The 56,620-nt window shown below is 58.9% G+C and carries 53 protein-coding genes (2 of these 53 cut by a window edge); 29 read left to right on the top strand and 24 right to left on the bottom strand.

What is annotated here, in order from left to right:
* A protein-coding gene (gene rssB / locus ACW9IB_RS02615) for a two-component system response regulator RssB (RefSeq protein ID WP_457364582.1) crosses the window boundary here: on the top strand, window positions 1-759 show its 3' portion. The gene continues 423 nt to the left of window position 1, outside the view; the window shows 759 of its 1,182 coding nt (coding positions 424-1,182); the start codon falls outside the window, past its left edge; it ends in the stop codon at window positions 757-759.
* Entirely contained in the window at window positions 759-1,241 is a 483-nt protein-coding gene (rssC, locus tag ACW9IB_RS02620) for an anti-sigma factor antagonist RssC (RefSeq protein WP_003172602.1), read from the top strand. Before rssB ends, rssC begins: the two co-directional genes overlap by 1 nt.
* A gap of 99 nt (window positions 1,242-1,340) precedes the next feature.
* Here rssC and tal read toward each other — a convergent pair whose 3' ends face one another.
* Window positions 1,341-2,267 carry a transaldolase gene (gene tal / locus ACW9IB_RS02625; RefSeq protein ID WP_457364581.1) on the bottom strand — a complete coding sequence of 309 codons (927 nt, stop codon included), beginning with the start codon at window positions 2,265-2,267 and terminating at the stop codon, window positions 1,341-1,343.
* Window positions 2,268-2,682: 415 nt separating this feature from the next.
* Between tal and ACW9IB_RS02630 the strand changes: the two genes are divergently transcribed.
* Window positions 2,683-3,429 (top strand): hypothetical protein, encoded by a 747-nt coding sequence (locus tag ACW9IB_RS02630; RefSeq protein WP_457412162.1) that lies wholly within the window; start codon window positions 2,683-2,685, stop codon window positions 3,427-3,429.
* A 44-nt stretch (window positions 3,430-3,473) separates the two neighbouring features.
* On the opposite strand, the gene dusA is transcribed toward ACW9IB_RS02630, so the two are convergent.
* From dusA to ACW9IB_RS02670, 8 genes are all read right to left on the bottom strand, one after another.
* Entirely contained in the window at window positions 3,474-4,484 is a 1,011-nt protein-coding gene (dusA, locus tag ACW9IB_RS02635) for a tRNA dihydrouridine(20/20a) synthase DusA (RefSeq protein ID WP_457412163.1), read from the bottom strand.
* A gap of 188 nt (window positions 4,485-4,672) precedes the next feature.
* Complete coding sequence (locus ACW9IB_RS02640) at window positions 4,673-5,587, bottom strand: alpha/beta fold hydrolase (protein WP_457412166.1); 915 nt, start codon at window positions 5,585-5,587, stop codon at window positions 4,673-4,675.
* A gap of 167 nt (window positions 5,588-5,754) precedes the next feature.
* Complete coding sequence (locus ACW9IB_RS02645) at window positions 5,755-6,261, bottom strand: flavin reductase family protein (RefSeq protein ID WP_457364572.1); 507 nt, start codon at window positions 6,259-6,261, stop codon at window positions 5,755-5,757.
* 113 nt (window positions 6,262-6,374) lie between these two features.
* Window positions 6,375-7,403: a methionine synthase gene (locus tag ACW9IB_RS02650; RefSeq protein WP_457412168.1), complete on the bottom strand. Its 1,029-nt coding sequence runs from the start codon at window positions 7,401-7,403 to the stop codon at window positions 6,375-6,377.
* Window positions 7,404-7,430: 27 nt separating this feature from the next.
* Window positions 7,431-8,414 carry a DUF1852 domain-containing protein gene (locus tag ACW9IB_RS02655; RefSeq protein ID WP_457412170.1) on the bottom strand — a complete coding sequence of 328 codons (984 nt, stop codon included), beginning with the start codon at window positions 8,412-8,414 and terminating at the stop codon, window positions 7,431-7,433.
* A gap of 365 nt (window positions 8,415-8,779) precedes the next feature.
* A complete protein-coding gene (locus ACW9IB_RS02660; protein WP_457412171.1) occupies window positions 8,780-9,442 on the bottom strand; it encodes a Wzz/FepE/Etk N-terminal domain-containing protein in 663 nt (220 codons plus the stop codon).
* Window positions 9,443-9,665: 223 nt separating this feature from the next.
* Window positions 9,666-10,304, bottom strand: a complete 639-nt coding sequence (locus ACW9IB_RS02665; protein WP_457412174.1) for a LysE family translocator — start codon at window positions 10,302-10,304, stop codon at window positions 9,666-9,668.
* Between the two features lie 88 nt (window positions 10,305-10,392).
* Window positions 10,393-11,580, bottom strand: a complete 1,188-nt coding sequence (locus ACW9IB_RS02670) for an MFS transporter (protein ID WP_457412177.1) — start codon at window positions 11,578-11,580, stop codon at window positions 10,393-10,395.
* Between the two features lie 482 nt (window positions 11,581-12,062).
* Here ACW9IB_RS02670 and mqo point away from each other — a divergent pair, with 482 nt between their 5' ends.
* Window positions 12,063-13,709, top strand: coding sequence for a malate dehydrogenase (quinone) (gene mqo, locus ACW9IB_RS02675; protein ID WP_457364565.1), 1,647 nt, complete (start codon window positions 12,063-12,065; stop codon window positions 13,707-13,709).
* Between the two features lie 67 nt (window positions 13,710-13,776).
* Here the strand turns inward: mqo and ACW9IB_RS02680 are convergent, their stop codons facing one another.
* Window positions 13,777-14,625: a LysR family transcriptional regulator gene (locus ACW9IB_RS02680; protein WP_457412179.1), complete on the bottom strand. Its 849-nt coding sequence runs from the start codon at window positions 14,623-14,625 to the stop codon at window positions 13,777-13,779.
* Window positions 14,626-14,723: 98 nt separating this feature from the next.
* Between ACW9IB_RS02680 and ACW9IB_RS02685 the strand changes: the two genes are divergently transcribed.
* Window positions 14,724-15,623: a DMT family transporter gene (locus tag ACW9IB_RS02685; RefSeq protein ID WP_457412182.1), complete on the top strand. Its 900-nt coding sequence runs from the start codon at window positions 14,724-14,726 to the stop codon at window positions 15,621-15,623.
* A gap of 7 nt (window positions 15,624-15,630) precedes the next feature.
* On the opposite strand, the gene ACW9IB_RS02690 is transcribed toward ACW9IB_RS02685, so the two are convergent.
* The 3 genes from ACW9IB_RS02690 to ACW9IB_RS02700 form a co-directional block, all read right to left on the bottom strand.
* Window positions 15,631-16,005: a hypothetical protein gene (locus tag ACW9IB_RS02690; protein ID WP_457364562.1), complete on the bottom strand. Its 375-nt coding sequence runs from the start codon at window positions 16,003-16,005 to the stop codon at window positions 15,631-15,633.
* A gap of 70 nt (window positions 16,006-16,075) precedes the next feature.
* Window positions 16,076-16,471, bottom strand: a complete 396-nt coding sequence (locus tag ACW9IB_RS02695; RefSeq protein WP_457364561.1) for a PIN domain-containing protein — start codon at window positions 16,469-16,471, stop codon at window positions 16,076-16,078.
* Window positions 16,468-16,725: an AbrB/MazE/SpoVT family DNA-binding domain-containing protein gene (locus ACW9IB_RS02700; RefSeq protein WP_457364560.1), complete on the bottom strand. Its 258-nt coding sequence runs from the start codon at window positions 16,723-16,725 to the stop codon at window positions 16,468-16,470. Before ACW9IB_RS02700 ends, ACW9IB_RS02695 begins: the two co-directional genes overlap by 4 nt.
* Window positions 16,726-16,879: 154 nt before the next feature.
* On the opposite strand from ACW9IB_RS02700, the gene ACW9IB_RS02705 reads away from it, so the two are divergent.
* A complete protein-coding gene (locus tag ACW9IB_RS02705; protein ID WP_457364559.1) occupies window positions 16,880-17,272 on the top strand; it encodes a RidA family protein in 393 nt (130 codons plus the stop codon).
* Window position 17,273: 1 nt separating this feature from the next.
* On the opposite strand, the gene ppnN is transcribed toward ACW9IB_RS02705, so the two are convergent.
* Together ppnN and ACW9IB_RS02715 are read right to left on the bottom strand one after the other, a co-directional pair.
* Window positions 17,274-18,647, bottom strand: a complete 1,374-nt coding sequence (gene ppnN / locus ACW9IB_RS02710) for a nucleotide 5'-monophosphate nucleosidase PpnN (protein WP_457364558.1) — start codon at window positions 18,645-18,647, stop codon at window positions 17,274-17,276.
* Between the two features lie 150 nt (window positions 18,648-18,797).
* A complete protein-coding gene (locus tag ACW9IB_RS02715; RefSeq protein ID WP_457364557.1) occupies window positions 18,798-19,622 on the bottom strand; it encodes an aspartyl/asparaginyl beta-hydroxylase domain-containing protein in 825 nt (274 codons plus the stop codon).
* Between the two features lie 293 nt (window positions 19,623-19,915).
* On the opposite strand from ACW9IB_RS02715, the gene fabV reads away from it, so the two are divergent.
* Both fabV and ACW9IB_RS02725 read left to right on the top strand, forming a co-directional pair.
* The gene (gene fabV / locus ACW9IB_RS02720) at window positions 19,916-21,109 is read left to right on the top strand and encodes an enoyl-ACP reductase FabV (protein WP_457412183.1); all 1,194 of its coding nucleotides are present in this window, start codon (window positions 19,916-19,918) and stop codon (window positions 21,107-21,109) included.
* Window positions 21,110-21,349: 240 nt separating this feature from the next.
* Window positions 21,350-21,973 carry an HAD family hydrolase gene (locus ACW9IB_RS02725; RefSeq protein ID WP_457412185.1) on the top strand — a complete coding sequence of 208 codons (624 nt, stop codon included), beginning with the start codon at window positions 21,350-21,352 and terminating at the stop codon, window positions 21,971-21,973.
* Here the strand turns inward: ACW9IB_RS02725 and ACW9IB_RS02730 are convergent.
* Entirely contained in the window at window positions 21,970-22,875 is a 906-nt protein-coding gene (locus ACW9IB_RS02730; protein WP_457364554.1) for a LysR family transcriptional regulator, read from the bottom strand. The two genes, ACW9IB_RS02725 and ACW9IB_RS02730, sit on opposite strands and share 4 nt — an antisense overlap.
* A gap of 102 nt (window positions 22,876-22,977) precedes the next feature.
* Between ACW9IB_RS02730 and ACW9IB_RS02735 the strand changes: the two genes are divergently transcribed.
* Complete coding sequence (locus ACW9IB_RS02735) at window positions 22,978-24,147, top strand: acetylornithine/succinylornithine family transaminase (RefSeq protein ID WP_457364553.1); 1,170 nt, start codon at window positions 22,978-22,980, stop codon at window positions 24,145-24,147.
* Window positions 24,148-24,270: 123 nt separating this feature from the next.
* On the opposite strand, the gene ACW9IB_RS02740 is transcribed toward ACW9IB_RS02735, so the two are convergent.
* Window positions 24,271-25,104, bottom strand: coding sequence for a nucleoside-binding protein (locus ACW9IB_RS02740; RefSeq protein ID WP_457412187.1), 834 nt, complete (start codon window positions 25,102-25,104; stop codon window positions 24,271-24,273).
* 143 nt (window positions 25,105-25,247) lie between these two features.
* Entirely contained in the window at window positions 25,248-26,198 is a 951-nt protein-coding gene (locus tag ACW9IB_RS02745) for a LysR family transcriptional regulator (protein WP_457412189.1), read from the bottom strand.
* 172 nt (window positions 26,199-26,370) lie between these two features.
* Between ACW9IB_RS02745 and ACW9IB_RS02750 the strand changes: the two genes are divergently transcribed.
* Complete coding sequence (locus ACW9IB_RS02750; RefSeq protein WP_457412191.1) at window positions 26,371-27,873, top strand: nucleobase:cation symporter-2 family protein; 1,503 nt, start codon at window positions 26,371-26,373, stop codon at window positions 27,871-27,873.
* A gap of 53 nt (window positions 27,874-27,926) precedes the next feature.
* Here ACW9IB_RS02750 and ACW9IB_RS02755 read toward each other — a convergent pair whose 3' ends face one another.
* Window positions 27,927-28,859 (bottom strand): proline iminopeptidase-family hydrolase, encoded by a 933-nt coding sequence (locus tag ACW9IB_RS02755; protein ID WP_457412194.1) that lies wholly within the window; start codon window positions 28,857-28,859, stop codon window positions 27,927-27,929.
* Between the two features lie 93 nt (window positions 28,860-28,952).
* A complete protein-coding gene (locus ACW9IB_RS02760; protein ID WP_457412197.1) occupies window positions 28,953-29,717 on the bottom strand; it encodes a LuxR family transcriptional regulator in 765 nt (254 codons plus the stop codon).
* A gap of 183 nt (window positions 29,718-29,900) precedes the next feature.
* Between ACW9IB_RS02760 and ACW9IB_RS02765 the strand changes: the two genes are divergently transcribed.
* The 6 genes from ACW9IB_RS02765 to ACW9IB_RS02790 are packed head-to-tail and all read left to right on the top strand — an operon-like array spanning window position 29,901 to window position 36,058.
* Entirely contained in the window at window positions 29,901-30,788 is an 888-nt protein-coding gene (locus ACW9IB_RS02765; protein ID WP_457364547.1) for a proline iminopeptidase-family hydrolase, read from the top strand.
* A 3-nt stretch (window positions 30,789-30,791) separates the two neighbouring features.
* A complete protein-coding gene (locus tag ACW9IB_RS02770; RefSeq protein WP_457364546.1) occupies window positions 30,792-31,739 on the top strand; it encodes an ABC transporter permease in 948 nt (315 codons plus the stop codon).
* The gene (locus ACW9IB_RS02775; RefSeq protein ID WP_457364545.1) at window positions 31,736-32,593 is read left to right on the top strand and encodes an ABC transporter permease; all 858 of its coding nucleotides are present in this window, start codon (window positions 31,736-31,738) and stop codon (window positions 32,591-32,593) included. Before ACW9IB_RS02770 ends, ACW9IB_RS02775 begins: the two co-directional genes overlap by 4 nt.
* Window positions 32,590-33,546 (top strand): ABC transporter ATP-binding protein, encoded by a 957-nt coding sequence (locus ACW9IB_RS02780; RefSeq protein WP_457412198.1) that lies wholly within the window; start codon window positions 32,590-32,592, stop codon window positions 33,544-33,546. The genes ACW9IB_RS02775 and ACW9IB_RS02780 overlap by 4 nt, the downstream gene beginning before the upstream one ends.
* Window positions 33,543-34,562 (top strand): ABC transporter ATP-binding protein, encoded by a 1,020-nt coding sequence (locus tag ACW9IB_RS02785; RefSeq protein WP_457364543.1) that lies wholly within the window; start codon window positions 33,543-33,545, stop codon window positions 34,560-34,562. Before ACW9IB_RS02780 ends, ACW9IB_RS02785 begins: the two co-directional genes overlap by 4 nt.
* A complete protein-coding gene (locus ACW9IB_RS02790) occupies window positions 34,544-36,058 on the top strand; it encodes an ABC transporter substrate-binding protein (RefSeq protein ID WP_457364542.1) in 1,515 nt (504 codons plus the stop codon). The genes ACW9IB_RS02785 and ACW9IB_RS02790 overlap by 19 nt, the downstream gene beginning before the upstream one ends.
* A 129-nt stretch (window positions 36,059-36,187) precedes the next feature.
* Here the strand turns inward: ACW9IB_RS02790 and ACW9IB_RS02795 are convergent, their stop codons facing one another.
* The 4 genes from ACW9IB_RS02795 to ACW9IB_RS02810 form a co-directional block, all read right to left on the bottom strand.
* The gene (locus ACW9IB_RS02795) at window positions 36,188-36,928 is read right to left on the bottom strand and encodes a YciK family oxidoreductase (RefSeq protein ID WP_457364541.1); all 741 of its coding nucleotides are present in this window, start codon (window positions 36,926-36,928) and stop codon (window positions 36,188-36,190) included.
* Window positions 36,929-37,010: 82 nt separating this feature from the next.
* Window positions 37,011-37,682 (bottom strand): N-acetylmuramic acid 6-phosphate phosphatase MupP, encoded by a 672-nt coding sequence (gene mupP, locus ACW9IB_RS02800; protein WP_457412200.1) that lies wholly within the window; start codon window positions 37,680-37,682, stop codon window positions 37,011-37,013.
* Between the two features lie 4 nt (window positions 37,683-37,686).
* On the bottom strand, window positions 37,687-38,385 hold the full coding sequence (ubiG, locus tag ACW9IB_RS02805) for a bifunctional 2-polyprenyl-6-hydroxyphenol methylase/3-demethylubiquinol 3-O-methyltransferase UbiG (RefSeq protein WP_010211967.1): 699 nt from the start codon (window positions 38,383-38,385) through the stop codon (window positions 37,687-37,689).
* Between the two features lie 63 nt (window positions 38,386-38,448).
* Complete coding sequence (locus ACW9IB_RS02810; RefSeq protein ID WP_457412202.1) at window positions 38,449-39,780, bottom strand: TRZ/ATZ family hydrolase; 1,332 nt, start codon at window positions 39,778-39,780, stop codon at window positions 38,449-38,451.
* A 110-nt stretch (window positions 39,781-39,890) separates the two neighbouring features.
* Between ACW9IB_RS02810 and mtnA the strand changes: the two genes are divergently transcribed.
* The 13 genes from mtnA to ACW9IB_RS02875 form a co-directional block, all read left to right on the top strand.
* The gene (gene mtnA / locus ACW9IB_RS02815; protein ID WP_457364538.1) at window positions 39,891-40,967 is read left to right on the top strand and encodes an S-methyl-5-thioribose-1-phosphate isomerase; all 1,077 of its coding nucleotides are present in this window, start codon (window positions 39,891-39,893) and stop codon (window positions 40,965-40,967) included.
* Window positions 40,968-41,389: 422 nt separating this feature from the next.
* Window positions 41,390-44,044, top strand: a complete 2,655-nt coding sequence (gene gyrA, locus ACW9IB_RS02820; RefSeq protein ID WP_457412204.1) for a DNA gyrase subunit A — start codon at window positions 41,390-41,392, stop codon at window positions 44,042-44,044.
* Between the two features lie 243 nt (window positions 44,045-44,287).
* Window positions 44,288-45,373, top strand: coding sequence for a 3-phosphoserine/phosphohydroxythreonine transaminase (gene serC / locus ACW9IB_RS02825; protein WP_457364536.1), 1,086 nt, complete (start codon window positions 44,288-44,290; stop codon window positions 45,371-45,373).
* Window positions 45,373-46,467 carry a prephenate dehydratase gene (gene pheA, locus ACW9IB_RS02830; protein ID WP_457364535.1) on the top strand — a complete coding sequence of 365 codons (1,095 nt, stop codon included), beginning with the start codon at window positions 45,373-45,375 and terminating at the stop codon, window positions 46,465-46,467. Before serC ends, pheA begins: the two co-directional genes overlap by 1 nt.
* Window positions 46,468-46,476: 9 nt before the next feature.
* Window positions 46,477-47,589, top strand: a complete 1,113-nt coding sequence (hisC, locus tag ACW9IB_RS02835; protein ID WP_457412206.1) for a histidinol-phosphate transaminase — start codon at window positions 46,477-46,479, stop codon at window positions 47,587-47,589.
* 28 nt (window positions 47,590-47,617) lie between these two features.
* The gene (locus ACW9IB_RS02840; RefSeq protein WP_457412268.1) at window positions 47,618-49,828 is read left to right on the top strand and encodes a bifunctional prephenate dehydrogenase/3-phosphoshikimate 1-carboxyvinyltransferase; all 2,211 of its coding nucleotides are present in this window, start codon (window positions 47,618-47,620) and stop codon (window positions 49,826-49,828) included.
* The gene (cmk, locus tag ACW9IB_RS02845) at window positions 49,825-50,514 is read left to right on the top strand and encodes a (d)CMP kinase (protein ID WP_016971485.1); all 690 of its coding nucleotides are present in this window, start codon (window positions 49,825-49,827) and stop codon (window positions 50,512-50,514) included. The genes ACW9IB_RS02840 and cmk overlap by 4 nt, the downstream gene beginning before the upstream one ends.
* A gap of 119 nt (window positions 50,515-50,633) precedes the next feature.
* Entirely contained in the window at window positions 50,634-52,325 is a 1,692-nt protein-coding gene (rpsA, locus tag ACW9IB_RS02850) for a 30S ribosomal protein S1 (protein WP_457412208.1), read from the top strand.
* A gap of 161 nt (window positions 52,326-52,486) precedes the next feature.
* Window positions 52,487-52,771, top strand: a complete 285-nt coding sequence (locus ACW9IB_RS02855; protein WP_025856936.1) for a hypothetical protein — start codon at window positions 52,487-52,489, stop codon at window positions 52,769-52,771.
* A gap of 132 nt (window positions 52,772-52,903) precedes the next feature.
* Window positions 52,904-53,200: an integration host factor subunit beta gene (ihfB, locus tag ACW9IB_RS02860; protein ID WP_003218804.1), complete on the top strand. Its 297-nt coding sequence runs from the start codon at window positions 52,904-52,906 to the stop codon at window positions 53,198-53,200.
* 73 nt (window positions 53,201-53,273) lie between these two features.
* On the top strand, window positions 53,274-53,471 hold the full coding sequence (locus ACW9IB_RS02865; RefSeq protein WP_457412270.1) for a lipopolysaccharide assembly protein LapA domain-containing protein: 198 nt from the start codon (window positions 53,274-53,276) through the stop codon (window positions 53,469-53,471).
* Between the two features lie 909 nt (window positions 53,472-54,380).
* Entirely contained in the window at window positions 54,381-55,694 is a 1,314-nt protein-coding gene (gene wbpA, locus ACW9IB_RS02870; protein WP_457412210.1) for a UDP-N-acetyl-D-glucosamine 6-dehydrogenase, read from the top strand.
* A 65-nt stretch (window positions 55,695-55,759) separates the two neighbouring features.
* Window positions 55,760-56,620, top strand: partial view of a Gfo/Idh/MocA family protein gene (locus ACW9IB_RS02875; protein WP_457412213.1) — the 5' portion only. It continues 90 nt past the right edge of the window; only the first 861 of its 951 coding nucleotides appear in the window; the start codon lies at window positions 55,760-55,762; the stop codon falls past the right edge of the window.

The raw sequence follows: 56,620 nt of genomic DNA on the forward strand, positions 1-56,620 counted from the left end.
AACCGCGAGCTCGAAGCCAGCCTGAACCTGCTCCAGGAAGACCAGAACGCCGGTCGCCAGGTGCAGATGAACATGCTGCCGGTCAGCCCTTGGACCATCGACGATTTCAAGTTTGCGCACCAGATCATCCCGTCGTTGTACCTGTCGGGTGATTTTGTCGATTATTTTCGTGTGGATGAGCGGCGTGTTGCGTTCTACCTGGCCGATGTCTCCGGCCACGGTGCTTCATCCGCCTTTGTGACCGTGCTGTTGAAGTTCATGACGACACGGCTGCTGTTTGAATCCAAGCGCAATGGCACCTTGCCGGAGTTTACCCCCTCCGAGGTGCTGGGCCACATCAACCGGGGCCTGATCAGCTGCAAGCTGGGCAAGCACGTAACGATGGTCGGCGGCGTGATTGATGAAGAAACCGGTCTTTTGACCTACAGCATCGGCGGCCACCTGCCGATGCCGGTTTTGTACACTCCTGACAGTGTGCGTTATCTGGAAGGGCGTGGTCTGCCCGTGGGCCTGTTCAATGAGGCGACCTACGAAGACCACATTCTGGAGCTGCCCCCGACGTTCAGCCTTACGCTGATGTCTGATGGCATCCTGGATCTGCTTCCAGAGCCTACACTCAAAGAGAAAGAAGCCGCCTTGCCCCAAAAGGTCAAGGCAGCGGGCGGCAGCCTGGATGGCCTGCGGCAGGTTTTTGGATTGGCCACGCTGGGGGAGATGCCGGATGATATCGCCCTATTGGTGTTGAGCAGGAATCTTTGATGAGTACCGGAAGAATCCAGTTCGCCGAGCAAGACGGGACTTTCGTCCTGAAGTTTGTCGGTGAAGTGCGCCTGACCTTGTGTTCGGCGCTGGATGCGACGATTGAGCGGATTTTCACTGCGCTGAATTTCTCGGCGATCGTGATCGATCTGACCGAAACCCGCAGCATCGATAGCACCACCCTTGGCTTGTTGGCCAAGTTGTCCATTCTGTCGCGGCAGAAGGTCGGCCTGTTGCCAACGGTTGTCACCACCCATGAAGACATCACCCGTTTGTTGCAGTCCATGGGTTTCGATCAGGTGTTCAACATCGTTGATCGTCCGATTCCCTGCCCGGAGTGCCTGACCGATCTGCCGTCCCAGGACCAGTCCGAGGAAGTGGTACGGGTCAAGGTGCTGGAGGCGCACAAGATCCTGATGGGCTTGAACGAGTCCAATCGTGAAGCGTTTCACGACCTCGTGAACGCCCTCGAGCGCCACTGACAGAACGCTGCCCTTGTAGGAGCTGCGCAGGGCTTCAGGTCAGCGAATAAAAAAGGGCGGCACCCGCAAAGGTGCCGCCCTTTTTTGCCGCCTTCTGTCTTACAGCTTGGCAGTCAACAACGCCTCAAGCTTCTCTTGGTCGCGCGCAAACTGACGAATACCTTCGGCCAGCTTCTCGGTTGCCATCGGATCCTCGTTGGACAGCCAGCGGAACTGCGCTTCAGTCAGATGCACCCGCGCTTCACCCGCATGCCCTGGCGACAGCTTGCGCTCCAACTTGCCCTCGTCGGATGCCAGCTTTTCCAGCAAGTCCGGGCTGATGGTCAGACGGTCGCAGCCGGCCAGTTCTTCGATCTGGCTCAGGTTACGGAAGCTCGCGCCCATCACCACGGTCTTGTAACCATTGGCTTTGTAGTAGTTGTAGATGCGTGTCACTGACTGTACACCCGGATCATCGGCGCCACTGTAGTCGTTGCCGTTGGCCTTCTTGTACCAGTCGTAGATGCGGCCCACGAACGGCGAAATCAGGTACACCCCGGCTTCGGCACAGGCCACGGCCTGGGCGAATGAGAACAGCAGGGTCAGGTTGGTCTGGATGCCTTCTTTTTCCAGCTTCTCTGCGGCGCGGATGCCTTCCCAGGTGGAGGCGATCTTGATCAGCACGCGATCACGGCCAACCCCGGCTTTTTCATACAGGTCGATCAGACGGTGCGCACGTTTGAGAATGGCAGCTTCGTCAAACGACAGACGGGCATCTACCTCAGTGGAAATACGGCCCGGCACCACTTTGAGGATCTCTTGGCCCACCGCTACCGCAAAGCGGTCGCTGGCCAGGCCTACGTCACCGTTGCAGTCCTGCACGCTTTCATCCAGCAGCTTGGCGTAGGCCGGAATCGATGCTGCCTTGAGCAGCAGGGAAGGGTTGGTAGTGGCGTCTTGTGGCTTGAGCTTGGCGAGGGTGGAGAAATCGCCGGTATCGGCTACGACGGTAGTGAACTGCTTGAGTTGTTCCAGCTTGGAAGTCATGGGCGTGCTCTGTCCTGTGGGTCTGGTGACATTACCCGAGCGCCGACAGGCGCTCAAGGGCGCAAATGCGTTCGATCGTTTGCGAGGGCAACAACCTGAAAACAGCTGTTTGAATGACCGGCCTTGCTGGTAAATAAGAGGTCCAAATGGCTGACAGGTTCAATGTGATTGAGGTTGGCCGACGAGGTTATTGGCGAGCATTAATTAATAAGGAGAACGCTGCTGTTTGGATAATGTGAAAAACTTTATTTTTAGTTAATTGAGTTGTTCCTGTTGTTGCCTGTGCTATACCTGATTCGCAGACGCCATGTAGGCCGATAAAAACTCTGATGACTTAACTGTCCGCGGCGAAGTGCGTGTTGCCTGTTCATTCAACTCTATTTATTCGCGTATTGCCAAGTGCAGGAGAAATGTGATGAAACGGAACGCAGCAATATTATTCGCCGTCGTGGGTTTTCTATGTTCAACAACGGTGTTGGCAGATGTCACGGTAAAGCAGGCACTTTCCCAAGGCTGTTACGACAATGAGGAAATGCGTAACAACATTGATGCAGCCAAGGCCGCCAGCTCCATAGGCACTCGTACTCTCGAAAAGGAAAAGGAGCTGACCTCAAGCTACGGGGACAAGATCACCTATGCCAGAGTGACGGCACCTGATACCTGGGTCTATCGAGCGTATGAAGGTGCAAACACCAACAATTGGCATGTCAGCAAGCTGAAGGAGGGCGTGATCTACTCCAAGGCCCAGAACGAAGTGCAAAGGTATATACGCGACGGCCACACCGCCGCAGATTTCTGGTTGAGGGACGGACCTGACTTACATACTCCGGGTCTTGCCAGTGCCATCTACACAACCATGCGCTTGCTCGCGCTACAATCCAGCGACACGCCGCAAAGCCAGTTTGTGAGTTTTGCCCTGGATTACGCCACCACCGGTACATTCGGAGACGCTGTGTATGCGCTTCAGGTCAATCCGGATTCACCCATTCTTGGGTTGGTCGACTGCAAAACAGCAAAGGGTGAAGTTCAAGTTCAAATTCTGGGTGGTAAAACATTTGACACGCTGTATCGAAAACTTAGAAGTGAGCATACGTGGAAACGATATGACCGGAACACTCAACAATGGATAGCGGTGTCCAACGGAACAGTGCCGGAGCACTAAGTAAGGTATTAGCGAGGGCCGACAACTTAGTCGCGCCCTCGTTCTCAACGCCCTTCCAGCAATGCAGCGGCCTTGTCGAGCAATTCCAGTGGGTCGCTGGCCTTATGAATATCCACCGACAACAACTGCCTGAACTTGCGTGCTCCCGGGAAACCGGTGCCCAGCCCCAGCACATGCCGCGTAATGTGGTGCATGGTTCCGCCGGTGGCCAAATGCTCGGCAATATAGGGGCGTAACTGCGCCAGCGCCTCTGCCCGGCCAATGACTGGCTGTGTGCTGCCAAACAACTGTTGATCCACCTGCGCCAGCAAATACGGATTGTGATAAGCCTCGCGGCCCAGCATCACCCCATCAAACGTCTGCAGGTGCTCATGGCACTGCTCCAAGGTCTTGATGCCACCGTTGAGGTTAATCTCCAGTTCAGGGAAATCCCGCTTCAATTGCGCCGCCACGTCATAACGCAACGGCGGAATGTCACGGTTTTCCTTGGGCGACAGCCCTTCCAGAATCGCAATCCGCGCGTGTACGGTGAAACTCGTGCAGCCAGCGTCCTTCACCTGCCCAACGAAATCGCAGAGCTCGGCATAACTGTCCCGCCCATTGATCCCGATGCGATGCTTCACCGTCACTGGAATCGACACCGCATCGCGCATCGCCTTCACGCAATCCGCCACCAGGGCAGGGTGCGCCATCAGAATCGCACCGATCATATTGTTCTGCACCCGATCACTGGGGCAGCCGACGTTCAGGTTCACCTCATCGTACCCCGCGACCTCGGCCATGCGGGCGCACGCCGCCAAGTCCGCCGGGACACTGCCGCCCAACTGCAACGCCAACGGGTGTTCGGCTTCGTCATGACGCAGAAAACGCTCATGATCGCCATGCAGGATCGCGCCGGTGGTGACCATCTCGGTATAGAGCAGGGCGTGTTTGGACAGCAGGCGCAGGAAGTACCGGCAATGTCTGTCCGTCCAATCCATCATAGGTGCAACGCTAAAGCGCCGAGACAGTGCGGGGCTTGATTCTGCTGGGCTAAAGCTTTGTTTATCTGGCATTTTACTCAACGTGTTTTGGGGCGAGTCGGTGTGATACAGCGATCACTTTCAGAACAGGGGCGCAATTCTAACAAGAGACCCAGGCGTTCGCCTGAAAACACGCTTTGCCGGTGCAGACCAGTGCAACGCCTTGGTAGTGCCCTGCCTACGTTGCATAAGCAGGGCGGCTGTAGGATGGGGCGTTGTCGTTATTTCACGAGCGCATGCCCAATGCTTGTCGCTGGATCGCTTTGCAAAAAGTTTGTCACGAGCGTGTTGAATGCCTGGGGATTTTGCAGGAACGCGAAATGGCTGGTGCCTGGAATAAATGCCAGCGACGCATTGGGGAGGGTATTGGCAATGTAGCGAGTATGTTCTGGGCGGATAGCCTCGTCATGCTCGCCGTCAACGACCAGCACGGGGGCTTTGATGGTTTTCAGTTGTGCTTCAGTCCAATCCGGCTGGGTGCTGTACATCAGCGTCAGCTGAGCATTCAGTTGTTCAAATCCCTTGGGTGTTGGGGACAGCGTTGCATATTCCTGTGGGGCCCGTTTCAGCATTTGCGCGAAGGCCGGTTTTTTATCGGCATCGGTGAATGTTCCAGCGGCATCAACGTTTGCGCCAAAGGCGACGACGCGGTCGACTTTAAGTGGATAGCGCATGGCAAGGTCCAGAGCGGTAATGCCGCCATCGCTCCAGCCCAGAAAGTTAGCCTTGGCCACCCCGAGTTGGGTCATCAGGACTGCGACGTCGTCGGCAAACAAGTCATAGCCGAGGGGTTGTTCGCCCTGGGAGCTGCGACCGTGCCCGCGGGTGTCTACGGAAATGACTTTAAAGTGTTTGGAAAGCAATGCTGCCTGGTTAGCCAGGTAGTCCGAATTGGCAGGTCCACCGTGAAGTATGACCAGTGGATAACCCTCGCCGCTGATGGAATAGGCCAACTTTATTCCATTGACATCCGCTGTTTTAAACAAGGCTGAATTTTTTGGCGTGGGTGGCAGGATCTCCCATTGATTGGCTGCTGCATGGGCAGTGCCTCCCGCTAAAAGGCCGGCGAGTAAGCCGGCATGAAGGAGGGTCGTGCGCAGGGTGATGAAGGGGGTGTTGAACAGCGAGAAGTTCATGAGCATTTACCTAGAGTTCAAGAAAAAAGTAACGTACTTGATTAGCACTAGGGAGACGCCTGAGAGGGAAATCTATTCCTGACTGGTGGTTTTCCCTAGGGCGGGTAAATGCTCTTTGGTCGAAGAGACAGAGGGCGCGCGGTGTTTTGAGGCCTGGGAGCAAACGCTCAGGCAGCGTTATCGGCAAGGTTGCAATATTGCCCTTTGAAATACAGCAACGGCTGCGTAGCAGGGCCTTCTTGCACGTTGAGCGCTTTCACTTCGCCGATCACAATCAGATGGTCGCCGGCAACATGTTCGGCATGAATTTCGCAATCAAGCCAGTGCAGGCTGCCGGCAATGATCGGATTGCCCAGCGGCGACTTCTGCCACTCGACGTCCTGCCACTTGTCTGTCCCTTTGCGGGCGAACTGGTTGGAAATCCTGACCTGTTCACCCGAGAGGATGTTGACGACGAATCGACCGGCCTGGCGAATCTTGGGATAACTGGCCGAGCTGGACATCACGCTGAATGACACCAGTGGCGGGCTCATCGACACGCTATAGAACGATTGGCAAGTGAAGCCAATCGGCTCGTCATCAATGTGCGATGTAATCACTGTGATACCGGATGCGTAGTGTCCGAGAGCTTCGCGAAAGCTCAATGGCTCGATAGCGGTATGGGGACGTGACATAAGTAAGTCCTGAATGGTGTTCGCGACTCGACACCAGTGAGGCGGGCATGGCGCAGCGTAATGATCTGGTTGATTCAAACGGCGCCAATGCCTGCTCCGGTGTCAGTGCTGCACTAGTTCGAAAGTTCTCTTCGGACGATTTCTGCACCGGCACTCAATGCATTCAGCTTGCCCCTGGCCACGCGGCGAGACAGCGGAGCCATGCCGCAGTTGGTGCAAGGGTAGAGTTTGTCGGCGTCTACAAACTGAAGTGCCTTACGCAACGTAGCGGCCACTTCCTCGGGCGTTTCAATGGTATCGCTCGCCACATCAATGGCGCCGACCATTACTTTTTTGCCACGAATGAGCTCAATGAGGTCCATGGGCACATGCGAGTTGTGGCATTCCAGCGAAATGATATCGATGCTGGACTTTTGCAGTTTGGGGAAGGCTTCTTCATATTGCCGCCACTCTGACCCCAGGGTCTTTTTCCAATCCGTGTTGGCCTTGATGCCATAACCGTAGCAAATATGCACCGCGGTTTCGCACTTAAGGCCTTCAATGGCTCTTTCCAGGGTGGCAACGCCCCAATCATTTACCTCATCAAAGAACACGTTAAAGGCGGGCTCGTCGAATTGGATGATATCCACGCCGGCCGCTTCGAGTTCCCTGGCTTCCTCATTGAGGATCTTGGCGAATTCCCACGCCAGTTTTTCGCGGCTCTTATAGTGGTTGTCATAGAGCGTATCGATCATCGTCATGGGGCCCGGCAGCGCCCATTTTATGGGCTGTTGGGTTTGCTGACGCAAGAACTTGGCATCTTCCACAAACACCGGTTTCTGGCGGGCAACAGCGCCTACCACAGTCGGTACGCTCGCATCGTAGCGATCACGAATTCTGACGGTTTCACGTTTTTCGAAATCAACGCTGCTGAGGTGTTCAATAAACGTGGTGACGAAATGCTGGCGAGTTTGTTCACCGTCGCTGACGATATCAATACCGGCGTGTTGTTGTTCCTGCAATGACAAACGCAAGGCATCCTGCTTGCCTTCAATCAAGGCGTCGTCTTGCAATTTCCAGGGTGACCAAAGGGTTTCCGGTTGTGCCAGCCAGGATGGTTTGGGGAGGCTGCCGGCAGTTGAAGTGGGTAACAGTTTTTTCATAAGAGATAACCTTGTGTTTTTAATGAGTCAAAGCGCGTAGTGGGCGGACCACTGCTCAAGCGTGGCCTGGTAGGGCTTGATAAAGTGCTCTTCGACAAACGCGCCTTGCTCGACCGCCAGACGGCTACGCTCTTCGCGGTCGTAAACAATTCGGGTTAACGAATAATCCTGGTGTTTCAAACTCGGTGTATAGGACTTTCCTGCGGCAGAATTCGCGTTGTAGATCTCGGGACGGTAGATCTTCTGGAAGGTATCCATGGTGCTGATGGTGCTGATCAGCTCGAGGTTCGTGTAGTCACCCAGCAAATCGCCGGCAAAGTAAAAGGCCAGCGGAGCGACGCTGTTGGGCGGCATGAAATAGCGCACCTTCAAGCCCATCTTCTTGAAGTACTCATCGGTCAGAGAGTAATCATCCTGCTGGTATTCAACACCGAGTACCGGGTGCTGATTCTCAGTGCGTTGGTAGGTCTTGCTGCTCGAGACGCTCAGGCAGATAACCGGGGGCTTGTTGAAGTGCTCCTTATAGGTGTTGGAGTTGACGAAACACTTGAACAGTTTTCCGTGCAGCTCTCCAAAATTCTCAGGGGTGCTGAACGTCGACTGGTTCTTGTTGTGCCCCAGCAATAGCACGCTGAAGTCATAGTCTCGCACGTAGGAGGAGAAGTTATTGCCGATCATGCCCTCGATACGCTCGTTTGTTTTGCGATCGACAATGCTGGTTTTCAATATTTCAATCAAAGGCAGCGCCTTGTCGCTGCGATCGGCATCCAGGTTCATTTCAATGGAGATGATTTCAAGTTCAACCGTGTAGCGGTCACCCTTGGGATTGTCCCAATGCGCCAGCGCATTGAAGCGGTTGTCAATCATCTTCAAGGTGTTGCGCAAGTTCTCTTGGCGACTCTGGCCACGGGCCAGATTCGCAAAATTGGTCGTAATGCGTGTGTTGTCCGAGGGATGATAGTTTTCATCGAAACTCGTGCTTTTGATCGTGAATGCAAATTCTGTATTCATTGTAATTGGCTACCCTGATGTCTGAGATAACGCCTGAATGCGCAGGCTGTTTTGTTATCCTGGCGGCTTATTTTCTAAGATTGACGGGCATTTTAGGCGGGGCCATGGGTTGACTGAAAACGAATTGATTTCACTAAATCTTTAGTCAGATTCATGAAGGGGGACGTGTCACTTTGCGGGAGGGGGCAGGCGTTCGGTGACCATAGCTCCAACAAGGCCACCGAAGTGAGCTTGCGTGGCCGTGGGTTGGGGAGGCGCTAGGAGAATACGGTTCCGGGTTGCTGCACAACGACTGATGGCGTCATACAGCTACTGAGCTTGGACGAGCGGAGTTTGGCAGGTACAGCCAGAGTCCATCCTGCAATTCAAGACTGAGCAGGGGACCGGTATTGGCCTATGAGCACTCTAGAGATCACAAGCGAAGCGCCGAATAGAAAACCCAGAAATGCTCCCAGAAAGATGAATTTTTTCGAATTTTTAGTGTTGATGGCTTGTACGTCATCGACAACATTAAAGGCTCTCAAGCCGCTTTCTGAACCCGACGCTGGAAGGTTGAGTGCCAACGCTTTCGAGTTGGCCTCGCCCAGTGCGTTATTCAGTTGGGATTTGGCGAGTTCTTCTGAACTTGCAGTGGTTGAGGCGAGATAAAGCACTGGTTCGTTCTTACCGGACTTGGGCATGACGTCTTTCAACGTGATCGATTTGGCAGCCAAAGCCCCAGCGGCTGTATAAAAAATATCGCGTTGTATGGAATTCAAAAACTTGGATTCCAATAAAGTATTTTTTTCAGCAGGCTCAATAGCATTTTTAGTTGCCTCGTTGTAGAGGCTTAGCAGTGAGGGCTTGGCAAGGTAGGTGCTGGCTGTCCACTGTTCAGGGGATGCTGCATACAATGACAGCGAGATAATGACACCCGCAGCCGTGATAGCGGTGATAACTAGTTTTTTATGCCAGAGAGCATGAATGAACGGCAGCAAATCTATCTCATCATCACAGGCGCGGCTTTTTGGATTCGTTGAGGTTGGCACGAAAAAAGTCCTTTCTTTATGTCCAAAAATTGTATCTTAAAAACTTAAGTTATGTGGTGATTCAGCCTGATTCAAATAGGCGCGCTGTCGACCCCTGTGTTTATGATCCACGGCGCAGCGCAATCGTTCACACCGGCGCCACCAAAATCAAAGTTGGTGGCTTGCGATTGGACACCGATTCAACCCGTGTTCTTCAGGTTTGTTGCGTTGAGACTGGAGGGGGTTATGCCTGGACGCCGCTCGACCCCAAAATCAACCGAACCCCCAACGCACCCATCACCACGCCTGCCGTGCGATCAAACCAATGCTTGGAGCGCAGATACAGCGCACGTGGACGCTCGGACGAAAACGCCAGTGCCACCACCGTGTACCAACCTGCTTCAATGGCGAAAATCGCCGGCAACAGCACGGCAAAGGTCCAAACCGGTGGATTGGCCGGTAAAAACGCCGCGAAAATGCTGCCGTAGACAATAGCAGCCTTGGGGTTGCTCAACTGTGTCACGGCAGCCAGGGAGAAAGATTTGCGCACGCTCTGTGGGCGGCCATCGGCGGTGGTGGGCACGACGATCGGGCTTTTGGCCGAACGCCACAGTTGCACGGCGAGCCATACCAGGTAGGCGCCGCCCAGGATTTTCAGGATCACGTACAACCACTGCGCCTGGGCGAGCAGGGTTTGCAGCCCGAGCAGACCCAGCCCGCCATATACCACGCCGCCAACACCCATGCCCATGGCCGCTGCCAGTGCGTCACGGCGAGAGAGGGCGATGGCGGTGCGGGTGACGAAGACGAAGCTGGGGCCGGGGCTGGCGGCGCCGACTGCGATGGCGCCGAGGATGCTGAGCAGGGGGAGGGTGATATCCATGGGAAGCCCTTCTTTTTGTGCTGCGTGAGTTGGGGATAAAGATGTCTCAACAGCACAACAGTTCAGGGCCCGGGTTTATTCCCTGCGATCAATGCCCGCCTTTCATGCGTCGCGCCATCACGTAGAGGCCCAGCCCCACCAGCGCTGTCGCCGCGCCGATGTAGCCGGTGCTGGTCCAGCCCAGCCCGGCGGTAATCGCCATTCCGCCAAACCATGGCCCCAGCGCGTTGGCCAGGTTGAATGCGGCATGGTTGGATGCCGCCGCCAGGCTCGGGGCTTCATGGGCGATATCCATCAGGCGGATCTGCAAGGGGGCGGCCAGTGCGACCATCGTACCGACCAGCCCCATGCTCAGCAGCACGCCCCAGAGCGAGGCTGCCGCGAAGGGGAAGAATAGCAATACCGCCATTGACCACACCAGGATCAAACCCACCGCACGGAACTGCAAACGGTCGAAGAGCTTGCCACCGGCGATATTGCCGATGATGCCGCCGATGCCAAATGCGGCCAGGCCAAAAGGAATCCATTGGGGGGTAACCCGGGTCACTTCCAGCATGGTCGGCGCCAGGTAGCTGAAGACGCAGAACATTCCGGCAAAACCGATGGCACCGATGGACAGGGCCATCCACACCTGGGGTTTGGTAAAAGCGCGCAATTCCTTGCGCGGGTCGCTGCGTTGTTCGTCGTGGCGGTGCGGCACGAACTGCCAGACCAGCGCGATCGTGCACAGGGCAATCACGCTGACCAGTGCAAACGCCGAGCGCCAGCCCAGGTGTTGGCCGAGGAAGGTGGCGATGGGGTTGCCCAGCAGCATCGCCAAGGTCAGGCCCATCATCACGCGCGCTACCGCACCGGCGCGCTTGTCGTTGGGCACCATGCTGGACGCGACCACGGCGGCAATCCCGAAATAGGCACCGTGGGGCAGGCCGCTGATAAAACGGAAGGCTACCAGCGAGCCGAAGGTCGGCGTGAAGGCCGTGGCGAAGTTGCCCAGGGCATACAAACCCATCAGCAACAGCAGCATATGCTTGCGCAGCAGTTTGGCGCCCAGGATCGCCAGCAGTGGCGCGCCGACCATCACGCCGAGGGCGTAGGCGCTGATGGCATGGCCCACCTGGGGCTCGCTCAGGTTCAGGTTATGAGCGATGTCAGGCATCAGGCCCATGATGGCGAATTCGCCAGTACCGATCGCGAAGGCGCCCACAGCCATGGCCGCTTCCATCTTGGCAGCGCTGCGCGCGGGCAGTACGTGCCCCGGTGTTTGGTGGATAGACATGGATCGCTCTGTATTGAAGGGTGGTACAGGTAGGAGGCGTCGATGCTACGCAAGCTGCGGCAAGGGTGTCTAGAACAGCCTTTTGCCTGAGCGTTCCAGGGCTGTGACCCCAGGTCGCGCCCGTCGGTCTTGACAGCGGTGGAGCAAAACCCGCGATTTAGAGCTGTCAATTGGCCAAACGGCGCATAAACGCTGTTTGGCGTGATATTCTGCGCGCCGTCTTGGTCTAGTCTTTCCCCGGTGCGTACACCTGTATACGTCCCGGCGGTTGGCTGTCGGCCAGGTAGCTGAAGCCAATAATGATAAGAAGTCAGCGCAGAAGGGACATAAAAGTGAGGTCGATGCATCGGCCTTGTGTGCCCACCCTGCGGTTCCCGAATGAATGTGCACACCCCACGGTGCGTTGCCTGGCGCAGCGTGAAGGCGGGTTGCCCATGATCAGGGGCGGTAGGGCGGATGGCGTTTTATCATAGGTGCTACTGATGTTTAAAAAAGTAAACACTGCCCTGCTGGGGCTGGCTTTGTCGCTGGGGATCACGTCCGTTCACGCGGCAGAGGCAAAGAAAGTCGATGTGCTGCTGATCGGCGGCGGCATCATGAGTGCCACGCTGGGTGTCTGGCTCAATGAGCTGGAGCCGGGCTGGTCGATGGAGATGGTCGAGCGTCTCGACGGCGTGGCCGAAGAAAGCTCCAACGGCTGGAACAACGCCGGTACCGGTCACTCCGCCCTGGCTGAACTGAACTACACCCCGGAAGACAAGAACGGCAACGTTGAGATCCCGAAAGCGGTCGAGATCAACGAAGCGTTCCAGATCTCCCGTCAGTTCTGGTCCTGGCAGGTCCGCCAAGGCGTGCTGAAGGACCCTCGTTCGTTCATCAACACCACACCGCACATGAGCTTCGTGTGGGGCGATGACAACATCAAGTTCCTGAAAAAACGCTACGAAGCCCTGAAGGCCAGTCCGCTGTTCGCTGGCATGCAGTACTCCGAAGACCCGGCGCAGATCGCCAAGTGGGTTCCGCTGATGATGGAAGGGCGTGACCCGAACCAGAAAATCGCGGCTACCTGGAGCCCGCTGGGTACCGACATGAACTTCGGCGAGATCACCCGCCAGTTCGTCGCTCACCTGCAGACCACGCCTAAGTTCGACCTGAAACTGTCGAGCGAAGTGCAGGACATCACCAAGAACGCCGACGGTTCGTGGCGTGTGAGCTACAAAAACCTGAAGGACGGCACCAAGACCGAAACCGACGCCAAATTCGTGTTCATCGGCGCTGGCGGTGGTGCACTGCACTTGCTGCAAAAGTCGGGTATTCCTGAAGCCAAGGAATACGCTGGCTTCCCGGTAGGTGGTTCGTTCCTGGTGACCGATAACCCAGCGGTTGCCGAGCAACACCTGGCCAAGGCCTACGGCAAGGCTTCGGTTGGCGCGCCACCGATGTCGGTTCCGCACCTGGACACCCGCGTGCTGGATGGCAAGCGCGTGATCCTGTTTGGCCCATTCGCGACCTTCTCGACCAAGTTCCTGAAAGAAGGCTCGTACCTGGACCTGCTGACCAGCACCACCACCCACAACATCTGGCCAATGACCAAGGTCGGTATTCGTGAATACCCACTGGTCGAGTACCTCGCCGGCCAACTGATGCTGTCCGATGACGACCGCTTCAAGGCGCTGCAAGAATACTTCCCGAACGCCAAGCAATCCGACTGGCGCCTGTGGCAAGCCGGCCAGCGCGTGCAGATCATCAAGCGTGACGAAGAGCAGGGCGGCGTCCTGAAACTCGGCACCGAAGTGGTCAGCTCCGCCGATAACACCATCGCAGGTCTGTTGGGGGCATCGCCAGGCGCGTCCACCGCGGCTCCGATCATGCTGACCGTGCTGCAGAAAGTGTTCAAGGACAAGGTCGCGACGCCTGAGTGGCAGGCCAAGCTGCACCAGATCGTACCGAGCTACGGCACCAAGCTGAACGACAGCCCGGAAGCGGTTGCCAAGGAGTGGGCCTACACCGCCGAAGTCCTGCAACTGCCCACGCCGCCTGTGATTCCGCAAATGGCTGCACCAAAGGCCACCGAGGCTGCCAAGCCTGCGGCTGAGCCGAGCAAGCCGGCGTCCGACCTGGCGCTGTAAGCGACACCTCGATGTACAAAAGCCCGCTGAACCGGTAACGGTCAGCGGGCTTTTTCATGGGGTTGATTCAGAGCGTGAAGCCGTTTTTGACCTGCTCGTAAAGGTGCAGGGCCAGCGCGTTACTCGAGTCGCACAACAGGTACAGATGATGTTCCGGCAGTGCTGGCAAGTTGAACTTTGCGCTGACCGGTACAAGCCCCATGCCCATACGGCTTTCTTCGATCAGGCCCATGGCGGCGCCACTTCGAATGCAGGCTTCGACGGCTGATGAGTTGGGACTTTCCATCAGTACCCGATGATAGACGCCGTGATCTTGGAGGGCTTGCAACGCTGCTGCACGGTACGGGCAGCCGGAGATCGGCACGGTGATCGGCAGCGGTGCATGAGGGGCGCAATGGAACCCTTCGGCGGCTACCCACAGTGGCTGGATCGGGCCCAGACGTTCGCCCTGTTCCAGCGGCAGTGCGCTGACGGTCAATGTCAGATGGAGTTGGTTGGCGATGAAGAGTTTCAGTAGTTCGCCGCTGGTGCGGGCTTCGATTTCCAGTTCGAGCAGCGGGTTGTCGGCGATCAAGCGCGGCAGGCAGGCTTGAATGAAGGCGGGGGCGTAGGTGTCGGGGATGCCGAGGCGGATTTTCCCCTCCATGCGCTGAGGCATCAGAGCGATCAACAGGCGGTCGTGACTTTTTAGGAATTCCGTGGTGTCTCCCAGCAGTTTCTTGCCGAAGAGCGTCAGTTCCACCCCCTGGTTGTTACGGCTGAACAGTCGCTGGCCCACCTGATCTTCCAGCTTCTGGATGTGCGTGGTCACGGTCGAGGCACTGCGGTGCACGTGATCGGCCGCTTCGTTGAAACGACGGAAGCGCGCCACGGCATGGAAGGTGCGGAGCAATTCAATATTCAGCCGACGGGTCATGATTTCACTTTTGCGGATAACAGGTGCAGGTTATTCAAATATACACAAGGATGTGAGGCCCTTAGCCTTCCAGTCAACTCACACCGACTGGAGGTCTCATGAAGCGATCCACCCTGGGGCTGTTGCCATTGCAGGCAGCCTTCGTGCTGTCGTGGAGTTCCGGCTATATCGGCGCCAAACTGGGGACGCAAGGTGGCGAGGCCTTCAACCTGCTGTTCTGGCGCTTCCTGCTGGTCACGGTGTGTCTGGGCGTGTTTTTGAATAACCGGTTGCGGACGGTGTCATGGATGCAGATTCGCCATTACGCGGTGATCGGCTTTCTGTCGCAATTCCTGTACCTGAGTTGTCTCTATGTGGCGATACAAAAAGGCTTGCCGCCGGGTATCGCGGCGATCATCGCTGCGCTGCAGCCCTTGATGACCGCGGCGTTGTCGTCACGCAGTACTACTGAGCGCAGTGGCGCCTGGCAATGGTTGGGCCTGCTGATCAGCTTTGCTGGCGTATCGGTGGTGATTGCCGGGCAATACAGCAGTGAAGGGCAGACTGTCGGTGTGCTCATGTACCTGATGCCGCTGGTGTCAGCACTGGGCCTGACGTTGGCGACCCTGTACGAACGTCACTCCGTACAACCGGAGCAGACAGGCCTGGTGTTGCCGCTGTTCATTCAATCTCTGTTGAGCCTGGTGGGTTTTACCGTGGCGGTACTCTGCACCGGCACGCTGAGTATTCCCCATACCACCGAGATGTTGATCTCGATCGTCTGGCTGACAGTGTTTTCCACCTTCGTCGCTTATCTGAGCCTGTGGATGCTGTTGCGAACGATGACCGCCACGCACGTCGCGGCCTTGGTCTATCTGGAGCCGCCGGTGACCCTGGTGTGGGCTGCGTGGCTGTTCGGCGATGTGATTCAACCCACAACCTATGCCGGTATCGCCGTGGTGATCGCAGGGTTGATGCTGGTGCGGGTGACGCGACGTGGAGCGCTTTGCACCTCCTGATTGCCCGTTAGATCGGCTTCCGGGTGCCCAACAGTCGAACCTCCCGCAACAGCGCGGCACCGAGTTGGTCGGTGCCCAGCTCGCGGTAGCCGACCGCCTTGATATCACCATTTTCTTCCGCCTGGATGATGATCACCGGCGTCTCCTTGCCGGTCGTTTCGTCCACATGCAGGGCGTACTGGGGGATATCCAGCTTGATCGGCGTACCTGCCGCCAGGCCTTTCACATTGATCAAAAACGCCGCGCAACCGGTGTCCACATCCGTGCTGGTAGCGGAGCGACCGCTGACAAAGCAGGTTTGCGGCAAATCAGGCCAGGCAATGGTGTCGGCATTGGCCAGGCTTGAGGTTGTGGTCAAGGCAGCGATAAGCAGCGCGCGCACGTGGGTCGTTCTCTTGATCAGGTTTGAACGCGACTTTTACCAAAGCCCGGCTTGAGCCGCAACGCCGAACTCACGCGAGGCGTTTCATGCCCGCGGTCCTGGCAGCGTCGAGGTCGAAAGTGGCCGTGTACTTGCACCCTGCCGCGTGGGCGCAGCGTTCGATCAGGCAGTCTGCAAAGTCGGCTTTGTTGGAAGTGAACCGCCGCAAGGCCTGCCAGACGATTTCGGCATGCTCGATGATCAGCTCCCGGGTGCGCAACAGCGTCTCCAGAACGTTGATCACGTCGCTTTTGGCCGACTGATAGCAACTTTGTAAAACCCAGACCAGTTCCACCACGGACACCAGGCTGACAAAACCCGGCGACGCCGTAGTGAGCGACTCGATCAATTCGCAGGCCTTGGGCGATTGGGTCGGGTCATCCTGAGTGACGTAACGAACCAGTACATTGGTGTCCAGGCCGATCATCCTGCCTTGGCTCCCTGTGCGGCAATTGCACGGTTCATGTCCTCGATGGACACCGGCTGGGCAGGTTTGCGGATCAACCCCTTGAGGTCGTGCACGGTCTTGCTGGCGGCAATGATGGAAAACCGGCCGTCGTCCGTTTCTACGAACTCGACGCGGTCTCCGGTTTCCAGGCCCAGAGCGGTTCTGACTTGAACCGGAATGGTGATTTGGCCTTTTGAGGTCAGTGTGGCAGTCGCCATATTGAATATCTCCATCGTGATGCTCCTTACCTTAGGGTAAGGAATGCTGGAGGACAAGATCCGTTGGTCCATAGGGGCTTCTCTGGTGTGGGTGAGTCGGAACAGGTAAAAAGATAGCCCGACAAATGACGTCGACACGCCTGAATGCCCCTGCAAAGAGATACAGCATATGACTGACCGCCAACTCATCATTCCCCCCGTCATGCAGGCCATCGTCGAACGTGCCGGCTACGTGCCCGCCGTCAAGGTCGGCAAGACGCTTTACTGTGCCGGGCAGGTGGGCCGCACAGCGGCACTGGCCGTGATCGAAGACCCCGAGGCGCAATTCGTCGCCGCCTGGGAGAACCTGCGACTAGTGCTGGAGGAGGGAGGGTGCAGCTTTGACGATGTGGTGGACATGACCACGTATCACGTGGATATGAGCCGGCACATGGCGGTCTTTCGAGAGGTGAAAAACCGTCTGTTCCCACGCGGGCATTGCGCCTGGACCACGATCGGGGTGTCCGAACTGGCACACCCCGGTCTGCTGGTGGAAATCAAATGTGTGGCGGTGCAACGCTGATTTATTGCACCACTCGGTAGCACGGTACATACGCCGCACCGCCCGGCAGTTTCATGCGGTGCTGGGCGACGAACGCCTGTAGCAGCTCATCCAGTGGCTTCATGATTGCGGGGTCGCCGTGGATCTCATACGGGCCGTGCTGTTCGATCAGGCGAATGCCCTTGTCCTTGACGTTGCCCGCCACAATCCCGGAGAACGCACGGCGCAGGTTGGCCGCCAGTTCGTGTGGGGGCAGGGCGTGGCTCAGTTGCAGGCTGGCCATGTTGGCGTGTGTCGGGTCGAACGGGCGCTGGAAGCCCTCGTCGATCTTCAGCAGCCAGTTGAAGTGGAACGCGTCGTTGCGCTCACGACGGAATTGCTTCACCGCCTTCAGGCCGGCGGTCATCTGGCGCGCCACTTCGGCCGGGTCATCGATGATGATCTGGTAGTGCGCCTGCGCCGCTTCGCCCAGGGTGGCGCCGACGAACGCGTGCAGTTGCTGCAGGTATGGCGCGGCGTGCTTCGGCCCGGTCAGGACGACCGGGAACGGCAGGTCACGGTTGTCCGGGTGCATCAGGATGCCCAGCAGATAAAGGAATTCTTCGGCCGTGCCGGCGCCGCCAGGGAAGATGATGATGCCGTGGCCGACACGCACGAAGGCTTCCAGGCGTTTTTCGATATCCGGCAGGATGACCAGTTCGTTGACGATCGGGTTCGGTGCCTCGGCAGCGATGATGCCCGGTTCGGTCAGGCCCAGGTAGCGACCGCCGGTGATGCGTTGTTTGGCGTGGGAAATGGTCGCGCCTTTCATCGGACCTTTCATCACGCCCGGGCCGCAGCCAGTGCACACGTCAAGGCTGCGCAGGCCCAATTCGTGGCCGACCTTCTTGGTGTATTTGTATTCTTCGGTGTTGATCGAGTGGCCGCCCCAGCACACCACGATCTTCGGCTCGACACCGGGGCGCAGCGTGCGGGCGTTGCGCAGCAGGTGGAACACGTAGTCGGTGATGCCCTGGGAGTTGCTCAGGTCGATGCGCTGGCTGTCCAGCTCGTTCTCGGTGTAGACGATATCGCGCAGGGCGCTGAACAGCATCTCGCGGGTACTGGCGATCATTTCGCCATCGACGAATGCGTCGGCAGGCGCGTTCAGCAGTTCCAGGCGCACGCCGCGATCCTGCTGGTGGATGCGCACTTCGAAGTCTTTATAGGCGTCGAGGATGGTCTTGGCGTTATCGATATGCGCGCCGGTATTGAGGATAGCCAGGGCGCACTGGCGGAACAGGGTGTAGATGCTGCCGGTGCCGGCTTCGCTCAGTTGTTGCACTTCACGCTGGGAGAGGGTTTCGAGGCTGCCCTTGGGGCTGACGGAGGCATTGATGACTTGGCGTTGGGGCATTCTGATTCCTTGAAAGCACAGCCATTGCACCGCTAAAGGGCCGCAATGGCTCTGGAAGAGTGGGCGCCGAGTTCGGTCGCACGAGACGGTTATTTACCTCAGGTACAAGCCCGAGCGCAAACACCGTCCACCTCCATCATGCCGCAGAACTTACTGAATCAGCTTCCAGTTTTTGTAGAAAACCCGACGCAGGGTAAACACCAGGCCGGCAAAGCCCGCGATCACGGCATTGAGAATCGACGGCAATGGTGTCGGGCGGACGATATCGATAAACAGGCAGTAGCGCTTGGCGTCATTTTTGTTGAAGGACGCGTGCATCAGCGTGTCGTCGAAAATGAACAGTGGGTCGTCGTGCCAGTAGTGCTTGTGCTTGCCTACCTGAATGTAGACGCCCTCGTGATGGGGGGCTGGCGCCATGTTGTAGAGCACGCGGAACATCATGCGCAGCGGGCCGAAGTGAAAAGAAGTGGAGCGGTTTTCGTTGAAGACCGACACGCCGATGGTTTTCACGAATGGCAGTTTTTCCCGCAGCCGTGGAATATCCAGGGTGGTCTCGATGGGGCGACCGTACCACTGGAAAAACAGCATTCCGCGTTTCTTCTCGGCCATGCGCTCATCGAGGTAACCGATGATTTCATCCTTGTGCGCCATGGCGTCGTCGATCACCTGTTGCAGGTCTTTGCGCCAGGCGGTCGGCAGGTCGGCCATCGTGTACACATGGCGGTTGCGGCTGCTCACCAGGTCGAACAGGGTGTTGAACGGCGCCAGCAACCAAGTGTTACGGCCATTGCCGATGAAGTATTTCTTGAGAGTGTCGCGGTCGTACAGGCCATTGCGCAGGAAGTCGTAAATGCCGCACACCACCACAAGCAGCAGAAACCCGAGGGTCGTGCGGGGAAAGCAGTAAATGACCAGCAGGACACCCAGCGCCCACGCGGCGGAGACCAGTTTTTTGCGAACAGCGCTTTTACTCATGAAACTCGGCTCCGGAGCGCGAAATAATTCGAAACAAAGTCGCTATGATAGGGGGTTATTGCCGCGCCGGGCGTTTTAAATATTGCGAAATTGTGAAGACGTTGAACAAAATTTTACGTTTGTGGCCTGCACGTTAGCTCAAGTGTCACAAAAAGCCCGGAATGGATTGAATTTTGTAAACAGAAGATTTGCGACTATCGTGACGCTTCGTTTTTTCGGACGTCATAGACCGGTACGATTGAAGTTGAATGGCCACCACTGGCCTTCGGCACCTTGGAAGAGGCAGAAATTTTATGATCATCAAACCGCGGGTTCGTGGCTTTATCTGTGTGACCGCTCACCCTGTTGGCTGTGAGGCGAACGTCAAGGAACAGATCGACTACGTGACGCAACACGGCGCCATCGCAGGCGGCCCGAAGAAAGTACTGGTCCTGGGTGCTTCCACCGGCTACGGCCTGGCCGCGCGCATCAGTGCTGCGTTTGGCTGCGGCGCCGACACCCTGGGCGTGTTTTTTGAGAAAGAAGGCGAAGAGGGCAAGTTGAGCTCGGCCGGCTGGTACAACAGTGCCGCGTTCGAGAAGTTTGCCGTCGAAAAAGGCCTGTACGCCAAAAGCATCAACGGCGACGCGTTTTCCGACGAGATCAAGCGCCTGACCATCGAAACCATCAAGAAAGACCTGGGCAAGATCGACCTGGTGGTCTACAGCCTGGCCGCACCACGCCGTACCGACCCGCAAGGCGTGGTGCACAACTCCACCCTCAAGCCGATCGGCAAGTCCGTGACCCTGCGCGGTATCAACACCGACAAGGGCGTCGTGGTCGACACGACCCTGGAGCCGGCGACCCAGGAAGAAATCGACGGCACCGTCAAAGTGATGGGTGGCGAAGACTGGCAGTTGTGGATCGATGCCCTGCGTGACGCCGACGTCCTGGCCGAAGGTGCCAAGACCACCGCGTTCACCTACCTCGGCGAGAAGCTGACCCAGGACATCTACTGGAACGGCTCCATTGGCGAAGCCAAGAAAGACCTGGATAAAAAAGTCCTGACCCTGCGTGACAACCTCGCGGCACTCAAGGGCGACGCCCGTGTGTCGGTGCTCAAGGCCGTGGTCACCCAGGCCAGCTCGGCGATCCCGATCATGCCGCTGTACCTGTCGCTGCTGTTCAAAGTGATGAAAGAGCAGGGCACCCACGAAGGCTGCATCGAGCAGGTCTACGGCCTGTTCAAGGACAGCCTGTACGGCAGCGAGCCAAAGCTGGACGCCGATGGCCGCTTGCGCGCCGACCTGGCCGAGCTGGAGCCGAAAGTCCAGGATGCCGTGGCGGCCCTGTGGAACCAGGTGACCGACGACAACGTCAACGAGATCAGCGACTTTGCCGGCTACAAGGCTGAGTTCCTGCGTTTGTTCGGCTTTGAAGTCGATGGCGTGGATTACGATGCCGACGTCAATCCGACCGTGAAGATCAATGGCCTGATTCAGGCCTGAAGCGCGCATCACAATAGATGAAGACTTTTGTGGGAGCTGGCTTGCCTGCGATGCGGTCGCCTCGGTGTAACAGTTGCACTGCGGCGATGCTATCGCGGGCAAGCCCGGCTCCCACAAAAGCCCGCTCCCACATTTGTATTGTGTAACGCTCAGGAACCTTCCTACACGCCATCGCGCTCCCGGCGACCCCCACAATCTGCCAGACTCCCAGCGCTATCACTCACGCTAACGGAGGATCTGATGACGATTCGTGCAGTAGTTTTTGATTTCGGCGGTGTTCTGTTCGATTGGAGCCCGCAGCACCTGTATCGCAAGCTGATTGCCGACGATCACGAACGGCAATGGTTTCTCGACACCATCTGTACCCAGGCCTGGAACACCGAGCAAGATGCCGGTCGTACCCTGGCTGACGGCACCCGCAGCCTGATCGCCCAATACCCTCAACACGAAGCCTTGATCCAGTCCTATTACGACCGCTGGCATGAAATGCTGCGCGGCCCGTTGCCGGAAGGGGTGGCGATCCTTGAAGCCCTGCATCAGGCCGGCATGCCCTTGTTCGGGCTCACCAACTGGTCCGCCGAAACCTTCCCGTACGCCCGGGCCAACTACCCGTTCCTGCAGCGCTTTCGCGATATCGTCGTGTCGGGCGAGTTGAAGCTGATCAAACCGGACCCCGCGATCTATCACGCCAGCCTCGATCAGGTACGCGCCCACCTGCCGGATATCCAAGCCGTAGAAGTCGTGTTCATCGACGATGTGGCCGGTAATATCGACGCCGCCGTGGCCCTCGGCTGGCAGGGTATTCACCATGTATCAGCCGAGCGCACCGCTGCGCGCTTGCGTGAGTTGGGTGTGGCGTTCTAAAGCGCCCACGTCTCCATCGCGAAGTCCACGAATGCGCGCAGTTTGGGCAGGCGGTAACGATCCTGGCGATAGAGCAGGTGCATGGGCCGGCTGGGGAGTTTGTAGGACGTCAACAAAGCCACCAGCTTGCCGCTCTCCAGGTCAGGCTGTACCAGGGCATCGGCCAGCATGATGATGCCCATGCCGTTGACCGCCGCCTGCCGCAAGCCTTGCGAACTGTTGATGGTCAGTGAGCCGGATACCGGAACCTCTACGTCGCCCTCATCGCCGCTCATGCGCCACAGTTTGCCGGTGTCGCGCCAGTTATCGTTCGCCGGGTAAGCGAACGCCAGGCAGTCATGCTGTTTCAGGTCATCGGGCTTCGACGGCGTGCCGCGTCGCGCCAGGTACTCAGGCGACGCGCAGAGGGTAAGGGTGTAGGCCTGCATGGGCCTAGCGATCAAGCTGGAGGTTTCCAGCTCGCCAAGACGGATCGCCACGTCGAAGTCGCTGTCGACCAGGTCCATTCGCTCATTGCTCAACACCACGTACAAATTGATAAGCGGGAAGCGCCGCGAAAACTCGCTCAAGGCCGGCATCAGGCGTTCGGTGCCGAACACCGGTGGCGCGGTGATGCGCAGGTTGCCTTTGGGGATTTCGCTGTGGGTCTGCTCGGCCAGCCGTTCAGAGTCGGCCACCAGGCCCAGCACTTCCAGGCAGCGCTGATAATACTGCCCGCCAAACTCGGTGAGGCTTTGTTTACGCGTGGTGCGCTTGAGCAGGCTGACCCCCAGCCGTTGTTCAAGCGCACGCAGGTGGTTGCCGACCATGGTGGTCGACATTCCGCATTCCAGCGCTGCAGCGGTCATGCTGCCGGTTTCGACCACTTTCACGTAAACCGACATCGCCTGGAACAGATCCATTATCAAGCCCTGGTTTAAAGTAATTGCAGGAATGCGCAGTTTATCCATTCGGGGTGGTTAACGATACTGCACCCACCCAAACGAAAACCGGAGCCTGCCGCCATGACTGCCGCCTGTCTGATGACCACTTATCAACCGCTGGACCTGAGCTTTACCCGTGGCTTGGGCACGCGTCTGTGGGACCAGCGTGGCCGCGAGTACCTCGATGCGGTGGCCGGTGTGGCGGTCACCAATGTCGGCCACTCCCACCCGAAATTGGTGGCGGCCATCAGCGAACAGGCGGGGTTGCTGCTGCACACCTCCAATCTTTACAGCATCGACTGGCAGCGGCGCCTGGCGCAGCGGCTGACGCAGTTGTCGGGCCTGGACCGTGCGTTCTTCAACAACTCCGGCGCGGAAGCCAACGAGACGGCATTGAAACTCGCCCGGCTGCATGGCTGGAAAAAAGACATCGAAGAGCCGCTGGTGGTGGTGATGGAAAACGCCTTTCACGGGCGCACTCTCGGCACCATGGCGGCCAGCGACGGGCCCTCGGTGCGGTTGGGTTTCCAGCGCCTGCCGGGAGATTTCGTCAAAGTGCGCTTTGGTGATTTGGCCGCGCTGGAGGCTATCACCCAACAGTTCGGCACGCGCATCGCCGCCGTCCTGTTGGAGCCGATCCAGGGGGAAAGCGGTGTGCTACCCGCGCCGCCGGGTTATTTGAAAGCCCTGCGCGAGCATTGCACGGGCCATGGCTGGCTGCTGATGCTCGACGAAATCCAGACCGGTATCGGGCGCACCGGCACCTGGTTTGCCTTCCAGCATGAGGGCATCGTGCCGGACGTGATGACACTGGCCAAAGGCCTGGGCAACGGAGTGCCCATCGGTGCCTGCCTGGCCCGGACAGCGGTGGCGCAGTTGTTTACGCCGGGCAGTCACGGCAGCACCTTCGGCGGTAATCCGTTGGCGTGTCGGGTGGGCTGTACGGTGCTGGACATCATCGAAGAGCAGGGGCTGTTGCAGAATGCCGCCCAACAGGGCGAACGCTTGCTGTCGCGCTTGCGGGTGGAATTGAGCGAGCATCCGCAGGTTCTGGCGATTCGTGGGCAGGGGCTGATGATCGGCATCGAGCTGGCCAGTCCTTATCGCGACCTGGCCCAGCGGGCAGCACAGGAGCATGGCCTGCTGATCAATGTGACGCGCGGCAAGATCATCCGCCTGCTGCCGCCGTTGACCCTGGATACCAAGGAAGTGGAGATGATCGTAAGAGCCATCACCCGCCTATTGGATTGAAACACAATCAAACTGTGGGGGCGGGCTTGCTCGCTCCCACATTCGACCTGGGTGATTTTCAAGGCCAAGGCCGGAGACAGCCTGTTCTGTGCCCAGGCCACGCATGAAGGGCTGACCGGCGGCCTAAAAGGTCACTTCCATATTGAGCGTCGGCGTCGACGTGCGGCTACCCCGCCCGCCGTCCACGCCGAACTTGTTGTGCCAGTACTCGTACCCCACACCGAGGTAAAGGTTAGGCTTGACGCTTGTGCCCGGGCGTACCGCCACCATCAGCGCGGTGCGCATCAGCGCTTCCGGTGCGGTGTCGCGACCATGGTAGTCATCGCCTTTTTCCCCGACGTAATTGATGAAGCCCTGAAATCTCGCGCTGTGATTGGCGATATCGAAAGGGCGCATCCAGGTCAGATTGAGCATGTAGGTGTCGTCGAAGGTGTGATTCGACTCCTGTGCGCCGGGAATGCCGGTGTGGTTCTTTTCCTTGTAATACAAGAGGCTCAGGTCCAGCACGCCGACGGTGTTGAACTTCAACGTCGGGCCGAGCACCAGCGCGCGTTTTTTCGCCGAGGCTAGGTTGTTGTTGCGGCTTGCGTCGAAGCCCAGGGTCAGGGCGTAGTCCTTGATCAGACCAGTGCCCAACGGCATGTCGAACACCCGCGAGGCATATACCTGGTGCCGGTAGACGGCATACACCTCGCTGCCTCCGTGGTCGGTGCCCTTGCGTGGGTCGCGGCTGTCGGAGAGGAACACATCGAGGTTCAGAAAGTTGCTGCCGTAGCGGTAGCCGCTGGCATGGGTGAAGCTGTAAATGCGTTTGCTGAAGTCATCGGGGTTATTCGGATTGGTGAACTGTTGGCCGTAGCGAAATCCTACGCTGTTGTTCATCCACTCCACTGCGACGGCCTCCCCGCCGCCGAGCAGTGACAGTAATACGGTTGCGCCGTGCAATGCCTTTTTCATTGTTCTGATTCCTTTGGCGTTTGGCTCATGGCGGTTCTGCAAGGGCCGCCGGGCGCAGTATTCGCCCAAGGACGGCGCGGGCCAAAGAACAGAATCTCGCCTGGGCCGATGCCGAAATGGCAGCAGCAAAACTAGCTTGAAAGTCAGGAAATACAAGGCGCCAAGGCCGACTCCTCACGTTCGCGCAGGGCGATTTCCTCACCCAGCAGGAGGGTCAGGGCCTGTACGGCAACAGGCAGGTCGCGGTCTTTGCGGGCATACACGCCGAGGTCACTGAAGATCCCGCCCTGGTCGCTCAGTGGGACGTGCAGCAGTTCACCGCGCGCCAAGTCAGCCTCGATGCCGATGCGGGTCTGGAAGGCAATGCCCAGTTGCTGGCGCACCAGTTGCCGCGCCAGTTCCATGGAATTGCTGTGCAGCAACGGTTTGTGGCCACTGGCTGTGCGGCGATGCAACGGCGCGATCAGATGGTGCACCGACAGCTCGCTCTTGGCCTGGATCACGCCATGTTCACAACACTGCCCGTAGCTCACACGGGGTTGCGTAGCCAGCGCATGCGCCGGCGTCATCAATGCGCTCAAGCGGAAATGCCCGACACACAACTGTGTGATTTCGCAGCTGCGGGGCAGGGCAAACGCCAGGCCAAGGTCGGCCTGGCCCTGAATTACCGCGGCAGGTATGGAGCGCGAACCCTGCACCGTGACGCCGATGGTCACCTTCGGATAGCGCTCGCGCATGCGCCTGAGGGCGGCCGGCAACAGTTCGACGGCAGCCCCTTCCACCGTGGCGATCTCCACGTGCCCGGTCTGCACGCCATGCAAGCCATCCAGCTCGCCACGCATGCGCTCAACATCCTGCAACAGCAACGTCACGTGACGGCTGAGTATCTCGCCGGCGGCGGTGACGCGCAGTCCGCCGGGCAGGCGATCGAACAGCGCCGCGCCCATCTCGTCTTCCAGTTTGAGGATCTGCCGGTTCACCGCCGATGACGCGACATTCAGGCGCCGCGCGGCCTCGCGGATCGAATGGCAGCGCCGCACCATGTCGAAGTAGTAGATGGCAGGGGCGTGGAGGCGCAGCTTGCGATTGAGCATTTTTTTCAGGTCCTTTTGCGCAAGGCTTCAAGCCACAAGGCTGGGCGGCTGAATGGATTTTTGTAACTTTAGTAATGCGTGTATTGTGGAATTGATTGTATACAACTCTATGGACATCCCATCTTTCCTTTGCATACAGTGAGCGCACAACAAAAACAGAGACCCCCTCACCATGACTATCCCGAAGGCGTCACCGCAGCGGCCAGAAGATGAGAATCTCGGCGTCGCGGCCAACATGGCTTACGGCCTGCAACATGTGCTCACCATGTACGGCGGTATCGTGGCCGTACCGTTGATCGTCGGTCAGGCGGCGGGTTTGTCGCCGGCGGACATCGGCTTGCTGATTGCCGCGTCGTTGTTCGCCGGCGGCCTGGCAACCCTGTTGCAAACCCTGGGTCTGCCGTTCTTCGGCTGCCAGTTGCCGCTGGTGCAGGGCGTGTCGTTTGCCGGTGTGGCGACCATGGTGGCGATTGTCGGCAGCGACGGTGCTGGCGGCGTACCGGCGATTCTTGGGGCGGTGATGGCCGCTTCGCTGATCGGGTTGCTGATCACCCCCGTGTTCTCGCGGATCACCAAGTTTTTCCCACCTCTGGTGACCGGTATCGTGATCACCACCATTGGCCTGACCCTGATGCCCGTCGCGGCGCGCTGGGCCATGGGCGGCAACAGCCGCGCGGCGGATTTCGGCAGCATGCCGAACATCGGCCTGGCGGCGCTGACCCTGGTGCTGGTGTTGCTGTTGAGCAAGATTGGCAGCGCGACCATCTCACGGTTGTCGATCCTGCTGGCGATGGTGATCGGTACCGTGATCGCGGTATTCCTGGGCATGGCCGATTTCTCCGGTGTCACCCAGGGACCGATGTTCGGCTTTCCCACGCCCTTCCATTTCGGCATGCCGACCTTCCATGTGGCGGCGATCATTTCCATGTGCATTGTGGTGATGGTGACGTTGGTGGAGACCTCGGCGGACATTCTGGCGGTGGGTGAGATCATCGACACTAAAGTCGACTCCAAGCGCCTGGGCAACGGCTTGCGCGCCGATATGCTGTCGAGCATGTTCGCGCCGATCTTCGGTTCGTTCACCCAGAGTGCATTCGCCCAGAACGTCGGGCTGGTGGCGGTGACCGGGGTGAAAAGCCGCTTCGTGGTGGCGACGGGCGGGGTATTCCTGGTGGTGCTCGGCCTGCTGCCGTTCATGGGACGGGTGATTGCGGCAGTACCGACGTCGGTGTTGGGCGGTGCCGGGATCGTGTTGTTCGGCACCGTGGCGGCGAGCGGCATTCGCACCCTGTCCAAGGTGGATTACCGCAACAACATGAACCTGATCATCGTCGCCACGTCCATCGGTTTTGGCATGATCCCCATCGCAGCGCCGAGCTTCTACGATCACTTCCCCAGCTGGTTCGCGACCATTTTCCACTCGGGCATCAGTTCGTCGGCGATCATGGCGATCCTGCTGAACCTGGCGTTCAACCACTTCACCGCCGGCAATTCGGACCAGCAGTCAGTGTTCGTGGCGGGGACCGAGCGCAGCCTGTGCTTCCACGATGTGGCGGCGTTGCGCGATGGGGATTACTTCCGGGGCGGCAAGCTGTTTGATGCTGAGGGTAAGGAGATTCCACTCGTAGCTGATGTATCAAGGAAGACCGCGAAACCTGAAACCACCGAAGTCTAAAGCCGATTGAGAAACCCATGTGGGAGCTGGCTTGCCAGCTCCCACATTTTGATTTAGCCAGCTTTAAGCTTTGGGTACGGCACCGAGCAGGCCTCATCCAGAAACTTCACCACCGTCCCCATGCACGCCTGGCGTTCTTCCACATGGGGCATGTGGCTGGAGTCTTCGAACAGCGCCCAGCGCACATCCGCGATCTCATCCAGGAACGGCTTGACCACCAGCGGCGTGGCCTCGTCGTGTCGACCGGAAATCACCAGGGTCGGTACGTTGATCGCCGACAGCCGGCCGATCACGTTCCAGTCTTTCAAGCTGCCGATCACATGGAACTCGGTCGGTCCGCTCATGGCGTGGTACACCGTCGGGTCCGAGTCGACCTGGGCAAAAGTGCGCGCCACTTCGTCCGGCCACGGGTTGACCCGGCACACGTGCTGGTCGTAGAACACCCGCGACGCCGCGAGGTATTCCGGGTCTTGATAGGTGCCGGCGGCTTCGTGCTTGAGCAAGGTTTCATGCACGCCTGCGGGCAACAATTTGCGCAGGCGATTGGCTTCGCTGACCCAGGTGCGCATGCAGGTCGGGGAGTTGGCCGGGATGAACGCGCGCAGGCCCCGGGGTTGCAGGATCGCGTGCTCGCTGCCCAGCATGCCGCCCCAGGACTGCCCGAGGATCGCGTAATTGTTGCTGATCTGCAGGTGGTCCAGCAGGTTGTTCAGTTCTTCGAGGAACAGGTTGACGGTCCAGAACGATGGGTCTTTGTCGGGCAGGTGCGTCGAGCGGCCATTGCCCAGTTGGTCGTAATGGATCACGGCATGACCGCTGGCGGCGACATCCTTGAAGGCGTCGACGTAGTCGTGGGTGCAGCCGGGGCCGCCATGGATGACCACCAGAGGTGTGCGGCCGGTGTTGAGATCGCCCGTGACGCGGTACCAGGTATGGTAGGCGCCGAAGGCCGCATACCCTTCGCGGATTTTTTCGATGAAGTCCATTTCGTACCCTGCGCTGAAAAAAGGATCAGGGACACCATAGTCCGCACACAGGGTTTAGGTAACTAGCAAAACAGCTAGGTTTTTGTCGGTGGGTCAGTCTTCGAGCAAACGGTAGTGGGCGGCGCGAACCACGGCTTGCACGCGATTCTTGGCCCCCAGTTTATGCATCGCCGAGGCCAGGTGCAGGGTGACCACCGCCAGTGACCGGTTCAGTTGCGCAGCGATGTCTGCAGCGGTCAGGCCCTCGGCGGCCCATTTCAGGCATTCGCGTTCGCGCTTGGTCAGGTGAATGTGCGGATAGGCGCGCAGTTCCTTGCTGAACAAGGGGTAGGCCGCTTCCTGCAAGGCGTGGGTAATCAGAGAAAAATCCGACAACGTCTGCTGGGCATCCTGTAGCACGGTGCGCGCCTTGCCGGTCCGCAGGCCGGTCAGTGAGGCGAAACCGCCCCGGGGCAAATGGATGGGCACGCTTACGCCGCAGGTCAGTTGCTGCTCGTGCAGGTAAGTGGAAACCGGGGCGTGGCAGGGGTCGATGATCTTTTGCAGCGCGGTCTCGGCCTTGGCTTCGTAGGACCAGACAAAGGGGGACACGCTGTTCAAGGCCAGGTGTTGCACCGGGTCGATCTGATAGAACCCTTCGCTGCACCACAGGGTATGCCAGTCGGGCGGCGTGTTGCGCAACTCCAGTACCGAGGGCGTAATCAAGGTACCGTCGTGGTCGATCGGCACCGGGGTGTAGTCGTACACCAGTGCATCGAAGCCCAACTGCTGGGCAAGGATGAAGGTGTTGTCCATCTGTTCATCCAGGCTCCTGCCCGGCATCAGACGGTGGTTGAAGGCGGTCAGCTTGGCCAGCATCCGTTCTGCTCCCGAATTCATTTGAATCTCGACTTGCTGCAAGTAGAATGCCACGCCCCGGCGAAGGACTGCCAGGCCAAACCTATAAGAAATGCTAGGTTATGGACGCGCGGCATCCTCGGTAGTGTTGGCCAGATAAACGGCCGCTACCTGCCAGGCCGACACAAGACAAGGAATGTATGCATGTGGCGTGAAATTGCTCCCGACCAGCGGTACACCGTGCAAGTCGACGGCCATGACCTCGTGGCCTACAGCTTTGGCGAAGGCGACGAGGTGCTGTTGTGCCTCAACGGTGGCCCGGGGCTGCCGTGCGACTACTTGCGCGATGCCCACGGTTGGCTCAAGGCGCACAACCTGCGCGTGGTTGCATTCGACCAGCTTGGCACGGGCGCATCAGCCAGACCCACCGATGTTTCCCTGTGGGAAATCGGCCGTTATGTCGAAGAAGTCGAAACCGTGCGCCAGGCCTTGGGTCTGGGGCGTGTGCACCTGCTCGGGCATTCCTGGGGTGGCTGGCTCGGTATCGAGTACGCCATTCATTACCCCGATGCACTGAAAAGCCTGATCCTCGAAAACACCGTCGGCGACATTCCGCACCTGTCCCGGGAGCTGGAACGCCTGCGCGGTGCCCTGGGCAGCGAGACCGTGGCCATGATGCAGCGCCACGAGGCCATGGGCACCCTGGATCACCCGCAGTACCAGGCGGCGATCACCTTGCTCAACTACCGCCACGTGTGTCGCCTGGACGAGTGGCCGGAGCCGGTCAAACGCTCCCTGGGCGACTGGAACATGGGGCCCTACGAGACCATGCAGGGCCCCAACGAATTTCTCTACATCGGCAACCTCAAGGACTGGAACCGCCTCAAGGAGATGGCCGAGTTCAAGATGCCGATCCTGATCACCACCGGCCAGCATGACGAACTCACTCCGGCCTGCGCCCAGCGCATGAAGCTGGCGGCACGCCACGCCGAGTTGCATGTGTTCCCCAACAGCAGCCATATGCCGTTTTATGAAGAACCCCAGGCGTATTTCCCGGTGCTGCTGGACTTTCTCGCTCGCCACCGGGGCTGACGGATGAACCTGGCGCGCTACCGTTTTGTGTTGTCCCGGCCGCTGCAATTGCTGCCGGTGCTGTTCGGCATCAGCCTGATCACCTTCGTGCTGGTGCGCTCGATTCCCGGTGACCCGGCGCGCGCGTTGCTGGGCTCGCGCAGCACACCGGATGCGCTGCTGAAGATCCGTGCGCAATACGGTCTCGATCAACCGCTGTGGCAGCAATATTTCTACTTCCTGAAGAACCTGCTCAAGGGCGACCTTGGGCAATCGCTGTTGTACAAGGTCGATGCCTTGAAGCTGATCGTCACCCGCATCGAACCGACCCTGGTGCTGGTGCTCGGCAGTGTGCTGTTGGCGCTGTTGATCGCGGTGCCGCTGGCCACGCTGGCCGCGCGCAACAAGGGCGGCTGGGCGGATAACCTGATCCGCGTGTTCACCACCGTTGGCCTGGGCATGCCGGCATTCTGGCTGGGCTTGATGCTGATTCTGTTACTGAGTGTGCAGTGGGGTTTGTTCCCGGTGTCTGGCTACGGTCGCACCTGGCTCGACAAGGCCCACCATATGGTGCTGCCGTGCCTGACCATCGCCCTGGCGTTGTCGGCGGTGCTGGTGCGCAACCTGCGGGCGAGCATGTTGATGGAGTTGCAGGCTGATCACGTCACCGCCGCGCGGGCGCGCGGGGTGTCGGAAGCGCTGGTATTTCGCCGCCATGTGTTGCCCAACTCGCTGGTACCGGCGGTCAACCTGCTGGCGGTGAACATTGGTTGGCTGATCAGCGGCACGGTGGTGATCGAAAGCCTGTTCGCCATTCCCGGCATCGGTCAATTGCTGGTACGTGGCATCTTCACCCGCGACTACATGGTGGTGCAGGGCGTGGCCATGGTGCTGGCCTGCGCGACCGTGGTGGTCAATTTCATCGCCGATGTGGTGACGGTCACCCTCGATCCCCGAGTGAAGATGCAATGAGCAGTCGCCCGTTGGTCGCGCCCTGGCGTTTGCGCCTGCGTTTCGGTTTTCGCAATGGCCGCCTGACGGCCGCGTGGGGCTTGCTGATTCTGCTGGGGTGGCTGGCCCTGGCGTTGTTCGCGCCGTGGATCGCGCCCTATGATCCCATCGTGCAGAACACCGAGATCAGCTTGATCGGCCCCAGCCTGGCACATCCCTTCGGCACCGATAACTACGGCAGGGATATCCTGTCGCGGGTGATCTGGGGCGCACGCATCGACCTGCAACTGGCCATCGTCGGGGTGATCTTCCCGTTCATCATCGGTACCTTCATCGGCGCGGTTTCGGGTTACATCGGCGGGCGTTTCGACAGCTTCTGCATGCGTGTGATCGACGTGATCCTGGCGTTCCCTTTCCTGGTGCTGATGCTGGCGATCATGGCCATCCTCGGCCCGGGCCTGCAGAGCTTTTACATCGCCATGGCGCTGGTGGGCTGGGTGTCGTATGCGCGGTTGATCCGCTCGCAGATTCTGGTGCTCAAGGAGAGTGACTTTGCCCTGGCCGCCAAAAGCCTGGGGTTTGGCCATGGGCGCATTCTGTTCCGGCATTTGCTGCCCAACGCGCTGTTCGGCTCGATTGTGTTTTCCATGTCGGACGCGGTGCTGGTGTTGCTCAACGGCGCCGCCGTGAGTTACCTGGGCCTGGGCGTGCAACCGCCCACCGCGGAGTGGGGGACGATGGTTGCCGAGGGCCAGGCCTTTATCACCACCGCCTGGTGGATCTGCACGTTTCCGGGCCTGGCCATCGTGACCCTGGCCATGGGCTTCAGCCTGCTTGCCGATGGCGTGGCGCAAGTGTTGGGGGATCGCTCATGAGCCTGTTGCAGGTACGGGACCTGAGCGTGATCGCCCGCACTGCCGGGCGCGACGTCACGCTGGTGGACCGTGTGTCTTTCGACCTGGCCGAAGGCGAGATCCTCGGTCTGGTGGGCGAGAGCGGTTCAGGCAAAACCATGGCGTGCCGTGGGCTGATGCGTCTATTGCCGTCGCCCAACCTGCGGGTGCAGGGCGGCGCGGTGCGGCTGGCTGGCCAGGATCTGCTGACGCTCGACGACGCCGGAATGCGTGCCGTGCGAGGCGGGCAACTGGGCATGATCTTTCAGAACCCCAGCAGCCACCTCGACCCGCTGATGCGCATCGGTGAGCAGATCGCCGAGGGCATCCGTTTGCATCAAGGCGCCTCGAAAAAGGAAGCGCGCCAACAGGCCATCGAGGTACTTCGCCAAGTCGGCATTCCCGATCCGCAAGCGCGGGTCGACAACTACCCTCACGAGTTTTCCGGCGGCATGCGCCAACGCGCGATGATCGCCGTGGCCCTGGGCTGCAACCCCAGGGTGTTGATCGCCGACGAGCCGACCACCGCATTGGATGTGACGGTGCAGGCGCAAATCCTGCGTCTGCTGCTGGACCTGCGTGACCAGCGTGGCTTGTCGATCATCATGATCACCCATGACCTGGGCGTGGTCGCGCAAACCTGCGACGCCATCGCCGTGATGTACGCCGGGCGCCTGTGCGAGCACGGCAGCAAGTACGACCTGCTGGCGCAGCCGCAGCATCCCTACACCGCGGGTTTGATCGATTGCCAGCCGGCCCACAGCAGCGGTCATGCCCTGCTGCGCACGATTCCCGGTCAGCCGCCGTTGCTGGATGCCTTGCCCGGCGGTTGCCGTTTCCATCCGCGCTGCCCGCAGGTGGGCGCCTTGTGCACCGAGGTGCTGCCCGAAGGTGCGCGCGTGGCCTGTCATTACCCGTTGGGAGCGCACCCATGAGCCTGTTGCAGATCAAGGACCTGGAGGTGAAGTTTGCTGCGTCCGGCACTGGCCTGTTCGGGTTGAACAAGCAGTGGGTGAGGGCGGTGAACGGGGTGTCGTTGAACCTTGCCGCCGGTGAAACCCTGGGGCTGGTGGGGGAGTCGGGCAGCGGTAAAAGCACCCTGGGCCGGGCGATTCTGCACTTGAACCCGATCAGTGCCGGGCAGGTGTTGTTCGACGGTATCGATATGGCCCATGGCAGCGGGCTCGACATCACGCGCCTGCGCCATGAAACCGCGATGATCTTCCAGGACCCTTACGCTGCGCTGAATCCGCGTCACACCATCGGCGAAACCATCGCCGAAGTGCTGCGGGTGCAACGCAAGGTCGCACCAGAGCAGATTCCGGCTCGTGTGAATGAGCTGCTTGACCTGGTTGGCCTGCGCCCCGAGTTGGCCAGCCGCAAACCCGGCTCCCTCAGCGGCGGCCAGTGCCAGCGTGTTGGCATCGCTCGGGCGCTGGCAGTGGAGCCGCGCCTGATCGTGGCTGACGAGTGCGTGGCGGCGCTGGATGTGTCGATCCAGGGGCAGATCATCAACCTGCTGCTGGAACTGCAACAACGCATGAACCTGGCAATCCTGTTTATCGCCCATGACTTGGCCATCGTGCGGCGCCTGTGCGACCGCGTGGCGGTGATGTACCTGGGCAAGATCGTCGAAGAAGGGCCGGTGGAGGCGGTGTTCACCGCGCCGCGCCATCCGTATACGGCGGCGCTGATCGAGGCGATTCCGGAGATCGATCCCCATCGGCCCCTGCCCGCCGAACCCCTGCCGGGAGAACCGCCGAGCCCGCTGAACTTGCCCACGGGTTGCGCCTTTCACCCGCGCTGTCGGCATGCACGGACGATGTGTTCCGTGGTGTTGCCGCCGACCCATTTTCTGCACGAGCATCGATACAGTTGCGTGCTTGAAGAACCGTTGAACCTTCCTGCCATTCATGAACAAGGAGTTATGACATGCAATCCCGTCACTTGAAGTTGCTCGCCGCCGCCACGCTCACGGCGTGGTCGCTGACTGCCGGTCTCGCCCAGGCCGCCGGTGTGCTGACCATCGGCTGCCGTGAAGACAGCACCACGTTCGACCCGATCAAAAGTGCGCAGAACCGCGACACCTGGGTGTTCGCCAACGTCTACGACACTCTGGTGCGCGTGGACAATTTGGGCACCAAGATGGAGCCAGGGCTGGCAGAAAGCTGGGACATCTCCAAGGACGGCCTGACCTACACCTTCAAGTTGCGCGACGCGAAGTTCTCCGATGGCTCGACGATTACCGCTGACGATGCGGCGTTCAGCCTGTTGCGCATCCGTGACAACAAGGCTTCGTTGTGGGCTGACCCGTTCAACCTGATCAACACCGCCAAGGCGACGGATCCGAAAACCCTGGTAGTCACGCTGAAGACCCCGGCTGTGGCTTTCCTTTCGCAACTGGCATCGCCGACGGTATCGATCCTGTCGGAAAAAGCCATGACCAAGATGGGCGAAGACGCCTATTCGGAAAACCCGGTGACCTCCGGCGCGTTTACCGTTGATGAATGGCGCAAGGGCGATCGCGTCATCCTCAAGAAGAACCCGAACTTCTGGCAGGCCAAAAATGTGAGCCTGGACGGCGTGGAGTGGGTCTCGGTGACCGACGACAACACCCGCATGCGCATGGTGCAGAACAACGAGCTGGATACGGCGATCTTCGTGCCGTTCTCGCGGGTCGAAGAGCTGAAGAAAGACAAGAACGTAGTGGTGCATTCCGACCCGTCCACCCGTGAAGATCATCTGTTGATCAACCACGAGCACGGCCTGTTGGCCAAGCCGGAAGTGCGTCAGGCGCTGGACATGGCCATCGACAAACAATCGCTGGTCAAGACCGCCACGTTCGGTCAGGGCACTGTGGCGTATTCCTACATTCCAAAGGGCTCGCTGTACCACTACGCCAACAACCTGCAACGCCCGTACGACCCGACCGCCGCCAGGAAACTGCTGGAGCAGGCGGGTGCCAAGGACTTGAAGCTCAACTACGTGGTCAACGCCGGCAACGAAGCCGACGAGCAAATTGCGGTGATCATCAAGGACCAGTTGGCCAAGGTCGGCGTGACCGCCAACCTGCAAAAGGTCGACCCGACCCAAAGTTGGCAGATGCTGGTGGACGGTGACTACGATATCTCGGTGATGTACTGGACCAACGACATCCTCGACCCGGACCAGAAGACCACGTTCGTACTGGGCCACGACACCAACCAGAACTACATGACCCGCTACAGGAACGACAAGGTCAAGGAGTTGGTGGCGACCGCTCGGATCGAGTCTGACCCGGTCAAGCGTGAGCAGATGTATGTGGAGCTGCAGAAACTGGCGAAACAGGATGTGAACTGGATCGACTTGTACTACAGCCCGTATATCAACATCTCACGCAAGAACATCAGTAACTTCCTGCAAAACCCGCTGGGTCGCTTCACCCTCGAAGAAGTGGTGAAAAACTAAAGGCTACCGCTAAACAACTGTGGGAGCGGGCTTGCCCGCGAAAGCGGAGTGTCAGTCAACAGAGATATCGACTGATCTACCGCATTCGCGGGCAAGCCCGCTCCCACATTTGGATCTGCGTCCTTCCTGTTACTGCGCGTCGAACGCCTGGCCATTGATGCCGGCACTGTCCGGCCCCATCAGGTACAGATACACCGGCATGATCTCTTCAGGCGCGGGCCTTTCCATCGGGTTTTCTCCCGGATATGCCTGAGCCCGCATGCTCGTGCGCGTGCCGCCCGGGTTGATGCTGTTGGAGCGTACTGATGCAACGCTGTCGAGTTCGTCGGCCAGGGTTTGCATCAGGCCTTCGGTAGCAAACTTCGATACCCCGTAAGCTCCCCAATACGCACGGCCCTTGCGCCCCACGCTGCTGGAGGTGAACACCACCGACGCATCCTGGGACAGCTTGAGCAGAGGCAGCAAGGTGCTGGTCAGCATGAACATCGCGCTGACATTGACCTGCATCACCCGCATGAAATTTTCGCCCGACAGCTGCTCGATCGGCGTGCGCGGGCCGATGATCGAGGCGTTGTGCAGCAGACCATCGAGGTGGCCGAACTCCTTTTCGATCATCGCCGCCAGCTCATCGTATTGATGGGGCAGGGCAGTCTCCAGGTTGAACGGGATCACCACCGGCTGAGGCTGGCCGGCAGCTTCGATTTCGTCATACACCTGGGCCAGGTTGGCTTCGGTCTTGCCCAGCAACAGCACGGTGGCGCCATGGGCGGCGTAGGTTTTCGCTGCCGCTGCACCAATCCCGCGGCCGGCGCCAGTGACCAGGATGACCCGGCCTTTGAGCAATTCTGGACGTGCGGAGTAATCAAACATAAATAGCCTCGACAAAATTCAGCGGGGTACAAACACCAGACTTGAAAGCTGTGGAGATCCCATATTCAGATCTCCATTGGCCCTAGCAGCTGCACAGTGCGTTATCCAGCACCTTGCGCAGCTCGAGCGGGTGATCCACCACCACGTCGGCGCCCCAGTGGCGCGGGTTGTCGTCCGGGTGAATGTAGCCGTAGGTCACCGCCGCCGTACGGGTGCCGGCGTCACGGCCAGACTCGATATCGCGCAGGTCATCGCCGACAAACAGCACGCTGGCCGGGTCCAGGTCGAGCATCTTGCAGGCCAGGATCATGGGTTCCGGGTCCGGCTTGCTGTTTTTCACGTGATCCGGGCAGATCAGCAGCGCCGAGCGCTCGGCCAGGCCCAACTGCTGCATGATCGGCTCGGCGAAGCGCAGTGGCTTGTTGGTGACCACGCCCCAGATCAGCTTGGACTTCTCGAGGTCTTCCAGCAGCTCGGCCATGCCGTCGAACAGTTTGCTGTGGACCGCGCAGCCTTTGAGGTAGCGCTCGAGGAATTCCTGGCGCAGTGCTTCAAAACCAGGGGATTCCGGGTCCATGGAGAAGGTCACGGCCACCATCGCCCGCGCGCCGCCGGAGATTTCATCGCGGATGTGCTGAGGGTTGATCGGCGCCAGGCCACGGTCGGCGCGCATGGCCTGGCAGATAGCGATAAAGTCCGGCGCGGTGTCCAGCAAGGTACCGTCCATATCGAAGAGAACCGCTCGCAACTTCACAGGCTCACTCCTCGCGCAGGGTCTGGATCATGTAGTTGACGTCAACGTCGTTGGCCAGCTTGTAGTGTTTGGTCAGCGGGTTGTAGGTCAGGCCGATGATGTCCTTGACGGTCAAGCCGGCCTGACGGCTCCAGGCCCCCAGCTCGGACGGGCGAATGAATTTCTTGAAGTCATGGGTGCCGCGGGGCAGCAGCTTCATGATGTATTCGGCGCCGATGATCGCGAACAGGTAAGCCTTGGGGTTGCGATTGATGGTGGAGAAGAACACTTGGCCGCCTGGCTTGACCATGCGGAAGCAGGCGCGGATCACCGACGAAGGGTCCGGCACGTGTTCCAGCATTTCGAGGCAGGTGACCACATCGAATTGCTCGGGCATTTCTTCCGCCAGGGCTTCGGCGGTGATCTGGCGGTATTCCACGTTCACGCCGGATTCCAGTTGGTGCAGTTGGGCCACGGCCAGGGGGGCTTCGCCCATGTCGATGCCCATCACGGTGGCGCCCCGTTGCGCCATGGCTTCGCTGAGGATGCCGCCGCCGCAGCCCACGTCCAGCACCTTTTTGCCGGCCAGGTTGACGCGTTCGTCAATCCAGTTGACCCGCAGCGGGTTGATGTCGTGCAGGGGCTTGAACTCGCTTTCGCGGTCCCACCAGCGGTGGGCCAGGGCTTCGAATTTGGCGATCTCGGCGTGGTCGACGTTGCTCATGGTGAATCCTCTGAATCTGATAATCGGTTTGCCGGTCCTGAACGGCAAGGTTCAGGACCTGCGTTATTCGGTGTGCCCGCTGATGCGCTGGCCCCAGGCGATCGCCGTGGCGGTCAGTTGCTGTTCATCCATGCGGGTCAATTGCCGGTCGTCGAGCAGTTGCTTGCCGGCGACCCAAAGGTGTTTCACACAATCGCGTCCGGTGGCATATATAAGCTGTGAGACCGGGTCGTAGATCGGTTGTTGCGCCAGCCCCGACAGATCGAAAGCGACGATATCCGCGGCCTTGCCCACCTCCAGTGAGCCGATCTCGGTTTCCAGGCCCATGGCCCGCGCGCCGTTGAGGGTGGCCATGCGCAGGGCGCGGTGGGCGTCGAGGGCGGTGGCAGCACCGGCGACGGCCTTGGCCAACATCGCGGCGGTGCGGGTTTCGCCCAGCAGGTCGAGGTCATTGTTACTGGCGGCGCCGTCGGTCCCGATGGCCACATTGACGCCAGCCTGCCACAGACGTTCAACCGGGCAAAAGCCGCTGGCCAGTTTCAGGTTGGATTCCGGGCAGTGGATGATGCTGGTGTTGCTTTCTACCAGCAATGCCAGGTCATCCTCGCTGATCTGGGTCATGTGAACGGCCTGGAAGCGCGGGCCCAGCAGGCCGAGGCGGCCCAGGCGCGCCAGCGGCCGCTCGCCGGTCTGTTCCACGGCTTGTTGTACCTCGAACGCGGTTTCATGCACATGCATGTGGATCGAGGCATCCAGTTCCTCGGCCATGATCCGGATCTTTTCCAGGTTTTCATCGCACACGGTATAGGGCGCATGGGGACCGAACACGATTTTGATGCGTGGGTGATGCTTGAGGTCGCCGAACAACTCCACGCCCTGGCGAATGGCCTCGTCGGCAGTGCTGGCGCCCGGGATTGGGAAGTCGAGGATCGGGAATGCGATTTGTGCGCGTATGCCGCTGTTGTGTACGCAGTCGCTGGCGACCTTGGGGTAGAAGTACATGTCGGAGAAGCAGGTGATGCCGCCCTTGAGCTGCTCGGCGATGGCCAGGTCGGTGCCGTCGCGCACAAACGCTTCGTCGACCCACTTGGCTTCGGCGGGCCAGATGTGTTTTTCCAGCCAGGTCATCAGGGGCAAGTCGTCGGCCAGCCCGCGAAACAGGCTCATCGCCGCATGGCCGTGGGCATTGACCAGGCCGGGACTGAGCAGCATGCCCGGCAGTTCGCGCACTTCGCGGGCCTCCAGCTTCAACGCTGCCGTTCGTGGCCCGATAAACGCAATGCGCCCGTCGCGGATGCCCAGGCCGTGGTCCTTGAGCACCACGCCGGCGGGTTCGACAGGTACCAGCCAGGTGGGCAGCAGTAAGAGGTCGAGCGGGGCGGCAGTGGTGGTCATCGCAGGCTTCTTCCCGGGCAGCTATATAAAGAAGGGCGAAGTATACCCGAGCGTCCTGACTGGCGGATCGCTATAATCGGCGGCTTTTGTTCATGAGTGCGGAGTAAGGGATGCGCGATCGACTGTTGGCTGCGGAGAGAGTGAAGGCCATCGATTGGCGTGATGGCGCGCTGTACCTGCTCGATCAGCGTGCCTTGCCGTCCCGGGAAAGTTGGGTGGCCTGCGCCACGGTCGACGAGGTCGCCGCGGCCATTCGCGGGATGGTCGTGCGCGGGGCGGCGGCGATCGGCATTGCCGCCGCTTATGGCCTGGTACTCGCCGCCCGTGAACGGATCGCCGAGGGCGGTGACTGGCAGGCGGGCTGGGAGGAAGACTACGCGCTATTGGCCGATAGCCGTCCAACCGCGTCAAACCTGTTCTGGGCGCTGAAGAGCATGCGCGACCGCCTGGACCGTCTCAAGAAGCACGCCGATCCGCTGGCCGCGCTGGAGGCCGAGGCGATCGCGATCCATCAGAGCGACCGCGAAGCCAACCTGACCATGGCCCAGTTAGGGGTGGAGCTGATCCGCAAGCACCAGGGGAACGCCCAGGCGATTCTCACCCATGGCAATGCCGGCGCGCTGGCGACGGGGGGAGTGGGCACGGCCCTCGGCGTGATTCGTGCGGCTTTCCTGGAAGGCATGGTCGAGCAGGTCTATGCCAACGAAACCCGGCCCTGGCTCCAGGGTTCGCGGTTGACGGCATGGGAGCTGGCGGGCGAGGGCATTCCGGTGACCGTCAACGCCGATTCGGCGGGCGCCCATATTCTCAAGACCAAAGGGGTGACCTGGGTGGTCGTCGGCGCCGACTGCATTGCGGCCAATGGCGATGTGATCAGCAAGATCGGCACCTATCAGTTGGCGGTATCCGCCATGCATCATGGCGTGCGCTTCATGGTGGTGGCGCCCAGCTCGACCCTGGATCTGATGATAGCCAGTGGCGATGATGTTGCGCTCGAAGAGCGGGATGCCGATGAGCTGCTGGAGGTGGCCGGACAAAGGTTTGCTGCGGATGTGCAGGCCTACAATCCGGTGTTTGACGTGACCCCGGCCGACCTCATTGACGTGATCGTGACTGAAAAGGGCGTCGTCGAGCGGCCGGACACTGCCAAGCTGGCCAAATTGATGTGCCGCAAGCGGCTGCATTAAGGGGTTGGCGCCGGCGAAGTCGTCATCGCAGGCAAGCCTGCTCCCACATGGAATGTGTTCACAGGTCAAAATGTGGGAGCGGGCTTGCCAGCGATTGGCGTTGAAAGTCAACAAATCCATTGGATCAGCCCCCTGAAAATAGCGCGGGACAGCCTCTGAGCCTCTCTCGTCGCCCTCAAGCCTGTCATCCGTCAACTAACTATGCTCCATGCGCGTCAGGGGGATAGGTGCGTGGCGGCGATTGTGATAACATCCGGCGGTTTCCAGGGTTGCCCCGAGGGGCTGCCTCTAACGTGCAGATCCGTGTCATAACTCGTTGATTTGTCGTAAGTCGTTGTCAGGCACTCGGCCGGCGGCGGCGAGCTTCGTTCGTCCCATATGGATGTGACGAGGTTTCACCCGAAAAAGGAATCAGGCTTCTCATGGGCGAACTGGCCAAAGAAATCCTCCCGGTCAATATCGAAGACGAGCTGAAACAGTCCTACCTCGACTACGCGATGAGCGTGATTGTCGGTCGGGCACTGCCTGATGCGCGCGATGGCTTGAAGCCCGTGCACCGGCGTGTGCTGTTCGCGATGAGCGAGCTGGGTAACGACTGGAACAAGCCGTACAAGAAATCTGCCCGTGTTGTCGGTGACGTGATCGGTAAGTATCACCCTCACGGTGACACTGCGGTGTACGACACCATCGTCCGGATGGCTCAGCCGTTCTCCCTGCGCTACCTGCTGGTAGACGGGCAGGGCAACTTCGGTTCGGTCGACGGCGACAACGCAGCTGCCATGCGATACACCGAAGTGCGCATGACCAAGCTGGCGCACGAACTGCTGGCCGACCTGCATAAAGAAACCGTGGACTGGGTGCCGAACTACGACGGCACCGAAATGATCCCGGCGGTCATGCCGACCAAGATCCCCAACCTGCTCGTCAACGGTTCCAGCGGTATTGCCGTGGGCATGGCGACCAACATCCCGCCGCACAACCTCGGTGAAGTCATCGACGGTTGCCTGGCCCTCATCGACAACCCCGAGCTGACCGTCGATGAGCTGATGCAATACATTCCCGGGCCGGACTTCCCGACCGCCGCGATCATCAACGGTCGTGCCGGTATCATCGAAGCCTACCGGACTGGCCGTGGCCGCATTTACATGCGCGCGCGTTCCACCATCGAAGACATCGACAAGGTCGGTGGTCGTCAGCAAATCGTCATCACCGAACTTCCTTACCAGTTGAACAAGGCTCGCCTGATCGAAAAGATCGCCGAGCTGGTCAAGGAGAAGAAGCTCGAAGGCATCACCGAACTGCGTGACGAGTCCGACAAGGACGGCATGCGTGTCGTGATCGAGCTGCGTCGTGGCGAAGTGCCGGAGGTGATCCTCAACAACCTCTACGCCCAGACCCAACTGCAGAGCGTGTTTGGTATCAACATCGTCGCGCTGATCGATGGCCGTCCACGGATCCTGAACCTCAAGGACTTGCTGGAAGCCTTCGTGCGTCACCGTCGCGAAGTGGTTACCCGCCGCACCGTGTTCGAGCTGCGCAAGGCTCGCGAACGCGGGCACATCTTGGAAGGCCAGGCGGTTGCGCTGTCGAACATCGATCCGGTGATCGCGTTGATCAAGGCATCGCCGACTCCGTCGGAAGCCAAGGAAGCGCTGATCAGCACGCCTTGGGAGTCCAGTGCGGTGATGACCATGGTCGAACGCGCCGGTGCCGACTCGTGCCGTCCGGAAAACCTCGACCCGCAGTACGGCATGCGCGAGGGCAAGTATTTCCTTTCACCGGAACAGGCCCAGGCCATTCTGGAACTGCGCCTGCACCGCCTGACCGGTCTGGAGCACGAGAAGCTGCTGGCCGAGTACCAGGAGATTCTCAACCAGATCGGCGAGCTGATCCGCATCCTCAGCAGCGCCGTGCGCCTGATGGAAGTGATCCGCGAAGAACTGGAAGTGATCCGCGCCGAATACGGCGATGTGCGCCGCACCGAAATCCTCGATGCCCGCCTGGACCTGACCCTGGGTGACATGATCCCGGAAGAAGATCGCGTGGTGACCATCTCCCATGGCGGCTATGCCAAGACCCAGCCATTGGCTGCGTACCAGGCCCAGCGTCGTGGCGGTAAAGGCAAGTCGGCTACTGGCGTGAAGGACGAGGACTACATCGCTCACCTGCTGGTCGCCAACAGCCACACCACGCTGCTGCTGTTCTCCAGCAAGGGCAAGGTGTACTGGCTGAAAACCTACGAAATCCCGGAAGCGTCCCGTGCTGCCCGGGGTCGTCCGCTGGTCAACCTGCTGCCGCTGGATGATGGCGAATACATCACCACCATGCTGCCGGTCGAGGAATACACCGAAGGTCACTACATCTTCATGGCAACCGCCAACGGCACCGTGAAGAAGACCCCGCTGGAATCCTTCAGTCGTCAGCGCAGCGTGGGCCTGATTGCCCTGGAGCTGGATGAAGGCGATGTGTTGATTTCTGCGGCCATCACCGATGGCGAGCGTGAAGTCATGCTGTTCTCCGACGGCGGCAAGGTCACGCGCTTCAAGGAATCCGACGTTCGCGCCATGGGCCGTACCGCCCGTGGTGTGCGCGGCATGCGTCTGCCGGAAGGGCAGAAGCTGATTTCGATGCTGATTCCGGAAGAGGGTAGCCAGATCCTCACCGCGTCGGCGCGTGGTTACGGCAAGCGTACCGCTATCAGCGAGTTCCCGGAGTACAAGCGTGGCGGCCAGGGCGTGATCGCCATGGTCAGCAACGACCGCAATGGCCGCCTGGTTGGCGCAGTGCAGGTGCTTGATGGTGAGGAGATCATGCTGATTTCCGACCAGGGCACTCTGGTGCGTACCCGTGTGGATGAAGTGTCGAGCCTGGGCCGTAACACTCAGGGCGTGACCTTGATCAAGCTGACCAGCGACGAGACCCTGGTGGGTCTGGAGCGGGTTCAGGAACCGTCGGAAGTCGAAGGCGAGGAGCTGGAAGCCGAGGGCTTCGAGGGCGAGGTGATCGCCGCTGGCGATGACAACGTCGACGAGCCAACCCTCGATGCTGCCGCGGACGAAGAAGAACCGCAGGAATAAGCGGGCACGCAGGGGGCGGATGAAGATTCGCCCCCTTGTTGTTTGTCCCTTTTGAAATAACACCTCCTTTGGCTGGACGCGGTCAATGTGGGAGCTGGCTTGCCTGCGATGGCAGCGCCGCGGTATCACTGCACTACCGAGGTGCCCTTATCGCAGGCAAGCCAGCTCCCACAAGGGTTCACTCCAGAGAAAGGTTGTTGCCGAACATGATTGTAGCCCCACCAAATCAAAGTGAGATTGGATGTGAGCAAGAGAGCCTATAACTTCTGTGCCGGTCCCGCGGCGCTTCCTGAAGCAGTCCTGCAGCGCGCGCAGGCTGAACTCCTCGACTGGCATGGAAAAGGCCTCTCCGTGATGGAAATGAGCCATCGCAGCGATGAGTTCGTATCCATTGCCACCAAGGCCGAGCAGGATCTGCGCGACTTGCTGGACATTCCCTCCAACTACAAAGTGTTGTTCCTGCAAGGTGGTGCCAGCCAGCAGTTCGCCCAGATCCCGCTGAACCTGCTGCCCGAAGACGGCACTGCCGACTATATCGACACCGGTATCTGGGGGCAGAAGGCCATTGAAGAGGCCTCCCGTTATGGTCACGTCAACGTCGCGGGTACCGCCAAGCCTTACGATTACTTTGCCATTCCCGGTCAGAACGAGTGGAAGCTGTCGAAGGACGCTGCCTACGTGCACTACGTCGCCAACGAAACCATCGGTGGCCTGGAGTTCGACTGGGTGCCGGAAGTGGGCGACGTCCCGCTGGTGTGCGACATGTCGTCGGACATCCTCTCGCGTCCGATCGATGTGTCGAAATACGGCATGATCTACGCGGGCGCGCAAAAGAACATCGGCCCGAGCGGCATTCTGGTCAATATCATTCGCGAAGACTTGCTGGGCCGCGCCCGTTCGTTGTGCCCGACCATGCTCAACTACAAGGTCGCGGCGGATAACGGCTCGATGTACAACACGCCGCCTGCGTTCGCCTGGTACCTGTCCGGCCTGGTCTTCGAGTGGCTCAAGGAGCAGGGCGGTGTCGCCGCCATGGGCAAGCTGAACGAAGAGAAGAAGCGCGTTCTATACGACTTCATCGACGCCAGCGACCTGTACAGCAACCCGATCAACCTGACCGACCGCTCGTGGATGAACGTGCCGTTCCGCCTGGCGGATGATCGCCTGGACAAGCCCTTCCTGGCCGGTGCCGACGCGCGTGGCCTGCTGAACCTCAAGGGCCACCGTTCGGTGGGTGGCATGCGTGCCTCTATCTACAACGCTGTCGACATTCACGCGATCAACGCGCTGGTTGCCTACATGGCGGAGTTCGAAAAGGAGCACGGCTAATGTCTGAGCAAGAACTCAAAGCCCTGCGTGTGCGCATCGACAGCCTGGACGAGAAAGTCCTTGAGCTGATCAGCGAGCGTGCGCGCTGCGCCCAGGAAGTGGCACGGGTGAAGATGGCCTCTCTGGCTGAAGGCGAAGTGCCGGTGTTTTATCGTCCCGAGCGTGAAGCGCAGGTGCTCAAGCGCGTGATGGAGCGTAACAAGGGCCCATTGGGCAACGAAGAGATGGCGCGGTTGTTCCGTGAAATCATGTCCTCGTGCCTGGCCCTCGAGCAGCCGCTGAAAGTGGCCTACCTCGGCCCCGAGGGGACTTTCACCCAGGCGGCGGCTATGAAGCACTTCGGTCACGCCGTCATCAGCAAGCCGATGGCGGCCATTGATGAAGTGTTCCGTGAAGTGGCGGCCGGTGCGGTGAATTTTGGCGTGGTGCCGGTGGAGAACTCCACCGAGGGTGCCGTCAACCACACGCTGGACAGCTTCCTCGAACACGACATGGTCATTTGTGGTGAAGTCGAGCTGCGTATTCACCACCACTTGCTGGTGGGCGAGAACACCAAGACCGACAGCATCAGTCGCATCTACTCTCACGCCCAGTCCCTGGCTCAGTGCCGCAAGTGGCTGGACGCCCACTACCCGAATGTCGAGCGCGTGGCGGTGTCCAGCAATGCCGAGGCGGCCAAGCGGGTCAAAGGTGAGTGGAACTCGGCGGCCATCGCCGGTGACATGGCTGCGGGCCTGTATGGCCTTACGCGCCTGGCCGACAAGATCGAGGACCGCCCGGACAACTCCACGCGCTTCCTGATGATCGGCAACCAGGAAGTGCCGCCGACCGGCGACGACAAGACCTCGATCATCGTCTCCATGAGCAACAAGCCTGGCGCCCTGCATGAGCTGCTGGTGCCGTTCCATGACAACGGGATTGACCTGACGCGAATCGAGACTCGTCCTTCGCGCAGCGGTAAATGGACTTACGTGTTCTTTATCGACTTCGTTGGCCACCACCGCGATCCGCTGGTTAAAGGTGTGCTGGAGAAAATCAGTCAGGAGGCCGTGGCACTCAAGGTGCTGGGCTCTTACCCGAAAGCGGTTTTGTGAGGCTTTAACATGAGTGGCAACTTCCTCGCCCTGGCTCAGCCGGGCGTGCAACAACTGTCGCCTTACGTTCCGGGCAAGCCTGTGGACGAGCTGGCGCGCGAGTTGAACCTGGACCCTGCGAACATCGTCAAGCTGGCCAGCAATGAAAACCCGTTGGGCCCGAGCCCCAAGGTGCTGGCGGCGATTCGTGAAGAGCTGGCCGAGCTGACCCGTTATCCGGACGGCAACGGCTTTGCCCTCAAGTCTCTGCTGGCGGAAAAGTGCCGGGTCGAGATGAGTCAGGTCACCCTGGGCAACGGTTCGAACGACATTCTGGAACTGGTGGGCCGTGCTTACCTGGCGCCGGGCCTGAACGCGGTGTTCAGTGAGCATGCGTTTGCGGTCTATCCGATTGTGACGCAGGCCGTGGGCGCTGATGCGAAAGTGGTTCCGGCAAAGGACTGGGGTCATGACCTGCCAGCGATGCTGGCCGCCATTGATGCGCAGACCCGTGTGGTGTTCATCGCCAACCCGAACAACCCGACCGGTACCTGGTTCGACGCGCAGGCGCTGGACGACTTCCTGCAGGACGTGCCTGAGCATGTGCTGGTGGTGCTGGATGAGGCCTATATCGAATACGCCGAAGGCAGCGACCTGCCGGATGGTCTCGACTTCCTCGCCGCTTTCCCGAACCTGCTGGTGTCGCGCACTTTCTCCAAGGCCTATGGCTTGGCATCGTTGCGAGTTGGCTATGGCCTGTCCACAGCGGTGGTGGCCGATGTGCTGAACCGTGTGCGCCAGCCGTTCAACGTCAATAGCCTCGCCCTGGCGGCGGCCTGTGCGGCGGTGAAGGATGCCGAGTACCTGGAAGAAGGTCGACGCATCAACGAAGCCGGCATGCTGCAATTGCAGGAAGGCTTCCGTGAGCTGGGCCTGGGCTGGATTCCTTCCAAAGGCAACTTCATTTGCGTCGACCTCGGTCAGGTGGCGGCGCCGGTATTCCAGGGGTTGTTGCGTGAAGGCGTGATCGTGCGCCCCACAGCGAATTACGGTATGCCGAATCATCTGCGTATCACCATCGGTTTGCCGGCTGAGAACAGTCGCTTCCTGGAGGCGCTGGCCAAGGTTCTGGCCCGTGGTTGATGTCACTGCATTGCAACCTGCTGTGCCTATGATCGGTCGCCTGGTGGTGGTCGGTCTGGGGTTGATTGGTGGCTCCTTCGCCAAAGGCCTGCGTGAGAGCGGCGTGTGTGGCGAAGTGGTCGGTGTCGACCTGGACCCGCAATCGCGCAAGTTGGCGGTTGAGTTGGGGGTGGTGGATCGTTGTGAGGCGGATCTGGCGCTCGCGTGCCAGGGCGCTGACGTGATCCAGCTGGCGGTGCCGATCCTGGCCATGGAGAAATTGCTGGCCGTGTTGGCGGGCATGGACTTGGGCCAGGCGATCCTGACGGATGTCGGCAGCGCCAAAGGCAATGTGGTGCGCGCGGCGCAGCAGGCGTTTGGTGGTATGCCGGCGCGCTTCGTACCGGGCCATCCGATTGCCGGCTCCGAGCAGAGCGGGGTGGAGGCGTCGAACGCACAGTTGTTCCGTCGCCATAAAGTCATCCTGACGCCGCTGGCGCAAACCGATCCGTCGGCGCTGGCGGTGGTGGATCGCCTGTGGCGTGAGCTGGGGGCGGATGTTGAGCATATGCAGGTCGAGCGTCACGACGAAGTGCTGGCGGCGACCAGTCATCTGCCGCATCTGCTGGCATTTGGCCTGGTCGACTCCCTGGCCAAGCGCAACGAGAACCTCGAGATTTTCCGTTATGCCGCGGGTGGCTTCCGCGACTTCACGCGGATTGCCGGCAGCGACCCGGTGATGTGGCATGACATCTTTCTGGCCAACCGCGAGGCGGTGTTGCGCACCCTCGACGCCTTCCGCAGCGACCTTGACGTTCTGCGCGACGCGGTCGATGCCGGGGATGGCCATCAATTACTGGGCGTGTTCACCCGCGCGCGGGTGGCGCGCGAACACTTCAGCAAGATCCTGGCGCGCCGGGCTTATATGGAAACTGCAGTGAACGCCGATGATCTGACTTTTCTCGCCAGCCCGGGTGGCCGCTTGAGTGGCCGTATTCGCGTGCCTGGCGACAAGTCGATCTCCCATCGGTCGATCATGCTGGGGTCGTTGGCGGAAGGCGTGACCGAAGTCGAAGGTTTCCTGGAGGGCGAAGATGCCCTGGCGACCTTGCAGGCATTTCGTGACATGGGGGTGGTGATCGAAGGGCCGCACCATGGACGGGTGACCATTCATGGTGTGGGGTTGCATGGCTTGAAGCCGGCGCCGGGGCCGATCTATCTCGGTAACTCGGGCACCTCCATGCGTTTGCTGTCCGGTTTGCTGGCGGCGCAGCGTTTCGACAGTGTGCTGACGGGCGACGTCTCCTTGTCCAAGCGCCCGATGAACCGCGTAGCCAAGCCTCTGCGGGAAATGGGCGCGGTAATCGAGACCGGGCCTGAAGGGCGTCCGCCGCTGACCATTCGCGGTGGTCAATCACTCAAGGGCCTTACCTACGCGTTGCCGATGGCGAGTGCGCAGGTCAAGTCCTGTCTGCTGCTGGCGGGGTTGTATGCCGAGGGTGAAACTTCGGTCACTGAGCCTGCGCCAACCCGGGATCACACCGAACGCATGTTGCGGGGCTTTGGTTATCCGGTGGCCGTCAGCGGTGCGACGGCTTCGGTCGAGCCGGGGCATTCGCTGACGGCGACCCATATTGAAGTGCCAGGAGATATTTCGTCGTCTGCGTTCTTCCTGGTGGCCGCTTCTATTGCCGAGGGTTCCGAGTTGTTGCTGGAGCATGTCGGTATCAATCCGACGCGGACCGGGGTGATCGATATCCTGCGCTTGATGGGAGCTGATATCACGTTGGAAAACCTCCGTGAAGTGGGTGGCGAGCCGGTTGCCGACCTGCGCGTGCGTGCGGCGCCGCTAAAGGGTATCGAGATTCCCGAGGCGCTGGTGCCATTGGCCATCGATGAATTCCCGGTGTTGTTCGTCGCGGCGGCCTGTGCCGAGGGGCGCACTGTTTTGCGCGGGGCTCAAGAACTGCGGGTGAAGGAGTCTGATCGCATCCAGGCCATGGCCGACGGTCTGTCCGTGTTGGGGGTGAAGTGTGAACCGACCCCTGATGGGATTATCATTGACGGTGGCCCGGTGGGCGGCGGTGACGTTCACGCCCAGGGCGATCATCGGATTGCCATGGCGTTCAGCGTCGCCTCCCTGCGTGCGGCCGAGCCGATTCGCATCCATGACTGCGCCAATGTTGCTACGTCTTTTCCGAACTTTCTTACACTGTGTGCCCAAGTCGGCATTCGTGTTGCCCAAGAGGCTCAATTGTGAATATCAAAGCACCGGTGATTACCATCGACGGACCGAGTGGTTCGGGCAAGGGCACGATTGCCGGCATCCTGGCCAAGCGTCTGGGTTGGTGCCTGCTGGATTCCGGCGCGCTGTACCGCCTGCTGGCGTTCGCTGCGCGCAATCATGGCGTCGACCTGACCAACGAAGAGTCCCTGAAGCTGCTGGCCGCGCATCTTGATGTGCAGTTTGTCGGTGCGACAGAGGGGCACCCTCAGCGCATCATTCTGGAAGGGGATGATGTCACCGACGACCTGCGCAATGAGCAAGTGGGCTCCTGGGCTTCCCAGGTGGCGGCATTGCCGGCCGTGCGGGATGCCTTGCTGCAACGTCAGCGTGCCTTTCAGGAGCCGCCGGGCCTGGTGGCCGATGGCCGCGACATGGGCACGGTGGTATTTCCGGACGCGCCGCTGAAGATTTTCCTGACCGCCAGCGCCGAGGAGCGGGCTCGCCGCCGCTACTTGCAGTTGAAGGGCAAGGTCGATGGTGTTAGTCTGTCGAGTCTGCTAGATGAGATACGTGCGCGTGACGAACGTGACACCCAGCGTGCGGTGGCCCCGCTCAAACCGGCGGCCGACGCCATACAGCTGGATTCCACGGAGTTGTCCATCGAGCAGGTGCTGGAACGCATCTTGAGTGAAATCGCCATTCGCGATATTGCCGGGTGACCAAGAAGGCTGCAGGGGACCAGTCATAGTCCTGTGGTGCTTCTTTTAATTGAAACTAACCCACATCGTCTGGGGTGTGGAGATGGGCGTATTCTTCGCCCTTATCAACAGGAATTAAAATGAGCGAAAGCTTTGCGGAACTCTTTGAAGAAAGCCTAAAGACCCTGAACCTTCAGGCAGGCTCCATCATCACCGGTGTTATCGTTGATATCGATTACCAGGCTCGCTGGGTAACCGTTCACGCTGGTCTGAAGTCTGAAGCGCTGATCCCGCTGGAGCAGTTCTACACTGATGCTGGCGAACTGAACATCAACGTCGGTGACGAAGTTCACGTTGCTCTGGACTCGGTTGAAGACGGTTTCGGTGAAACCAAGCTGTCCCGTGAAAAAGCCAAGCGCGCTGAATGCTGGATTGTTCTCGAAGCAGCCTTCGCAGCTGAAGAAGTGGTCAAGGGCGTTATCAACGGTAAGGTTAAAGGCGGCTTCACTGTCGACGTTAACGGCATCCGTGCGTTCCTGCCAGGTTCTTTGGTCGACGTTCGTCCAGTGCGCGACACCACGCACCTGGAAGGCAAAGAACTCGAATTCAAGGTCATCAAGCTCGACCAGAAGCGCAACAACGTTGTCGTTTCCCGTCGCAGCGTCCTGGAAGCAGAGAACTCCGCCGAGCGTGAAGCTCTGCTGGAATCCCTGCAGGAAGGCCAACAAGTCAAAGGTATCGTCAAAAACCTCACCGACTACGGCGCATTCGTCGACCTGGGTGGCGTGGATGGCCTGCTGCACATTACCGACATGGCTTGGAAGCGCATCAAGCATCCTTCCGAAATCGTCAACGTTGGCGACGAGATCGATGTCAAGGTTCTGAAATACGATCGCGAGCGCAACCGTGTTTCCCTAGGCCTGAAGCAACTGGGTGAAGATCCATGGGTCGCTATCAAAGCCCGTTACCCAGAAAGCACTCGCGTGACTGCGCGTGTTACCAACCTGACCGACTACGGCTGCTTCGCTGAGCTGGAAGAGGGCGTTGAAGGTCTGGTACACGTTTCCGAAATGGACTGGACCAACAAGAACATCCACCCTTCGAAAGTCGTACAAGTCGGCGACGAAGTGGAAGTCATGGTTCTGGACATCGACGAAGAGCGTCGTCGTATCTCCCTGGGCATCAAGCAGTGCAAATCCAACCCATGGGAAGATTTCTCTGGCCAGTTCAACAAGGGCGATAAAATCTCCGGCACCATCAAGTCGATCACCGATTTCGGTATCTTCATTGGTCTGGATGGCGGCATCGACGGCCTGGTTCACCTGTCCGACATCTCCTGGAACGAAGTAGGCGAAGAAGCTGTTCGTCGCTTCAAGAAGGGCGACGAGCTGGACACCGTTATCCTGTCGGTTGACCCAGAGCGCGAGCGTATCTCCCTGGGTATCAAGCAACTGGAAAGCGATCCGTTCTCTGAATACGTTCAGGACAACGACAAAGGCGCAATCGTTAAGGGCACTGTGAAAGAAGTTGACGCTAAAGGCGCCATCATCACTCTGGCCGACGATATCGAAGCGACTCTGAAAGCCTCCGAAATCAGCCGTGACCGCGTTGAAGACGCGCGCAACGTGCTGAAAGAAGGCCAGGAAGTAGAAGCCAAGATCATCAGCGTTGACCGCAAGAGCCGCGTAATCCAGCTCTCCATCAAGTCGAAAGACGACGCTGAAGAGAAAGAAGCCATCCAAAGCTTGAAAGACAAGCCTTCGGATAGCATCGCTGCTGGTCCTACCACTCTGGGCGACCTGTTGCGTGCACAAATGGAAAAACAGAACTAAGTTCTGTCAGGCCATAGAAAAAGGGCGACTTCGGTCGCCCTTTTTTGTGCCTGAAATTCGTTGAATCAACAACCGAGAACCAAGGCGTGTAGCTCAGTGTCAGAACTGACTATAGTCTTACCAAAAGCGCGTGCAGCGTAGTTGTTTCAATAAGGATTTGAATGAACAGGCTTATCGTAGTATTCGCAATGGTAATGCTCGCAGGCTGCTCTGCTACCAGCGCCAAGACCCACGCCAAGCGCGGCGTCAGCGGTATCGAGGTCGATTGCTCGGGGCTGGGCAATAACTGGGAGAAATGCGAGAAACGAGCGGCCCGTGAATGCAAGATGCAGGGCTACAAGGTCATCACCCGCTCCAGCGACGCCAAGGACGAGGAGGGCGATTACCTGTTTGGCTGGAACCCCGCGGGCGCAGTGACTCGCACCATGCTGGTGATCTGTAATTGATGGCGGAAAGCGCCTATAGCGGGTTGCCATCTATCCTGCAGATAAGTTGTCGGACGGGCTGTTCAAATTCACCAAGTCATGCTAAAACCTTCGAAGCGCTTTTCCTAGCTGCTTGAAAAAGAAGGGAAAAATATGACGAAGTCGGAGTTGATCGAACGAATTGTCACCCATCAAGGGCTGCTCTCATCCAAGGATGTAGAGCTGGCTATCAAGACCATGCTTGAGCAAATGTCCCAGTGCCTGGCGACGGGTGATCGGATTGAGATCCGTGGTTTTGGGAGTTTTTCGCTGCACTATCGCGCACCGAGGGTGGGGCGGAATCCTAAGACTGGGCAGTCGGTGAGTCTGGATGGGAAGTTTGTGCCTCATTTCAAGCCGGGGAAGGAATTGCGGGATCGGGTGAATGAGGATGAGGAAGAGGGCGTCTGAGTGCGTTTTGGAGCGGGGAAGTTGTATGCGTAGGGTCTGGCAGGCTGTAATCGTGCTATTGATGTTGGTTGTTATGCTGACTGTTTTAGTGTTGTTTCTTGAAAACCAGCAAGTAGTCACGTTATCTTTTTTAGGTTGGAATACCGCTCATTTGCCGGTGGCGCTACCTCTTATAATGGCGCTACTTATCGGGATGGTTATAAGCCCGAGTCTTGGTTTGTTCGTTCGCCTCGTCGGGAGGTCTGGCGCATCAGGTCGGTCAAAATTGTAGTTTATTTGGCTTCGTAATAGGCGATTTCTCATCATCTGTAGAATTGCCCTTCTAGCTTGGCTAAATAGCTATAAGTGAAAATAATTATCATTTGCTGAGGGGGGTATGTCTGTCGGATTGCTGTGTTCATGCTTTGATGTCGCAATCACTCGCCGGCTTCACAATTGTTCCTATATGAGACGCTCCCAGCATCCCGAGATCGTTTTTTATTGAGTGGCATAGAGTTGCCAAATGACTGCCGCCATCCACGAATCTCTCTCCAATCTCCTTGTCAGCAATCGCGTCTCAAAGCTTGTCGGGGCTTGCCGTCTGTCTTGTACAGGATGCCTTGCCTGCAGTGCTTGAGTTCGCACTCTGACTGCCTTGGGCTGCCGTTATCAGATCGGACTGTCTACATCTTTAGAGCGGTAGACCTTTGCAGTAATCAAGCGATAGAGCTAAAAGATTAATCTTTTCAATTGCATGGCCGATAAATGTGCATAGAGATTCGTCGCGTTGCGATTCGAGAGGATGCTGCAAGAGCAGTATGGGCGTCAGACATCAGACATCCCGGGAGAGAGTTTGATTCTGGCTTGTCTTGAGTGAGAAGCGAATGCGGCATACTTGCTAGGCTATACATCCGGAATGGGTGTCATCCATTTTCGGTGATGCGGAGCGTGCGTCCAGCTTCCTGGATGAAATCTCTATTCCAGTGGTTTTGCGAATCTTTCCGGGGCGGAAAAATAGATAGGTTGCTTTCTATCGTCGCGAGCGGTCGTCCCGGGCGACGGGTGCATTCTCAGGCTGGCAATAAGCGCTATGCTATCGAGCCCTGATCACTTATTATTCTGCGCCTGTTAGCATTTTCGTACCAGCCATGAAGGTTTGGCGTGAGCTGTATAGGCATGAGCTGTATATTTGGAGATTTACATGTTTGATCAAACCCAATCCAGTATTGCCAGATTCAAAAGCAAGGAAGCCATCATTGGTATAGTGGGTCTGGGGTATGTTGGCCTCCCGCTGATGTTGCGTTATAACGCTATCGGTTTTCGCGTGTTGGGCATCGATATTGATATTAGTAAAGTTGATATGCTCAATGGTGGTAAAAGTTATATTGAGCATATCCCGAGTGAGAGTGTTGCCAAGGCGCGGGCTTCTGGTTTTGAAGCCACTATTGATTTTCGTCGCGTAAGCGAGTGTGATGCCCTGATCCTTTGCGTGCCGACACCGTTGAATAAATATCGCGAGCCGGATATGAGCTTTGTGATCGATACCACCAACGCGATTAAGCCTTATTTGCGCGCCGGCCAGGTCGTATCTTTGGAGAGTACCACTTACCCCGGTACTACCGAGGAAGAGCTTTTGCCGCGTGTGCAGGAAAATGGCTTGACTGTTGGTGAGGATCTATTTCTTATCTACTCACCTGAGCGTGAAGATCCGGGAAACCCCAATTTCGAGACTCGTACTATTCCGAAAGTGATCGGTGGCCATACTCCGAATTGCCTGCAAGTAGGTATAGCGCTTTACGAACAGGCGATCGATCGAGTCGTTCCGGTGAGTTCAACCAAGGCAGCAGAGCTGACGAAATTGCTGGAAAATATCCACCGTGCAGTCAACATCGGGTTGGTCAACGAAATGAAAGTCGTTGCCGATCGCATGGGTATCGACATCTTTGAGGTGGTCGATGCTGCGGCAACCAAACCTTTTGGTTTCACCGCCTACTACCCTGGTCCGGGTCTCGGCGGGCACTGCATCCCAATCGATCCGTTCTACCTGACCTGGAAAGCTCGTGAGTATGGCCTGCATACTCGCTTCATCGAATTGTCAGGTGAAATCAACACGGCCATGCCGGAGTATGTGGTTGGTAAATTGGTAGACGGACTCAATGAGCGCGGCCGAGCTGTCAAGGGGTGTCGCGTACTAATCTTGGGTATCGCTTACAAAAAGAACGTCGATGACATGCGCGAGTCGCCATCTGTCGAAATTATGGAGTTGCTTGAGGCTAAAGGTGCGCACGTAGCCTACAGCGATCCGCATGTTCCTGACTTTCCGGAAATGCGTGAGCACCACTTCAAGTTGTCCAGTGAGCCGCTAACGGCCGATAACTTGGCTAGCTTCGACGCTGTGGTGTTGGCAACCGATCACGATGGTTTTGACTACGAGCTTATCCAGTCGAGCTCGCAGTTGATTGTCGATAGCCGTGGCAAGTACCGTACGCCTGCGGCCAACATCATCAAAGCCTGATCCAGGAGGGTGTCGCTTAAGTTCTTCAGCGACGCTCCCGCTCAACCGTCTTCCCGAGAACTTCCATGAAACGTTTTGCCCTCATCGGTGCTGCTGGCTATATCGCCCCGCGTCATATGCGTGCCATCAAAGACACCGGCAATGAACTGAGCTGTGCCTATGACATCAATGATTCGGTTGGCATTATCGATAGCCTTTCTCCGCAGAGCGAATTTTTCACCGAATTTGAGCGCTTTTATGATCACGCTTGGAGACTAAAGCGTGACCCGGAACGAGCGCTGGACTTCGTATCTGTCTGCTCGCCCAACTATCTGCATCAATCACATATCACCTCTGCCCTGCGGCTAGGTTGTGATGTGATCTGCGAGAAGCCGCTTGTGCCTACCGCTGCGATGCTGGATGACCTTGTCATTACCGAGCGCGAGACCGGCAAACGCTTGTTCAACATTCTTCAGCTGCGTCATCACCAGGCAATCATCGATCTGAAAAATAAGGTCCAAGGTGGTGTGCAGGACCACAAGCACGAGGTAGAGCTCACCTATGTTACCAGTCGAGGCAAATGGTACATGGAGAGCTGGAAGGGCGATCCGCGCAAATCGTTTGGTGTAGCTACCAACATAGGTGTGCATTTTTACGACATGCTGCACTTCATTTTCGGCAAATTGCAGCGCAATGTTGTTCACTTCGTGAATGAATCAAAGGCAGCCGGGTATCTGGAATACGAAAATGCTCGGGTCCGCTGGTTTCTGTCAATTGATGCCAATGATTTGCCAGACTCGGTAAAAGGCAAGAAGCCTACCTACCGTTCAATCACTTGTGATGGTGCCGAGATCGAGTTTTCCGAAGGTTTTACTGATCTGCATACGGTCAGTTACCAGGCCATCCTCGACGGTAAAGGTTATGGCATCGAAGATGCCCGCCATTGC

It is taken from the genome of Pseudomonas sp. SDO524_S393 (genome assembly GCF_054071875.1).

Bases quoted from the DNA above. Each gene is read 5' to 3' on its own strand.
- rssC (WP_003172602.1), top strand. From the start codon at position 759: ATGAGTACCGGAAGAATCCAGTTCGCCGAGCAAGACGGGACTTTCGTC.
- tal (WP_457364581.1), bottom strand. From the start codon at position 2,267: ATGACTTCCAAGCTGGAACAACTCAAGCAGTTCACTACCGTCGTAGCC.
- ACW9IB_RS02630 (WP_457412162.1), top strand. From the start codon at position 2,683: ATGAAACGGAACGCAGCAATATTATTCGCCGTCGTGGGTTTTCTATGT.
- dusA (WP_457412163.1), bottom strand. From the start codon at position 4,484: ATGCCAGATAAACAAAGCTTTAGCCCAGCAGAATCAAGCCCCGCACTG.
- ACW9IB_RS02640 (WP_457412166.1), bottom strand. From the start codon at position 5,587: ATGAACTTCTCGCTGTTCAACACCCCCTTCATCACCCTGCGCACGACC.
- ACW9IB_RS02645 (WP_457364572.1), bottom strand. From the start codon at position 6,261: ATGTCACGTCCCCATACCGCTATCGAGCCATTGAGCTTTCGCGAAGCT.
- ACW9IB_RS02650 (WP_457412168.1), bottom strand. From the start codon at position 7,403: ATGAAAAAACTGTTACCCACTTCAACTGCCGGCAGCCTCCCCAAACCA.
- ACW9IB_RS02655 (WP_457412170.1), bottom strand. From the start codon at position 8,414: ATGAATACAGAATTTGCATTCACGATCAAAAGCACGAGTTTCGATGAA.
- ACW9IB_RS02665 (WP_457412174.1), bottom strand. From the start codon at position 10,304: ATGGATATCACCCTCCCCCTGCTCAGCATCCTCGGCGCCATCGCAGTC.
- ACW9IB_RS02670 (WP_457412177.1), bottom strand. From the start codon at position 11,580: ATGTCTATCCACCAAACACCGGGGCACGTACTGCCCGCGCGCAGCGCT.
- mqo (WP_457364565.1), top strand. From the start codon at position 12,063: ATGTTTAAAAAAGTAAACACTGCCCTGCTGGGGCTGGCTTTGTCGCTG.
- ACW9IB_RS02680 (WP_457412179.1), bottom strand. From the start codon at position 14,625: ATGACCCGTCGGCTGAATATTGAATTGCTCCGCACCTTCCATGCCGTG.
- ACW9IB_RS02685 (WP_457412182.1), top strand. From the start codon at position 14,724: ATGAAGCGATCCACCCTGGGGCTGTTGCCATTGCAGGCAGCCTTCGTG.
- ACW9IB_RS02695 (WP_457364561.1), bottom strand. From the start codon at position 16,471: ATGATCGGCCTGGACACCAATGTACTGGTTCGTTACGTCACTCAGGAT.
- ACW9IB_RS02700 (WP_457364560.1), bottom strand. From the start codon at position 16,725: ATGGAGATATTCAATATGGCGACTGCCACACTGACCTCAAAAGGCCAA.
- ACW9IB_RS02705 (WP_457364559.1), top strand. From the start codon at position 16,880: ATGACTGACCGCCAACTCATCATTCCCCCCGTCATGCAGGCCATCGTC.
- ppnN (WP_457364558.1), bottom strand. From the start codon at position 18,647: ATGCCCCAACGCCAAGTCATCAATGCCTCCGTCAGCCCCAAGGGCAGC.
- ACW9IB_RS02715 (WP_457364557.1), bottom strand. From the start codon at position 19,622: ATGAGTAAAAGCGCTGTTCGCAAAAAACTGGTCTCCGCCGCGTGGGCG.
- fabV (WP_457412183.1), top strand. From the start codon at position 19,916: ATGATCATCAAACCGCGGGTTCGTGGCTTTATCTGTGTGACCGCTCAC.
- ACW9IB_RS02725 (WP_457412185.1), top strand. From the start codon at position 21,350: ATGACGATTCGTGCAGTAGTTTTTGATTTCGGCGGTGTTCTGTTCGAT.
- ACW9IB_RS02730 (WP_457364554.1), bottom strand. From the start codon at position 22,875: ATGGATCTGTTCCAGGCGATGTCGGTTTACGTGAAAGTGGTCGAAACC.
- ACW9IB_RS02735 (WP_457364553.1), top strand. From the start codon at position 22,978: ATGACTGCCGCCTGTCTGATGACCACTTATCAACCGCTGGACCTGAGC.
- ACW9IB_RS02740 (WP_457412187.1), bottom strand. From the start codon at position 25,104: ATGAAAAAGGCATTGCACGGCGCAACCGTATTACTGTCACTGCTCGGC.
- ACW9IB_RS02745 (WP_457412189.1), bottom strand. From the start codon at position 26,198: ATGCTCAATCGCAAGCTGCGCCTCCACGCCCCTGCCATCTACTACTTC.
- ACW9IB_RS02750 (WP_457412191.1), top strand. From the start codon at position 26,371: ATGACTATCCCGAAGGCGTCACCGCAGCGGCCAGAAGATGAGAATCTC.
- ACW9IB_RS02755 (WP_457412194.1), bottom strand. From the start codon at position 28,859: ATGGACTTCATCGAAAAAATCCGCGAAGGGTATGCGGCCTTCGGCGCC.
- ACW9IB_RS02760 (WP_457412197.1), bottom strand. From the start codon at position 29,717: ATGCTGGCCAAGCTGACCGCCTTCAACCACCGTCTGATGCCGGGCAGG.
- ACW9IB_RS02765 (WP_457364547.1), top strand. From the start codon at position 29,901: ATGTGGCGTGAAATTGCTCCCGACCAGCGGTACACCGTGCAAGTCGAC.
- ACW9IB_RS02770 (WP_457364546.1), top strand. From the start codon at position 30,792: ATGAACCTGGCGCGCTACCGTTTTGTGTTGTCCCGGCCGCTGCAATTG.
- ACW9IB_RS02775 (WP_457364545.1), top strand. From the start codon at position 31,736: ATGAGCAGTCGCCCGTTGGTCGCGCCCTGGCGTTTGCGCCTGCGTTTC.
- ACW9IB_RS02780 (WP_457412198.1), top strand. From the start codon at position 32,590: ATGAGCCTGTTGCAGGTACGGGACCTGAGCGTGATCGCCCGCACTGCC.
- ACW9IB_RS02785 (WP_457364543.1), top strand. From the start codon at position 33,543: ATGAGCCTGTTGCAGATCAAGGACCTGGAGGTGAAGTTTGCTGCGTCC.
- ACW9IB_RS02790 (WP_457364542.1), top strand. From the start codon at position 34,544: ATGCAATCCCGTCACTTGAAGTTGCTCGCCGCCGCCACGCTCACGGCG.
- ACW9IB_RS02795 (WP_457364541.1), bottom strand. From the start codon at position 36,928: ATGTTTGATTACTCCGCACGTCCAGAATTGCTCAAAGGCCGGGTCATC.
- ubiG (WP_010211967.1), bottom strand. From the start codon at position 38,385: ATGAGCAACGTCGACCACGCCGAGATCGCCAAATTCGAAGCCCTGGCC.
- ACW9IB_RS02810 (WP_457412202.1), bottom strand. From the start codon at position 39,780: ATGACCACCACTGCCGCCCCGCTCGACCTCTTACTGCTGCCCACCTGG.
- mtnA (WP_457364538.1), top strand. From the start codon at position 39,891: ATGCGCGATCGACTGTTGGCTGCGGAGAGAGTGAAGGCCATCGATTGG.
- gyrA (WP_457412204.1), top strand. From the start codon at position 41,390: ATGGGCGAACTGGCCAAAGAAATCCTCCCGGTCAATATCGAAGACGAG.
- pheA (WP_457364535.1), top strand. From the start codon at position 45,373: ATGTCTGAGCAAGAACTCAAAGCCCTGCGTGTGCGCATCGACAGCCTG.
- hisC (WP_457412206.1), top strand. From the start codon at position 46,477: ATGAGTGGCAACTTCCTCGCCCTGGCTCAGCCGGGCGTGCAACAACTG.
- ACW9IB_RS02840 (WP_457412268.1), top strand. From the start codon at position 47,618: ATGATCGGTCGCCTGGTGGTGGTCGGTCTGGGGTTGATTGGTGGCTCC.
- rpsA (WP_457412208.1), top strand. From the start codon at position 50,634: ATGAGCGAAAGCTTTGCGGAACTCTTTGAAGAAAGCCTAAAGACCCTG.
- ACW9IB_RS02855 (WP_025856936.1), top strand. From the start codon at position 52,487: ATGAACAGGCTTATCGTAGTATTCGCAATGGTAATGCTCGCAGGCTGC.
- ihfB (WP_003218804.1), top strand. From the start codon at position 52,904: ATGACGAAGTCGGAGTTGATCGAACGAATTGTCACCCATCAAGGGCTG.
- ACW9IB_RS02865 (WP_457412270.1), top strand. From the start codon at position 53,274: ATGCTGACTGTTTTAGTGTTGTTTCTTGAAAACCAGCAAGTAGTCACG.
- wbpA (WP_457412210.1), top strand. From the start codon at position 54,381: ATGTTTGATCAAACCCAATCCAGTATTGCCAGATTCAAAAGCAAGGAA.